The organism is Pseudomonas sp. GW531-T4, assembly GCF_017349615.1.
GTDB lineage: Bacteria > Pseudomonadota > Gammaproteobacteria > Pseudomonadales > Pseudomonadaceae > Aquipseudomonas > Aquipseudomonas chlororaphis_I.
The window spans coordinates 54,070-111,306 of the sequence record NZ_JACMZT010000003.1 but is presented as its reverse complement, the minus strand read 5'-3'; the positions used below and the strand labels follow the sequence as shown (position 1 = coordinate 111,306).

The window sequence follows — 57,237 nt, the reverse complement described above, 5'->3', positions numbered from 1 at the left end:
TGTCCGACGGCAGCCTGCTGCTCAAGGGCAAGGAAGCCACCGGCTTCTCCAACGCCGAGGAGAAACTGGCCGAACTCGATCAGTACGTGCCGTACCTGACCGAGGACGAAATGCTCAAGCGTGGCGCGATCTACAAGAAGGCCGCCGAGCCCTGGGCATCCTTCGCGGTGGCCGATCAACGCCTGATCACCGGGCAGAACCCGGCATCGGGCGGGGCGGTCGCGGCGCTGGTGCTCAAGGCGCTGGCGGGCTGATCAGCCGCGGGTAAAGAGCTGGAGGATGATCTTGCCGATATGCCGGCCGCTGTCGATCAGTCGGTGGGCCTGCTGCACATCCTCCAGCGCGAACCGCTCGAATATATAGGGTTTGACCCGGCCGGCGCTGATCAGCGCCAAACCTGCCGTTCCAGCTCGGCGACGATTTCGGCTTTCTCGTCGTGGCTGCGCGAGCGCAGGGTCGAGCCCACCAGCGTCAGGCGTTTGCTCAGCAAGGGGAACAGGCTCAGTTCCCGGGCCGCGCCCTTGTGCACGCCGATCTGCACGATCCTGCCGTACGTCGCCGCGGCGGCGAAATTGCGTGCCACATAGTCCCCGGCAATGATATCGACGATCACGTCCACGCCCTTGCCGTCGGTGGCCTGCATCATCACCTCGACGAAATCTTCCTGCCGGTAATTGATCGCCTGGTCCGCGCCCAGGGCAAGGCTGACCTTTTGCTGTTCCTCGCTGGAAACCGTGGTGAAGATCCGCGACGCGCCGAAGGCCTTGGCCAGCATGACCGCCGGGGCGCTGGATTTCGATGGCGAACATGGAGGGGGACATGAGGGCTTCCTCGAATGATTGGGATGCCGTTCAATGTAGGGGCGGGAGTTGATGCAGTCGCGCAGCGATTTCTCGCTGCTGCGATGCATAAATGCAGCGAATAAAAAACTCGGGCGTGGTGGTTTTTCCGGTCATGGCACAAACGAGCCAGACCTCGGTCTGGCTCGTTTGCGTGATGTCACGGGGTTGATGGACAGGCCTCAGGCCAGCGCAGTCTCGGCTGGCGAGACGATATTGGTCTTCATCCCCCGCGAGCGACCGGAGCTGAGGTAGGCGGCAATCGATTCCTGGGTCACTTCGCCGAGGAACACCCGCTCGGCGTCCAGCACCGGCAGCCACGAACGGTTGAACTCGTACATCCGCGACAGCAGGATGCGCAGGTGTTCGTCGTAGGCCGCGGTGGCGTTGAACTCGCGCAGGTACTGGGCGCAGGTGCCGGCCTGGCGGTGCAGGTCGCGGCGGCGCACGTAACCCAGGGCCTTGTTTTCGGCGCAGGTCACCACCAGGTAGCGGCGGTCGTGTTCGTCCATCAGTTCCAGGGCGTCGGCCACCGGGGTTTGCGGGCTGACCGACGGCGCGTTGTCGGCGGCGTCTTCGGCCTTCACCAGCAGCAGGCGCTTGAGGGTGCTGTCCTGGCCGACGAAGTTGCTGACGAAGTCGTCCGCCGGATGGGCCAGCAGGGTGTCCGGGTGGTCGATCTGCAACAGCTTGCCGGCGCGGAAGATGGCGATCTTGTCGCCGAGCTTGATGGCTTCGTCGATGTCGTGGCTGACCATGATCACGGTCTTGTTCAGCGCCCGCTGCATTTCGAAGAACTCGTTCTGGATCATCTCGCGGTTGATCGGGTCGACCGCGCCGAAGGGTTCGTCCATCAGCAGCAGCGGCGCATCGGCCGCCAGTGCGCGGATCACCCCGATCCGCTGTTGCTGGCCGCCGGACAGCTCACGCGGATAACGATGCAGGTACTGCTTGGGTTCGAGCTTGATCATGCTCATCAGCTCGCGGGCGCGCTCATGGCATTTCTGCTTGTCCCAGCCCAGCAGGCGCGGCACCACCACGATGTTTTCCTCGATGGTCATGTTGGGGAACAGGCCGATCTGCTGGATCACGTAGCCGATGTTGCGGCGCAGGGTCACTTCGTCCAGGCCGGTGGTGTCTTCGCCGTTGATCAGCACCTTGCCCGAGGTCGGCATGATCAGGCGGTTGATCATTTTCAGCGTGGTGCTCTTGCCGCAGCCTGACGGGCCGAGGAACACACAAATCTCGCCTTCATTGACGGTCAGGCTTACGGAGTCAACGGCGGTGATGGTCTTGCCGTTGCTTTGGAAGGTCTTGGTCAGGTTTTGAAGTTCGATCATTTGAGCAGTCCTGGTAGGGGGTGTTCGGTGCAAATGACGGAGCGCGTTGGAGTTGTGATCGCTCCGGGCAAGGCGTGGGACGCAGGGAATGGTGTTCCCTTCTCAAGTCCCACAACGCAGGCCGGAGCGATCACAGCTCCAACCCGAAGGGCCGTGCCCCACAAAGCGCAATCCGTCGTTATTCGTCGTTCATTTGGAAAAACCAAACTTCTCTCCTCATGCCTAGTCTTGCGCTTTGTGGGGCGACGGCGCGCCCGTCATTTGCACCGAACACCCCCTACTCGTCAGCGAGCGTTGCAGCCATTGCAGAAGCAGGTCGGCGAAGATGGCCAGGAGACTGACCAGTACGGCGCCGACGATCAGCATCGACATGTCGCTGCGGCTGATGGAAGCAAGAATGAGCACACCCAGGCCGCCGGCGCCGATGGTGGCGGCGATGGTCATGACGCCGATGTTCATCACCACGGCGGTGCGAACGCCGGCGAGAATCACCGGCACGGCGATCGGCAACTCGACCATGCGCAGGCGCTGGCCGAAGGTCATGCCGATGCCACGGGCCGCTTCGCGAATCCCCGGCTCGACGCCGGTCAGCGCCAGGTAGGTGTTGCGCATGATCGGCAGCAGGGAATAGAGGAACACCGCGGTGATCGCCGGCAGCGGCCCCAGGCCCTGGCCGAACTTGGAATAGAACGGCAGCAGCAGGCCGAACAGCGCGATGGACGGAATGGTCAGCAGCACGGTGGCGCTGGCTTGCAGCGGACCGGCCAGGGTCGGGAAGCGGGTCATCAGGATACCCAGGGGCACGCCGAAGAGGATCGCCAGGGTCACGGCGATGCCCACCAGGGTGATGTGCTGCCAGGTCAGCTGGATGACTTGCGGCCAGTCGAGATGGGAAAAGGCGTTGAGCAATTCCATGGCTTTTTCCTCCCTCAATTCAGTGGATGCTGGCGCAGGAAATCTGCGGCAACGGCGGATGGGCTTTCATGGTCGACGTCGACCCGGGCGTTGAGCTGGCGCATGGTCTGGTCGTCGAACAGTTCGGCCAGTGGCTTGAGGTCGGCGGCCAGTTGCGGGTGGGCGTCGAGGTAGGCCTGGCGCACCACGGGGGCCGCGGTGTAGTCCGGGAAGTAATGCAGGTCGTCGTCCAGCAGCTTCAGGTTGAAGGCGTTGAGCCGGCCGTCGGTGGTGTAGACCAGGCCGGCGAACACCTGGCCGTTACGCAGGGCGGTGTAGACCAGCCCGGCGTCCATCTGCCGGATGTTCTTGCGGGTCAGGTCCATGCCGTACAGCTTGACCATGCCTTGCAGGCCGTCGGAGCGGTTGGCGAACTCGGTGTCCAGGGCGATCAGGTGGTGGTCCTGACGCTCGGCGTCGAGGACGTTTTTCAGGTCGCTGACGCTGTTGATCTGCGGGTATGCGTCCGCGACGTTTTTCGGCAAGGCCAGGGCGTAGGTATTGCTGAATTTCGACGGCGTCAGCCAGACCAGGCCTTTTTTTCCGTCGAGTTCCTTGACCCGTTCATAGGACTGTTGGCTGTCGAGTTTTTCCGTCACGTGGTTGTAGGCCACCAGGGACACGCCGGTGTATTCCCAGAGCATGTCCAGCTGCCCGCTTTCGTGGGCGCTGCGCGCCAGGTTGCTGCCCAGGCCGCCGGTGACCCGGGTGTCGTAACCCTTGCTGCGCAGGTACTGCGAAGTGATTTCCGCCAGCAGCGTCTGCTCGGTGAAGACCCGGGCGCCGATGCGGATCACCGGCTTTTGCGCGGCTTGGGCAATTCCTGCGCACAGCAGGACGCAGCCTATGATCAAAGCTATTTTTTTCATGTGAATTCCTTCGCGCAGGCTTAAGACGGGCGCAGGCCGCGTTCCAGCCAGAGGCGGCTGGCCAGTGTCACCAGGCCGTCGAGCAGCAGCGCCAGTAAGGCGGTGCAGGCCGCGCCAAGCAGCAGTTGCGGCTGATTGTTCAGGGCGATGCCGGGGAAGATCAGGCTGCCGAGGCTGTTGGCGCCGATCAGGAAGGCCAGCGGCGCGGTGCCGACGTTGATCGCCAGGGCCACGCGCACGCCACCGATGATGATCGGCACGGCGTTGGGCAGCTCGACTTTCCACAGCACCTGGCGCGGGGTCATGCCGATGCCGACGGCGGCTTCCTTGAGGGAGCCCTGGACGTTTTTCAGGCCTTCGTAGGTGTTGCGCACGATGGGCAGCAAGGAGGCGAGGAACAAAGCGAAGATGGCCGGCCCGCTGCCGATGCCGAGGATCCCCAGGGCGATGGCCAGGACGGCCAGGGGAGGGACGGTGTTACCGATGTTGAACAGCTGCATGAAGCGCTCGGCACGCCCGACCATCTGCGGTCGGCTGAGGAAGATGCCGGCGGGTATCCCCACCACGAGGGCGGCGAACATTGAAGCGAGTACCAGGTACAGATGGGCTTGCAGGTAAAACAACAGATCGTCGCGGTAGTGTTCGATCGTACTGATGCCGATCCAGTGGACCAGCAGGGCCAGGAGAGCGATAACCGCCGCGCCTCCTATCAGCCCTTTGCCATAGCGAATAGCCACAGGCGGACTCCTTTTTTATGTCGGCGAGCCTTCTTTCGTGTGGCAAGGCCATGCCTGGCTGCCAAAAGAACGGTCGCGAGAAGCAGCTCGTCGATGCGCTGGAAACAGCGCCGGATCGAGCCATACGCATAGCCTCGTCAGGCTAACTTGCTGATTTTTCTACCCCTGACGAAAGCTCGTAACAGGGGAGTGGACGCCTCCACCTTTTAAAAGGTTCCATATTTGGCAACGTTTGGCCACCCTCAATCCCATTACTCCGATATCTCTGATGCCTGGCCGCCCGTAGCCGCCTGTAGCCGCTGCCGAGCGCAGCGAGGCTGCGATCGGCGGCGCAGCCGTCGCAAAACCAGGCGACGCGGTGGTTCAGTCAAACCGTGTATTCAGTGTTTGCGAGCGCTACATCGGAATGCCGCCCAGCTCGATCGCAGCCTCGCTGCGCTCGGCAGCGGCTACAGGGAACGTACAGGGCAAGGGTTGCAGAGGCTCCAGGCCGAACGGTGGTCCGTGGAGCTTGCTTTGCGCTATACTCGCCGCCCTTTTTTTGAATCACCTGCCAGGCGATTTCCCATGACCAAACAGGCCGCCGAAGTCGCGAAACGCCGCACTTTCGCCATTATTTCCCACCCGGATGCGGGTAAAACCACCATCACCGAGAAGCTCTTGCTGATGGGCAAGGCGATTGCCGTTGCCGGTACGGTGAAATCCCGCAAGTCCGACCGCCACGCCACCTCCGACTGGATGGAGATGGAGAAGCAGCGGGGTATTTCCATTACCACGTCGGTCATGCAGTTCCCTTATCGCGAACACATGATCAACCTGCTCGACACCCCGGGCCACGAAGACTTCTCGGAAGACACCTACCGGACCCTGACCGCGGTGGACTCGGCGCTGATGGTGCTCGACGGCGGTAAGGGCGTAGAGCCACGGACCATCGCCCTGATGGACGTCTGCCGTCTGCGCGACACGCCGATCGTCAGCTTCATCAACAAACTCGACCGTGACATCCGCGACCCGATCGAACTGCTCGACGAAATCGAAGCGGTCCTGAAGATCAAGGCGGCGCCCATCACCTGGCCGATCGGGTGCTACCGCGACTTCAAGGGCGTGTACCACCTGGCGGGCGACTACATCATTGTCTACACCGCCGGCCACGGCCACGAGCGCACCGAAACCAAGATCATCGAGAAGCTCGATTCCGATGAAGCCCGTGCCCACCTGGGCGACGAGTACGAGCGTTTCATCGAGCAGCTGGAACTGGTGCAGGGCGCCTGCCACGAGTTCGACCAGCAGGAGTTCATGGACGGCCAGCTGACCCCGGTGTTCTTCGGTACCGCCCTGGGCAACTTCGGGGTCGACCACGTTCTCGACGCCGTCGTCGACTGGGCGCCGCTGCCGCTGGCACGCGTGGCCAACGAGCGCACCGTCGAGCCACAGGAAGAGAAGTTCACAGGCTTCGTGTTCAAGATCCAGGCGAACATGGACCCGAAACACCGCGACCGGATCGCCTTCATGCGCATCTGCTCGGGCAAGTACGAGAAAGGCATGAAGATGCGCCACGTGCGCACCGGCAAGGACGTGCGCATCGGCGATGCGCTGACCTTCTTCTCCTCCGAGCGTGAACAGCTCGAAGAAGCCTACGCTGGCGACATCATCGGCCTGCACAACCACGGCACCATCCAGATCGGCGATACCTTCACCGAAGGCGAGGCCCTGGGCTTCACCGGCATCCCACACTTCGCCCCGGAGTTGTTCCGCCGCGTGCGCCTGAAGGATCCGCTGAAATCCAAGCAACTGCGCCAGGGCCTGCAACAGCTGGCCGAAGAAGGCGCGACCCAGGTGTTCTTCCCCGAGCGCAGCAACGACATCATTCTCGGCGCCGTTGGTGTGCTGCAGTTCGACGTGGTCGCCAGCCGCCTGAAAGAGGAATACAAGGTCGAGTGCTCCTACGAGCCGATTACCGTGTGGTCCGCGCGCTGGATCGATTGCAGCGACAAGAAGAAGCTCGAGGAATTCGCCAACAAGGCCGTGGAAAACCTCGCGCTGGACGGCGGCGGTCACCTGACCTACCTGGCCCCGACCCGGGTCAACCTGGCGCTGATGGAAGAGCGCTGGCCCGACGTGAAATTCCGCGCGACCCGCGAGCATCACTAAGGTCTGAGCGACGCCTCACAAAAAAGCCCCGCGGCCCCAAACCGCGGGGCTTTTTTGTGCCCGTGGATAGGTGATGCCCGCACACCCTGCGGGGCAGGGATCGAACCGTGCATGCTGCTGTAGGAGCGAAGCTTGCTCGCGATGGGCTGCGTAGCAGCCCCAAAACCTGCCACCACTATTCTGCCGGAATCCCATTGCCCGAATGGACGCCATCGCGGGCAATCGAGCGTCGACCGGCAGTTCCTACAGATACGTGGTGTGCTTGTAGATCGCGAATCAAATCCCGCATACCCCCGTAGGAGCGAGGCATAACCGCAGGTTTTAAGGCCTAGTCGAAAGCCGTCTATCCAGTGGGCGAATAGATAGCTTGCTATCTGGCAAAGCACCGGCTTCGGGGCTAGGTTTCATACGAAGCCTCGCCTTGCAGGTCAGGGCCTGTGGCCATTATTGATTCACCTACGCAAAGGGACGGAATCAACATGAATGTTTTCCAACGGGTTGTGCTGTTGCTCAAGGTGCTGGTGCTGTTGTCGCTCGGCCTGTCTGCGGCCTGGGCCAGTGACCAGGCGGCGCGGGTGCCGGGTTTCTGGGGGCCTGGGCATCTGCAGAACGGGGTGCAGATGATCGCCAAGTCGGAGTCCGAGCCGGGCGATCAGGGGCAGGGTGGCAGCGCGGACGATGACGATGCGACGACCGACGAGCCGGATACCGACAGCGAAGACGAGGCTAGCCAGGGCTGAGCTTGCGTCTGCGGAAAAAAGAAAACCCCCTCTGCCGGACTGATGCGCAATCCGACAGAAGGGGCTTGGTCAACACTGATCAGGCGCCGCGAGCAACCGCGGCGCCTTTTTCTTGCCGGGTCAGCCGAGGAACTGCTCGGCGTAATGGCAGGCCACCTGGCGGGTGTCGAGCAGGCGCAGGGCCGGCTCTTCGGTGCTGCAACGCTCGGTGGCATACGGGCAGCGCTTGTGGAACGCGCAGCCGGATGGCGGGTTCAACGGGTTGGGCAATTCACCGACAATCTTGATCTTCGGCTTGTCCGGGTCCGGGTGAATGGTCGGCGTGGCCGACAGCAGCGCCTGGGTGTAGGGGTGCAGGGGACGGGTGTAGATGTCCTCTTTCGGGCCCATTTCCACCGGCCGGCCGAGGTACATTACCATCACGTGGTCGGCGACGTGACGCACCACCGCCAGGTTGTGGGAGATGAACACGTAGGCGGTGTTGAACTCCTGCTGCAGGTCCATGAACAGGTTCAGCACCTGGGCCTGGATCGACACGTCGAGGGCCGAGGTCGGTTCGTCCGCCACCAGCACTTTCGGTTGCAGCATCATCGCCCGCGCCAGGGCGATACGCTGGCGCTGGCCGCCGGAGAACATGTGCGGGTAGCGCTGATAATGCTCGGGGCGCAGGCCCACCTGCTTCATCATCGCCTGGACCTTGTCCCGCCGCTCGCTGGCCGACAGCTTGGTGTTGATCAGCAGCGGTTCGGCCAGTTGATCGCCGATCTTCTGCCGGGGGTTGAGCGAGGCGTAGGGGCTCTGGAACACCATCTGCACGTCTTTGCGCAGTTGCTTGCGCTGGGCCTTGTCGGCGCCGGCGACTTCCTGGCCGGCGATTTTCAAGGACCCGGAGGACGGCTCTTCGATCAGTGTCAGGGCGCGGGCCAGGGTGGATTTGCCGCAGCCGGACTCGCCGACCACCGCGAGGGTCTTGCCGGCTTCCAGCTCGAACGACACGCCGTTGAGGGCGCGCACGGTCGCATGGCCCTTGAACAGGCCGCGGGACACTTCGTAGTGGCGGGTCAGGTTGCGGGCGGTAAGAACGACGGCCATTACGCCACCTCCTGATTCAGCGGGTAGAAGCAGCGCGCGAGGCTGGCGGCTTTCGGGTCGAGGCTTGGACGTTGCTGACGGCAGTTTTCCTGCACGTACGGGCAGCGTGGCGACAGCAGGCAACCTTGCGGACGGTCGTAGCGACCGGGAACGATGCCCGGCAGGGTCGACAGGCGCGCCGCGCCCATGCTGTGCTCGGGAATCGCCGCCAGCAGCGCTTCGGTGTAAGGATGGGCGGGGATGTCGAACAACTCCGGCACCTTGCCCACTTCCACCGCTTGCCCGGCGTACATCACGCACACGCGCTGGGCGGTTTCGGCGACCACGGCCAGGTCGTGGGTGATCAGCACCAGGCCCATGTTCTGCTCGCGCTGCAGGTTGAGCAGCAGGTCCATGATCTGCGCCTGGATGGTCACGTCCAGGGCGGTGGTCGGTTCGTCGGCGATCAGCAGTTTCGGCTCGCCGGCAATCGCCATGGCAATCGCCACGCGCTGGCTCATGCCGCCGGACAGTTGGTGCGGGTAGGCGTCCATGCGGCTGGCGGCGCCCGGGATCTCGACTTTTTCCAGCAGTTCGATGGCGCGCTTGCGGGCCGCCTTGCCGGACATCTTCAGGTGCAGGCGCAGCACTTCCTCGATCTGGAAGCCCACGGTGTAGCTCGGGTTCAGCGCGGTCATCGGGTCCTGGAAGACCATGGCCAGGTCCTTGCCGACGATCTGCCGGCGTTGCCGGGCGCTGAGCTTGAGCATGTCCTTGCCGTCGAAGCTGAGGGCGTCGGCGGTGACGATGCCGGGATGCTCGATCAGCCCCATCAGCGCCATCATGGTCACGGACTTGCCGGAGCCGGATTCGCCCACGATGGCCAGGACTTCGCCCTTGTCCACGTTCAGGTCCAGGCCATCCACCACGGGAACGGCCTGGGCGTCGCCGAAGCGCACGTTGAGATTCTTGATTTCTAGCAGTGACATGGGAATCTCCTCAGGCGGCGTTCTTGAGTTTCGGGTCCAGCGCATCGCGCAGGCCGTCGCCCATCAGGTTGATTGCCAGCACGCTGAGCAAAATGGTCAGACCGGGCAGGCTCACCACCCACCAGGCGCGTTCGATGTAGTCGCGGGCCGAGGCCAGCATGGTGCCCCACTCAGGGGTAGGCGGCTGGACGCCAAGGCCGAGGAAGCCCAGGGCCGCGGCATCGAGGATCGCCGAGGAGAAGCTCAGGGTCGCCTGGACGATCAGCGGCGCCATGCAGTTGGGCAGCACGGTGATGAACATCAGGCGCGGCAGGCCGGCACCGGCCAGGCGCGCGGCAGTCACGTAGTCGCGGTTGAGCTCGCCCATTACCGCGGCGCGGGTCAGGCGCACGTAGGACGGCAGCGATACCACGGCGATGGCGATCACGGTGTTGATCAGGCCTGGGCCGAGGATGGCGACGATCGCCACGGCCAGCAGCAGGGACGGCAGGGCCAGCATGATGTCCATCAGACGCATGATGGTCGGGCCGAGCAAGCGCGGGAAGAACCCGGCGAACAGGCCCAGGAGGATGCCCGGGATCAGCGACATGACCACCGATGACAGGCCGATCAGCAGCGACAGGCGCGAACCAGTGATCAGGCGCGACAGCAGGTCGCGGCCCAGTTCGTCGGTGCCGAGGATGAATTGCCATTGGCCGCCTTCGAGCCAGACCGGCGGGGTCAGCAGGAAGTCGCGGTATTGCTCGCTCGGGTTATGCGGGGCGACCCAGGGCGCGAAGATCGCGCAGAAGATCACCAGCAGCATGAACAGCAGGCCGGCCACCGCGCCCTTGTTGCGCGAGAACGCCTGCCAGAATTCCTTGTACGGCGAGGGGTACAGCAGGCTTTGATCCACGGCCACGGCGGATACGGCTACTGAGGAGGTTGGAGTGCTCATGAGTATTGTCCTCAGCGCTGGTGGCGAATGCGTGGGTTGGCAAAGCCGTAGAGGATGTCCACCACGAAGTTGACCAGGATCACCAGGCAGGCGATCAACAGGATGCCGTTCTGCACCACGGGGTAGTCCCGGGCGCCGATGGCTTCGATCAGCCATTTGCCGATGCCGGGCCAGGAGAAGATGGTTTCGGTCAGGACCGCGCCGGCCAGCAGGGTGCCGACTTGCAGGCCGACCACGGTCAGCACCGGGATCAGCGCGTTGCGCAGGCCGTGCACGAACACCACGCGGGCGGGCGACAGGCCCTTGGCCTTGGCGGTGCGGATGTAGTCTTCGCGCAGCACTTCGAGCATCGAGGAACGGGTCATCCGTGCGATCACCGCCAGCGGAATGGTGCCGAGCACGATGGCCGGCAGGATCAGGTGGTGCAGGGCGTCGAAGAAGGCGCTGGTGTCATCGGCCAGCAGGGTGTCGATGAGCATGAAGCCGGTTTTCGGCTCGATGTCGTAGAGCAGGTCGAGCCGTCCGGAAACCGGGGTCCAGCCCAGGCTCACGGAGAAGAACATGATCAGGATCAGGCCCCACCAGAAGATCGGCATCGAGTAGCCCGCGAGGGAGATGCCCATCACCCCGTGGTCGAACAGCGATCCTCGTTTCAGCGCGGCGATCACCCCGGCCAGCAGGCCGATCACGGCGGCGAACAGCATCGCGGCCGAGGCCAGTTCCAGGGTCGCCGGGAACAGGGAAGTGAATTCGGTCCACACACTCTCGCGAGTCCGCAGGGATTCACCCAGGTCGCCCTGGGCGAGTTTGCCGATGTAGTCCAGGTACTGGGCATACAGCGGTTTGTTCAGACCAAGGCGTTCCATTGCCTGGGCATGCATCTCAGGGTCTACCCGGCGCTCGCCCATCATGACTTCCACGGGATCGCCGGGAATCATGCGAATCAATGCGAACGTCAGCAAGGTGATGCCGAAGAATGTGGGAATCAACAACCCCACACGGCGGGCAATAAAACTAAACATCTTCTGGTGTACCTCATCAGCCGGTTAGGCGTGTCCGGCATCCCTGGGGTCAGGGATGCCGGGCGTTTCTTATCTACTTCACCTGGGTCGTAGCGAAGTTGTTGGTGGTCAGGGGGCTCTGGTGGTAGCCCTCGACGTTCTTGCGCATTGCGGTGAACATTTTCGGATAGGCCATGGGGATCCAGGGTTGTTCCTTGTCGAAAATGTCCTGGGCCTGTTCATAGAGTGCGGTCCGTTTGGCCGGCTCGGACTCGGCGCGGGCCTGATCGATCAGGCTCTGGAACGCTTTATTGCACCAGCGAGCGTAGTTTTCGCCGTTTTTGGCGGCCTCGCAACTGAGGTTGGGGGTCAGGAAGTTGTCCGGGTCCCCGTTATCCCCCGCCCAGCCGGCGGAAACCATGTCGTGCTCGCCGTTCTTGGCGCGCTTGAGCATCTCGCCCCATTCCATGACGCGGATATCGATCTTGAGGCCGATCTTCGCCAGGTCGGACTGCATCATCTGCGCGCCGAGCAGCGGGTTGGGGTTGGTCGGGCCACCGCCGTTGCGGGTGAACAGGGTGAAGACCGTGCCTTCCGGCACGCCGGCTTCCTTGATCAGGGCGCGGGCCTTGTCCAGGTCGCGGGCCGGGTTGCCCAGGCTGGCGTTGAAGCCCAGCAGGGTCGGCGGGTAGGGGCCGGTGCCGACCACCGCGTTGCCCTTGCCGTACAGGCTGTTGACGTAGGCTTCCTTGTCGAAGGCGATGTTGATGGCCTGACGGACACGCGGGTCGCTCATGTATTTCTTGGTGGTGTTCAGGGCGACGTAGCCCACGGTCATGGCGGCCAGGTCGTCGACCTTCAGGTTGGTGTCGGCCTTGATGCTCGGGATGTCGTCGGGTTTCGGATACAGGGCGACCTGGCACTCGTTGGCCTTGAGTTTCTGCAGACGCACGTTGTTATCGGTGGTGATCGCCAGGATCAGCGCGTCGGCTGGTGGCTTGCCACGGAAGTAGTCCGGGTTGGCCTTGAACCGCACCTGGGCGTCCTTGGCGTAGCGCTGGAAGATGAACGGGCCGGTGCCGATCGGCTTGCTGTTGAGGTCGCCGGGCTTGCCGGCCTTGAGCAGCTGGTCGGCGTATTCGGCCGGGAAGATCGAGGCGAAGGCCATGGCCACGTCGGCCAGGAACGGTGCTTCGCGACGGGTCAGGGTGAAGACCACGGTGTGGTCGTCGGTTTTCTCGACGCTTTTGAGCAGCTCCTTGAAGCCCATGCTCTCGAAATAGGGGAAGCCCACGCTGGACTTGTCATGCCACGGGTGTTTCGGGTCCAGCTGGCGCTGGAAACTCCAGAGCACGTCGTCGGCGTTCATCTCGCGGGTCGGCGTGAAGTAATCGGTGCTGTGGAACTTGACGCCTTTGCGCAGGTGGAAGGTGTAGGTCAGGCCGTCCGGGCTGATCTCCCAGGACTCGGCCAGGGCCGGCTCGATGTCCGTGGTGCCGGGCTTGAAGTCCACCAGGCGGTTGAAGATGGTTTCCGCCACCGCGTCGGCAGTGACTGCAGTCGTGTACTGGACCATATCGAAGCCTTCCGGGCTGGCTTCGGTACAGACCACCAAGGGCTTGGCCGAGACGCCTGCGGCGACGCTCAGCAGTGCGGCAGCGATGGCCGCTCTCAGGGATAGCATTTTCATCTAGAACCCTCTGCAATCGGTTGAACCAGAGTAGCTGGAATGGCGAATTCATCATGAATTCGCCAACCAGCCGGTGTGTTTTTAGAGAATGTTGAACGGGATGGTGGTGACCAGACGGAACTCGTTGATGTTGCCGTCGGCCTGGTGTTCGCTGGCCCGGTGCGTAGTGTAGGTCGCACGAATGGCGGTGGCCTTGAGCGGACCACTCTGGACTGCATAAGACGCGCCAATGCCGTATTCGTAGTGGGTTTCGCCATCCATCAGGCTCAGGTCGCCGCGCTTGGCGCCTGGGTCGGTGTAGGCGGTGCCACGGTAGTGGGTACCGTCGATGCCCCAGCCACGCGCCTGGTAGATGTTGAACTTCAGGCCTGGTACGCCGTATTCGGCCATGTTGAGGCCGTAGGCGATCTGGAAGGACTTCTCGTTCGGGCTGTTGAAGTCCGAAAGCAGGGAGTTGGCCAGGTAGATACCGTTGGTTTCGTGCAGGTAGTCGAAGTACTCGTTACCGTTCACTTCCTGGTAGGAGAAGGTCAGGCTGTGCGCCTGGTGAGCCAGGCCGAGCGACAGCGAGTAGGTGTCGTTGTCGATCTCGCCCATCAACTTTTTGCCTTCGTCGACGGTCTTGTAGTAGTTCAGGCCGGTGGTCAGGCTCAGTACCTGGCTGTCACCCAGTTCGTGGGTGGCGCCGAAGTAGTACTGGTTCCAGAAGTCTTCGACCTTGGCGCCATACAGGCTGGTCTTCAGGCTCTTGAACGGCTGGTAGTTCACGCCTGCGGTGTAGACCTTGTCGGTTTCCACGCCGGTGGCGGAGTACTCGGTACGGAATTTCGACAGGCTCTGTTCGCTGCGTGGCGAAACGCGGTCGAAGCCGGCCAGGTCGAACGACAGGTTGTTCAGCTCTTCGCTGTGCAGGCTGATGCCTTCAAAGCTGGAAGGCAGCGCACGGTTGCCGATGACGTCGATGATCGGGGTGCTGAAGTTCTGGCGACCGGCGGTCAGCGTGGTATTCGATACCCGGAACTTGACGTTGGCCAGGCCCAGTTTGCTCCACTGATCTACCGCGTCGCCGTTGGAGTCCGCCAGGGTACGGTTGGAGCCACCGGCAATGTCCTTGCGATCACGGTCCAGCGCGATGGCGTTGTAGGCAGCCACTTCGGTGCTGACGCCAACGGTGCCCTGGGTGAACCCCGAGGTGTAGTTGAGGATGGTGCCCTGGACCCAGTTGATACGCCGGGCGGTCGGGGTCTTGGGTGCAGTGGGATCGTTTTTGACGCTGTTTTTCTTGTAGCTGAAGGTGTCGTCACGACGCTTCAGTTCATTGGCGTACCAGTTGCGGGTGGTGCCCCCAAGGCTCTGTCCGTCAATGAAACCCTTGGCTTCGCTTTGGGCGTTGGTACCGGCCAGGGTCGTCGGAACGAATTCCTGGCTCACGCTTTCCGCATGGGCCATGGCCGTGATGCTGCTGATGGCCAGGGCCAGTAACGCGGTGTTGCTCGGTTTCATGGGTGAAGCTCCTTTGCTTTCTTTATTTTTATGCCGGTCTTTTTGGTTGACCGGCTTTTGCTTTACAACTCACTCAAGGCATAGCAAACGTTTGCATGAGGCGTGAACGCCGAATTCAGGCAACAAATTTGCGTGGGGGCGAATATCGCCCCCAGCGGCCTGGCTAATCATTTATTGGTCGATGCTGACGCCCGAGAACACGTTGCGGCCGAAAGGGCTGACCTTGAATCCTTCGACTTTGGCGCTCAACGGCTGGTTGACCGTCGAGTGGGCGACAGGGGTGATCGGCACCTGCTGCTTGAGCAACTGCTGGGCCTGTTGGTAGAGCACCGTGCGCTGTTCGCGATCGGTGACGATCTTGGCCTGCTTGATCAGCTTGTCGTACTGCGGGTCGCACCACATGGAGTAGTTGTTGCCGCCAATGGCGTCGCAGCTGTACAGGGTGCCGAGCCAGTTGTCCGGGTCACCGTTGTCGCCGGTCCAGCCGATCAGGCTGATGTCGTGCTCGCCATTCTTGGTGCGCTTGATGTACTCGCCCCATTCGTAGCTGACGATCTTCACTTTCAGGCCGATCTTGCCCCAGTCGGACTGGAGCATTTCGGCCATCAGCTTGGCGTTGGGGTTGTAGGGACGTTGCACGGGCATGGCCCAGAGGGTGATTTCCGTGCCTTCCTTGACCCCGGCGGCCTTGAGCAGCTCACGGGCCTTTTGCGGGTTGTAGGCGGCGTCCTTGATGCTGGTGTCGTAGGACCACTGGGTCGGCGGCATGGCGTTGACTGCCAGCTGGCCTGCGCCCTGGTACACGGCGTTGAGGATGCCTTGCTTGTTCACCGCCATGTCCAGCGCCTGGCGCACTTCGAGCTGGTCGAAGGGCTTGTGGCGAACGTTGTAGGCGATGTAGCCGAGGTTGAAGCCGGGCTTTTCGATCAGTTGCAGTTTCGGGTCTTTTTTCAGCGCTTCGACATCGGCTGGCCGCGGGTGCAGGGTGACCTGGCATTCACCGGCCTTGAGCTTCTGCACGCGCACCGAGGCATCGGTGTTGATGGCGAAAATCAGTTGGTCGAGCTTGACCCGGCTCGGGTCCCAGTACTGCTTGTTGGCGGTGTAGCGGATGTTCGAGTCTTTCTGGTAGCTCTTGAACACGAACGGCCCGGTGCCGACCGGCTTCTGGTTGATCTCGCTGGGCTTGCCGGACGTGAGCAACTGGTTGGCGTATTCGGCCGAGAGGATCGCGGCGAAGCTCATGGCGATGTTCTGGATGAACGCGGCGTCCACCGAGTTCAGGGTCATCACCACGGTCAGCGGCCCGGTCTTCTCGACCTTGGCGATGTTCTTGTTCAGGCTCATCCCGTTGAAGTAGGGAAACTCGGTCGGGTAGGCCTTACGGAAAGGGTGCTCGGCGTCGAGCATACGGGTGAAGGTGAAGACCACGTCGTCGGCGTTGAAATCACGCGTCGGCTTGAAGTACGGCGTGGTGTGGAACTTCACCCCTTCGCGCAGGTGGAAGGTGTACTGCAAGCCATCCGCGGAAATATCCCAGTGAGTAGCCAGGCCAGGCACCACATTGGTCGCGCCTTTTTCGAACTCCGCCAGGCGGTTGTACAGCGGCTCCGCCGCATCGTTGTCGGTGGCGGTGGTGTATTGCGCGGTGTCGAAACCGGCCGGGCTGCCTTCGGAGCAGAACACCAGGCTGTTGCTGGCCGCCAGGCTGGCGGAGGTTGCGGTCAACAGACCGGTGCCCAACAGGGCGGATAAAACCAGAGAATGACGCATGACGCTCCCTCTCCCTTTTATTGTTTTGATCGATGAGCAGTCGCCTCATCCGGAGGCGGTCATGTCATCGATCCCAAGTCCTCGCTTGCAGCAAATGCCGGGCAATGGATGCACCACTCCATGCTTTGACGGTAGGGGTCGCCGCATGGGTAGTAAATGCCAATGAGCCTGAAAGACATGTAGGGAACTTCCGAAATGCCCGTACTCACCACGATGGGCGCAGCAAGAGGAAGAGCGTTCGAGTTCCGGCAGTCCTGGCAGGTAAGGCAACGGCGACATCAGGTGACGTCGCCGTTGCAGACCCTTATTTGCTGATGCTGACGCCGTAGAACGAGTTCAGACCAAAGGGGCTGATCTTGAAGTCCTGCACGTTGGCGCGCATGGGTTGGAACACCGTCGAGTGGGCGATAGGTGTCATCGGGACTTGGTCTTTGAGGAGGTGTTGCGCCTGCTTGTACAGCTCGGTGCGTTTGGCCACGTCCGGGGTGGCTTTGGCTTGTTTGATCAGTGCGTCGTACGGCTTGTCGCACCATTTGGAGAAGTTGTTGCCGTTCATGGCGTCGCAGCCGAACAGGGTGCCGAGCCAGTTGTCCGGGTCACCATTGTCGCCGCTCCAGCCGATGATCATCGCCTGGTTCTCGCCGCCCTTGGAACGCTTGATGTACTCGCCCCATTCGTAGCTGACGATGTTGACCTTCAGGCCGATCTTCGCCCAGTCGGACTGCAGCATTTCAGCCATCAGCTTGGCGTTCGGGTTGTACGGACGCTGCACCGGCATGGCCCACAGGGTGATCTGGGTGCCTTCCTTGATGCCGGCTTCCTTGAGCAGCGCCTTGGCTTTCTCAGGGTCGTACTTGGCATCCTTGATGGTGTCGTCATAGGACCACTGGGTCGGTGGCATGGCGTTGACCGCCAGCTGGCCCGCGCCCTGGTAGACCGAGTCGATGATCTGCTGCTTGTTCACCGCCATGTCCAGCGCCTGACGGACCTTGAGGTCGGCCAGTGGGTTGGCGTCAGTGCGGCCCTTGAGCACAGGCATCACGTTGTAGGCGATGTAGCCGAGGTTGAAGCCGGCCTGCTGCGGCAGCTTGAGGGTCTTGTCCTCGCCCAGGGCCTTGAGGTCGGCCGGACGTGGGAACAGGGTGACCTGGCATTCGTTCTTTTTCAGCTTCTGGATGCGTACCGACGGGTCGGTGGTGATGGCGAAGATCAGGTTGTCGATCTTCACGTCCTCAGGCTTCCAGTACTCCTTGTTGCCGGTGTAACGGATGTTGGAGTCTTTCTGGTAGCTCTTGAACACGAACGGGCCAGTGCCGATCGGCTTCTGGTTGATGTCGCCCGGCTTGCCTTCCTTGAGCAGCTGGTCGGCGTACTCGGCGGACTGGATGGAGGCGAAGCTCATCGCCAGGTTCTGGATGAACGCGGCGTCTACGGTTTTCAGGGTGAACTTGACGGTCTTGTCGTCGACTTTCTCGACCTTGGTGATGTTGGTGTCCATCCCCATGTCGGTGAAGTAAGGGAATTCGGTCGGGTACGCCTTGCGGAACGGCATGTCCTTGTCGAGCATGCGGTTGAACGTGAAGAGCACGTCGTCGGCGTTGAAATCACGGGTCGGCTTGAAGTACGGCGTGGTGTGGAATTTCACCCCATCGCGCAGATGGAAGGTGTAGGTCAGGCCATCGTCGGAAATGTCCCAACTGGTCGCCAGGCCAGGAACGACGGCGGTGCCGCCACGCTCGAACTGGCTGAGACGGTTGAAGATGGTTTCTGCTGAGGCGTCGAAGTCGGTTCCGGTGGTGTACTGGCCTGGGTCGAAACCGGCCGGGCTCCCTTCGGAGCAGAACACCAGGTTAGTCGCTGCCTGGGCGAAGGGTGCGCTGGCGAGCAAGCCGGCGCTGACTAAAAGCGGAATGACTGCTTGTTTGAACATGGTGGCCTCATGATTTGTTGTCATTTTTGGTGTAGAGGGCGACCTTATGAGTCGACCCGCCGATACTTATGCAGGCCCCATACCCAATGCAAGATGCGGGGCTGTCACAAGTATCAAGGAGTGGAACGAACGTACAGGAATGACGCATTTGTATAAATATTGACGAATTTGACCGTATGCGCTGGCTTTTTCTGGTGCATGGGTTGCCTTCTTGCGGGGCATCCAGGGCGAACCGTGCCTCCGATTGGTGCGTCGCTGGAGCGGGTGTCGACTGGCTTCTGGTTGAGCCGCCTGGCCTGTCTGGCGCAAATGTTTGGCGCATTGGGTTGACCGGATGAAGTAGAGCGGCTTGCTGAGGGAGGCCGTGGAGAACGGATGCCCGGGATCTTGCAGGCGATGGCGGGTGAACAGCACATCGTCGGCGGTGTTGACGTTGTGGCTCGCAGTGAAGTTGTCACTGTGGAGGTTGCGGGTGGCGTGTGACGGTGGGACGCCGAGGATCAGCCCCGCTGTCTGCCAAACCTGGAGCGGAAAGGTCTTACGCATGCAAACCTCAATTTTTTCTTTTTCTGGGGCGCATCTGAGGATTGGCCTTGTGGGCCGGGACAACTCGCCTTCTATGGGGAATGGATGCACCCCCATGGACCCTGTGTGGCGACGGCGATCGCTTGTTATGTGGTTGATTGACGATTCGCCGATGCCGAAATTAAGTCATGCTGAAATCGTGGTCAACGAAAATTAAGCGTGACTAACATTTCTCTTGCGCACAGGGTGTCTGTGAGGTTGCGCAGGCGACCATGGGCCGGGTTTCAGGCCGCTGAATGGTCGTCGAACAGGCCCATGGTCGTGACGGTCAATACTTCTGCCGGGTCGTTGCCGGCGTTAGCCAGGTAGTGCGGTTTGGTCGAGTCGAAGTGCACCGAGTCGCCGGCGCCGAGGGGATACTGCTGCCCCTCGATGGTGTAGACAATCTGCCCCGCAAGAACGTAGGAGAACTCGGCGCCATCATGGGAAATCAGTTCCGACTGGTAGCCCACCGGTATGTTCATCTTCACCGCGTTGATCAGGTTGCCGGGAAAGGAACTGGACAGCCGCTCGTAGGACAGGGGCTGGCCTTCGATGGTGTAGCGCACCCGCTTGCCGTCGTGGGAGTCGGGTTGGGCCTGGGTCGGCTGGTCGAAGAGGGCGTTCAGCGGAACGTTCAGAGACTTGGCAATGTTGACCAGGGAGGAGATCGAGACTCCGGTGAGATTGCGCTCCGCCTGGGAGAGAAAACTGGCGGTCAGACCGGATTCGCTGGCGATCTGGCGCAGGGTTTTCTTGGCGGCGCGGCGATAGCGACGCAGGCGTTCGCCGATGCGATCTGCGGTCATTTGGAGAGACTCTTATAGGAAAGGCGCAGTATACCCGGTGGACATCAATGACGTCTGATGGGCGACCGAGGTCGGTAACTTTAGCATCACCGACCTGGCCGAGTTCAGCCCCCCAAGGCGAGGCCCTCAGGCTCGGGTTGAAATAGAGGGTAGAAAAAAGGCGGTAACCTGATTTTGCTGGAGGTTACCGCCGTTTCGGAAGGCAGGGAAAACGTTACTGCATCAGCACTTCGATCGAGCCATCGGCGGTCATGCTGACCTGGCTGGTACCGGCTTCGACTTCCGGAGTGACCGGCGCCGCATCCATGCCCGCGGCTTTCATCATCATCTGGCCACGCAGGTACGGCTGTGGATAACCGTTGCTGTTGAGGTTCAGGTTGACGATCTTGTAGCCCTTGCCGCCCAGCGCTTCGGTGGTCAGTTGCGCGCGTGCCTTGAAGGCGTCGACCGCTTCCTTGAGCAGCTTGTCTTCGCTGGCCTTGCGGGTCGGATCGGCGATGGCGAAGTCCATGCCACCCATTTTCAGATCAGTCAGCAGTTCGCCGGTGAGCTTGGACAGCGCGGCGAAGTCCGAGCTTTCCAGGCGCAGCTCGGCGCGTTCACGCCAGCCGGTGATCTTCTGGCCCTTGGTGTCGTAGATCGGGTAGCTGTTGCGGCTGCCCTGGCGCAAGGTGATGTCCTTGACCTGGCGTGCCTGGCCCAGGGCCTTGTTCATGGTGGTGGTGATTTCCGCGGCGAGCTTGGCCGGGTCGGCGTTCTGCGATTCGCTGTAGAGGGTGACGATCATCAGGTCGCGGGCCACTTCCTGACTGACTTCGGCGCGCAGGGAGATCTGGTTGTAATGAAGCTCATCGGCGGCCATGGCCGGCAGGCTGGCGAGGGTGCCGGCGCTGAGGGCGAGAAGGGCGGCGCTGCGACTGAATGTATGCATGAAAACTCCTTGAGTACGGTCCGCAGGTATTGGGTCCCAGCCTGCGTGAAACCATCAGACTCTAGCTTTTATTGTCTGGTTCGGCCCGTTAACAACTTCTATACATCTATTACCCAATACCAACTGCGGGGGCTTTGGTAGCCGCTGGCGAAGCCTGCGCTCGACTGCGCAGCAGTCGCAATCTGTTCGCGAGTCGGACTCCGGGATGGGGATGGCGAGCGCCTTGCGCTCTATCGCGGGCAAGCCTCGCTCCTACAGGCAAATGGTGCTTTTGCAGGCAAGGCTTGCCTGCGATTGGCCGTTGCCCAAGACTGTGGCGGTTTGCCGCAGTTTTGCCTGTCTGGGCCGCTGCTTGGTTATACTCGTCGCGATCCGCCTGGAGCGCTCATCAGGAGAGCTCATGCTCGCCCCCGTACAACTGCTTTCCGCCACTCGCCAGAACCTCTGGCGTCTGACTTTCATCCGCATCCTGGTTCTGGCCGCTCAGGCCGGTTCGGTGGGGCTCGCCTACTGGTTCGACCTGCTGCCGCTGCCCTGGCTGCAACTGGCCGTGACCCTGGGCCTGTCGCTGATTCTCTGCGCCTTCACCGCCATTCGCCTGCGCACCTCGTGGCCGGTCACCGAGCTGGAATATGCCGTGCAACTGGCCTGTGACCTGTTTATCCACAGTGCCCTGCTGTATTTCTCCGGCGGCTCGACCAACCCCTTCGTCTCCTATTACCTGGTGCCGCTGACCATCGCCGCCGTGACCTTGCCATGGCGTTACTCGGTGGTCCTTTCCGGCATCGCGCTGACCATGTACACCTTGCTGCTGGCGCAGTTCTACCCGCTGCAGACTTTCCCCATCGCCCGGGAAAACCTGCAGATCTACGGGATGTGGCTGAGCTTCGCCCTGGCTGCGGCGGTGATCACCTTCTTCGCCGCGAGGATGGCCGAGGAGCTGCGACGGCAGGAGGAGCTGCGGGCGATCCGCCGCGAAGAGGGCCTGCGCGACCAGCAGTTGCTGGCTGTCGCGACCCAGGCCGCTGGCGCCGCCCACGAATTGGGAACGCCCCTGGCGACCATGAGCGTGCTGCTCAAGGAAATGCGCCAGGACAACCTCGACCCGCTGCTGCAGGATGACCTGGGCGTGCTCCAGGATCAGGTCAAGCTGTGCAAGGAAACCCTGCAGCAACTGGTGCGCGCCGCCGAGGCCAACCGCCGGATGGCCGTGGAAATGCAGGATGTCACCGTCTGGCTCGATGAAGCGCTGAACCGCTGGCACCTGATGCGCCCCGAAGCCACCTATCGTTTCCAGTTGCTGGGCCAGGGCCCGATGCCGCGGGTAGCGCCGCCGCCGGACCTGACCCAGGCGCTGCTCAACCTGCTGAACAATGCCGCCGACGCCTGTCCGGAAGGGCTGGAAGTGCAACTGGATTGGGACGCCGAGACCCTGACCATCAGCATTCGCGACCACGGCGCCGGTGTGCCGCTGGCCATCGCCGAGCAGATCGGCAAACCGTTTTTTACCACCAAGGGCAAAGGTTTCGGCCTGGGCCTGTTTTTGAGCAAAGCCAGCGTGACACGCGCCGGCGGCTCAGTGAAACTCTACAGTCATGAGGAAGGCGGCACGCTCACCGAGCTGCGTCTGCCCCACGGCGCCCGAGGAGACCAACATGAGTGACGAAATCCAAGTCGAAGGCGAAGAACTGCCGCATCTGTTGCTGGTGGATGACGACGCCACCTTCACCCGGGTGATGGCGCGGGCCATGAGCCGTCGCGGCTTTCGCGTCAGCACCGCAGGTTCCGCCGAGGAAGGCCTGGCCCTCGCCCAGCAGGACCTGCCGGACTTCGCCGCGCTGGACCTTAAGATGGACGGCGACTCCGGCCTGGTGCTGCTGCCCAAGCTGCTCGAGCTCGACCCGGAAATGCGCGTGGTGATCCTCACCGGTTATTCGAGCATCGCCACCGCGGTCGAAGCGATCAAGCGCGGCGCCTGCAACTACCTGTGCAAACCGGCCGATGCCGATGACGTGCTGGCCGCGCTGCTCTCCGAGCACGCCGACCTCGACACCCTGGTGCCGGAAAACCCGATGTCGGTGGACCGCCTGCAATGGGAGCATATCCAGCGGGTGCTGACCGAACACGAAGGCAATATCTCCGCCACTGCCCGCGCCCTGGGCATGCACCGCCGAACGCTGCAGCGCAAGTTGCAGAAGCGCCCGGTTCGTCGCTGAACCGCGACTGAACGAATGTCCTCGGGACGAGTGAAAAAGCGAGCCGATCCTCTATGATCGGCTCGATGCTTGTCCTTATCACAATCGAGCCTTGATGATGAATCAGAACGCTGAGTATTCCGCGGTCAACGATACTGTGCGCGGGCAGTTTTTCCGTCGTGTCTGGGAAATGACTACGCCTTACTGGCGCAGCGAGGAGAAGGGCAAGGCCTGGCTGCTGCTGTTCGCGGTGGTCGCCCTGACCCTGTTCAGCGTGGCGATCTCGGTGTGGGTCAACAGCTGGTACAAGGACTTCTACAACGCCCTGCAAAGGAAGGATGAAGCAGCCTTCTGGCAACTGATCCTGTATTTCTGCGGGATTGCCGCGGTGGCCATCCTGGCCGCGGTCTACCGGCTCTACCTGACCCAGATGCTGACCATCCGCTGGCGCGCCTGGCTCACGGAAAAACACTTCGCCCGCTGGTTGGGCCACAAGAATTACTACCAGCTGGAGCAGGGCGGCTACACCGATAACCCGGACCAGCGGATTTCCGAAGACCTCAACAGTTTCACCAGCAATACCCTGGGGCTCGCCCTGGGCCTGCTGCGTACCGTGGTCAGCCTGGTGTCGTTCTCGATCATCCTGTGGGGCGTGTCGGGCAGTATCGAAGTCTTCGGCTACACCATTCCCGGCTACATGTTCTGGTGCGCCCTGGTGTACGCCGCCGTCGGCAGCTGGCTGACCCACCTGATCGGTCGACGCCTGATCGGCTTGAACAACAACCAGCAACGTTTCGAGGCGGACCTGCGTTTCTCCATGGTGCGCGTGCGCGAGAATGCCGAGAGCATCGCCCTGTATGACGGCGAGCCGAACGAGAACAAACGCTTGAGCGCTCGCTTCGGCATGGTCTGGCACAACTTCTGGGACATCATGAAAGTGTCCAAGCGCCTGACCTTCTTCACCTCGGGCTACGGCCAGATCGCGATCATTTTCCCCTTCATCGTCGCGGCCCCCCGTTACCTGACAGGCAAGATCGAGCTGGGCGAGCTGATGCAGATCAACTCGGCATTCGGCAACGTCCAGGAGAACTTCAGCTGGTTCATCACCGCCTATTCCGAGCTCGCGGCATGGCGCGCCACTTGCGACCGTCTGCTGAGCTTCCGCCAGGCCATGAGCGAAAACGAAGAGCGCGCGCCCGCCATCGACGTGCAGAACCAGGGCGAAACCCTGCAAGTGCATAACCTCGGCCTGGATCTGGCGGATGGCCGGCACCTGCTGGCCGGTGCCGAGATGACCGTGAGCCCCGGCGAGCGGCTGATGCTCAGCGGTCGCTCCGGCAGCGGCAAGAGTACCCTGCTGCGGGCGATGGGGCGGCTCTGGCCGGCTGGTCACGGCAGCATCCGCATGCCCGCCGAGCGTTATCTGTTCCTGCCGCAGAAGCCTTACCTGCCGATCGGCAGCCTGCGCGAAGCCTTGAGTTATCCACAGTCGGGCGATACCTACCCGCAGGAGCGTTATGCACAGGTGCTGGAAACCTGCCGCCTGCCGCACCTGGTGTCCCGCCTGGACGAGAGCAATCACTGGCAGCGCATGTTGTCCCCGGGCGAGCAGCAACGCCTGGCCTTTGCCCGTGCGTTGCTCTATGCGCCGCAATGGCTGTACATGGATGAGGCCACCTCGGCCATGGACGAAGAAGACGAGGCGACCCTGTACCAGGCGCTGATCGACCAGCTTCCGGGGCTGAGCATTGTCAGCGTCGGGCATCGCAGCAGCCTCAAGCGTTTCCACCCGCGGCACATCCGCATCGAGCGCGGGCATCTGGTCGACCAGGCGGTGACGGTGTAGTCAACAGTGATCGTACAACTTGGCTGAGCTATGATGCGTCATCAGTTTTCGGAGAAAGATCTTCACCATGGACAACCAGAACACGGCGCCCCGCCTTCCACGCAAGCGCCGTAGCCTCGCCCAGGAACTGGTGACCGTGCTGTCGGAGCAGATTCGCGACGGTCAGCTCAAGCGCGGTGACAAGTTGCCCACCGAGTCGGCGATCATGGAGGCCCATGGCGTCAGCCGGACCGTGGTGCGCGAAGCCATTTCCCGGTTGCAGGCCGCCGGCCAGGTGGAAACCCGCCATGGCATCGGCACCTTTGTGCTCGACACGCCGAGCCCGAGCGGCTTCAGGATCGATCCGGCGACCGTGGTGACCTTGCGCGATGTGCTGGCGATCCTGGAACTGCGCATCAGCCTGGAAGTGGAGTCGGCCGGGCTGGCCGCGCAGCGGCGCAGCACCGAGCAACTGGCGGCGATGCGCGCGGCGCTGGATGCCCTCAATGAAAGCGCGGCCCACGACAGCGATGCGGTGGCCTCGGATTTCCAGTTCCACCTGCAGATTGCCCTGGCCACGGGCAACCGCTATTTCACCGACATCATGACCCACCTGGGGACCAGCATCATTCCGCGCACCCGCCTGAATTCGGCGCGCCTGGCTCACGACGATCAGCAGCACTACATGAGCCGCCTGAGCCGTGAACACGAAGAAATCTATGAAGCCATTGCCCGCCAGGATTCGGATGCGGCCCGAGCGGCCATGCGCCTGCACCTGACCAACAGCCGCGAACGGCTGCGCCATGCCCATGAAGAGGCAGAAGCGCAGCGCGGGTAAATGCAACAGGCGCCAGACCGGGGAGGGTTGGCGCCTGTTGTCGGCTGTCGCGAGCAGGCTTTCCATCGAATGCGTAGCAGCGTCCTAAAGGGCTAGCGCTGTTCTGCCGGCAGAAAATCATCGCCTGGGCAGCCTTTATCGCTGGCAAGTCGGATCGCCGCCCGCTCGCTCCTACAGAAACACTGTTCGTCTTCGGTAGGCGCGAAGCGTGCTCGTGCTGCTTTTAGCGGCCTTTGAGAATCGAGCGGTCCACCCTCACGGCCAGTTGCCCGGCAGCGGGCTTGGCATCGAAAGCCACGCGCCCTTGCTGGTCGACGGTTGCCCGCGCGACGGGAGCGCCGTTGACCAGCAGTTCCAGGGGCGCGCCCTGCAGGGATTGGCCAGAGGCCAGTTCTAGAGTCAGATTGATAGCCATGTCGATGTCCTTATCAGGCATTGCGGTCGATGTAGGTGGTGGCGGTCTTGTCGATCGAGGCGATCAACTCCGGCGAGCCGCCGCGGAACTGGCGAAAGAGGTTACGCCCGCTGGAACCGCTGCCGGTATCCACCGGCACATTCAGGGTTGGCTGGAAGCGGTCGCTCAGTTCGGCGTAGGCGGACCAGGGGCCGATGTACGACTCGTTCAAACCGTTGGTGTAGCTGAAGGCATAACGCACGGCATTGCCCGGCAACCAGTTGGGTTCGCTGGGTGCCTGGCTCTGCCAGCCATTGGCCTGGATGCTCGGGGCGAGCGTCGGTGCTTCCAGGTAGCCCGCCGGCTTGTTGGGCTTGTAGTCCTTGAGCAGCAGGTAAGTGCTCCAGCCCCACCAGTTGTCGATGGTCTTGGTATCGTTCAGGTTGTTCACGTCGCTGCGTCGCAGCACCTTGTCGCCCTGCATCACGAACAGCGGTGAAAAGTTGCCGCTCTTGGCAGCGTTCAGGTCCGGCAGCAGCTTCAGCGCCGTGAAGTTGCCGGGCGTCGGGGCCGTTCCGCTGAGGTAGCTTTCGAAAATCTCGTCCGCCGAGCGCTGCACCGCCAGCTTGACCTGCTTGCGGTTGTTGCTGTCGATGGTGTCGAAATAACGCTTGTCGCCATAGGCATGCCAGCGGTCGCCCTGGGCGTTGCTGACGTTGAGGCCGAACTTGCTGTCTTCGTCGTGCATGAAGCGGGTGATCAGCGAACCCAGGTCGCTCGGCGTGACCACCGCCGCCAGCTGCTTGCGCGGTACCCGCACATGGCCGGCGGAGAACAGGTCGGTGAGGAAGTGATCGGCGAAGGCGTTCATGGCGTAGGCCAGTTCCAGCTGCTTCTCGTCGGCGTTCTTGTGCGCCAGCACCGCCTGCTGCAGGGCCGCGGTGTGCCCGGCGATATAGGCCAGCAGCGCCCATTCGCCGAAATGGTCGGCATTGTTGGCCGCCAGCTTCAGGTAGCGACCGAGGGGGAACAGCGCCGAGGCGAAACTGCCGCCGCCGGTGATCTTGTTCCACTCTTCGGACAACGTATCTCTCAGGGCGTCATACGCCTCGTGAGGTTGTCGGCCGTCCTTGAGCGCCTGGTTGGCGGCGGCGATTTCCTTCTGCATCACCGCGAGAATCTGTTTCGCCTCGTCCTTGGCCGCCGGCAACACGGCAAGCGAGTTGAACGCGGCGGTAAAACGCTGCAAACGATCCTCCGGCGTCGCGCCTTCGCAGATCGGCTGGTCGGGGATGCCATAAAAATCGCCACCCAGCGCCACCACCTGGCCGTAGGTCAGGGCCAGGCCGTTGGGCAGGTGCAATTCGACCTGCCAGGCCGGAACACCGGGGGCGTCCTTGACGAAACGCAACAGGGTGGCGTCGCCGATGGCGGTGTGCTCGCCACCCTCGAAACGCAGCTGGGGAAGGGCCTTGAGGTTTTTGCCCGGTGCCGCGGGGAGGATCCCGGGCTTGTGATACTTGATGGTGTGATGACCGTCGGCGATCAGTACCAGATGGTCGCCGTCACCGGAAATGGCAATGCCGCGTTCGCTGAAAAGGCTGTCCAGATCGGCAACGATCTGGCTTTTGTGCTGCAGCTGTTCCCGCTGCTGAGTGTGTAGACCTGACATTTCTAGCTCCTTGATATGTCGTAGGTATTTCAAAAATACAGCTGTATGTATATACAGTTGTTTTGCGAGCATAAAGCAAAATCCTGACCCGTCAAGCAGGTATTTTTTGCCGCGTATTTTGGCGGTGGCTGACGAATTGCTGTTGACGATTGCTTTTTAAGTTGTACGATGACTTACAACTTCGGCCAAGGCTGATGTGTTTCTCATCACAATGTGCGTCCCAGGGTGTTCGAATAATGAATCCACAAGAACTGAAGTCCATCCTCTCCTCCGGCTTGCTGTCTTTCCCGGTGACCGATTTCAATGCCCAGGGCGATTTCCATCGCGCGGGCTATATCAAGCGCCTGGAATGGCTGGCCCCTTACGGCGCCTCGGCGCTGTTCGCCGCAGGCGGCACCGGTGAGTTTTTCTCCCTGGCGGCCAGCGAATATTCGGAAATCATCAAGACCGCGGTCGACACCTGCGCCACCAGCGTGCCGATCCTGGCCGGGGTCGGCGGTTCGACCCGCCAGGCCATCGAATACGCCCAGGAGGCCGAGCGCCTGGGGGCCAAGGGGCTGTTGCTGTTGCCGCACTACCTGACCGAAGCCAGCCAGGATGGGGTCGCCGCTCATGTGGAGGCGGTGTGCAAATCGGTGAAGATCGGCGTGGTGGTCTACAACCGCAACGTCTGCCGCCTGACCGCGCCGCTGCTGGAGCGCCTGGCCGAGCGCTGCCCGAACCTGATCGGCTACAAGGACGGCCTGGGCGATATCGAGCTGATGGTGTCGATCCGCCGTCGCCTCGGCGATCGCTTCAGCTACCTGGGCGGGCTGCCGACCGCCGAAGTCTACGCTGCGGCCTACAAGGCCCTGGGCGTGCCGGTGTACTCCTCGGCGGTGTTCAACTTCATCCCGAAAACCGCGATGGATTTCTACCACGCCATTGCCCGGGAAGATCACGCCACGGTCGGCAAGATCATCGATGACTTCTTCCTGCCTTACCTGGATATCCGCAACCGCAAGGCCGGTTACGCGGTGAGCATCGTCAAGGCCGGAGCCCGCATCGTCGGCCATGACGCGGGCCCGGTGCGGGCGCCGCTGACCGATCTGTTGCCGGAAGAATATGAAGCGCTGGCGGCGTTGATCGATGCCCAGGGCGCGCAGTAATCCATCCCCGGGGCCGCTGAGCGATCAGCGGCCTTTTGCGTAAGGCTTTTGTGTAAGGAGAGGGCGCGTGGCAGAGGTAAAACGCTTCGATAACTACATCGGTGGCCAGTGGCTTGCCGGTGCCGACTACTCGACCAATATCAACCCGTCCGAGTTGTCCGATGTCATTGGCGAATACGCCAAGGCCGACCTGGCTCAGGTGCATGCCGCGATCGATGCGGCGCGCGATGCATTCCCGGCCTGGTCGACCTCCGGTATCCAGGCGCGCAGCGATGCCCTGGACAAGGTCGGCAGCGAGATCCTCGCCCGTCGTGAAGAACTCGGCACCCTGCTGGCCCGGGAGGAGGGCAAGACTCTGCCCGAAGCCATCGGCGAGGTGACCCGCGCCGGCAATATCTTCAAGTTCTTTGCCGGCGAATGCCTGCGCCTCTCGGGGGATTACCTGCCGTCGGTGCGTCCGGGCGTCAACGTCGAAGTGACCCGCGAAGCCCTGGGCGTGGTCGGCCTGATCACCCCGTGGAACTTCCCGATCGCCATCCCGGCGTGGAAGATCGCCCCGGCCCTGGCCTACGGTAACTGCGTGGTGCTCAAGCCCGCCGAGCTGGTGCCGGGCTGTGCCTGGGCCCTGGCGGAAATCATTTCCCGTGCCGGTTTCCCGGCCGGGGTGTTCAACCTGGTGATGGGCAGCGGCCGGCTGGTCGGCGACGCCCTGGTCAACAGCCCGAAAGTCGACGGCATCAGCTTCACCGGTTCCGTGGGCGTGGGCCGGCAGATCGCCGTCAACTGCGTCTCGCGCCAGGCCAAGGTGCAGCTGGAAATGGGCGGCAAGAACCCGCAGATCATCCTCGACGATGCCGACCTCAAGCAGGCGGTGGAGCTGGCGGTACAGAGTGCCTTCTATTCCACCGGGCAGCGTTGCACCGCTTCCAGCCGGCTGATCGTCACCGCGGGCATCCATGACCGGTTCGTCGAGGCGATGGCCGAGCGCATGCGCTCGATCAAAGTCGGCCATGCGCTGAAGGCCGGTACCGATATCGGCCCGGTGGTATCCCAGGCGCAGCTCGAACAGGACCTGAAGTACATCGATATCGGCCAGTCCGAAGGGGCGCGGCTGGTCAGCGGTGGCGGCCTGGTGACCTGCGATACCGAGGGGTATTTCCTCGCGCCGACCCTGTTCGCCGACAGCCAGGCCTCGATGCGCATCAGCCGCGAAGAGATCTTCGGCCCGGTGGCCAACGTGGTGCGCGTTGCCGACTACGAGGCGGCGCTGGCCATGGCCAACGACACCGAATTCGGCCTGTCGGCGGGCATCGCCACCACGTCGCTGAAATACGCCAACCACTTCAAGCGCCACTCCCAGGCGGGGATGGTCATGGTCAACCTGCCGACGGCCGGCGTCGATTACCACGTACCTTTTGGTGGTCGCAAAGGTTCATCCTATGGTTCCCGCGAGCAAGGTCGCTACGCGCAGGAGTTCTACACCGTGGTGAAGACCTCCTACATCGGATCGTAAGCCCCGCTGTACCCCCCGCCAGCCTTTGCCTGAGGCCCGGCGGGGTCGATGAAGCGAATGTTTTACCCGCATAAAAATAATTAGTGGGAGTACATCCATATGCAAGCGACCAAGCCGACTCGCGTCCGCTACCTGATCCTGTTCATGCTGTTCCTGGTGACCACGATCAACTATGCCGACCGCGCCACCATCGCCATCGCGGGCTCCAGCCTGCAGAAAGACCTCGGCATCGACGCCGTCACCCTCGGTTATATCTTCTCCGCCTTCGGCTGGGCCTATGTGGCGGGGCAGATCCCCGGCGGCTGGCTGCTCGACCGCTTCGGCTCGAAAAAAATCTATGCCCTGAGCATCTTCACCTGGTCGCTGTTCACCGTGCTGCAGGGTTATGTCGGTGAGTTCGGCATTTCCACCGCGGTGGTGGCGCTGTTCATGCTGCGGTTCCTGGTGGGGCTGGCCGAGGCGCCATCCTTCCCCGGTAACGCGCGGATTGTCGCGGCCTGGTTCCCCACCGCCGAGCGCGGTACGGCTTCGGCGATCTTCAACTCGGCGCAATACTTCGCCACGGTGCTGTTCGCGCCGCTGATGGGCTGGATCGTCTATCACTTCGGCTGGCAGCACGTGTTCATCGTGATGGGCGCGATCGGCATCGTCTTCTCGCTGGTCTGGCTCAAGGTGATCTACAGCCCGCGCCAGCACCCGCTGATCAATGAGGCCGAGTTCAAGCACATCGCCGACAACGGCGGCATGGTCGACATGGACCAGGACAAGGTCCAGGGCAAACGCAGCGACGGCCCGAAATGGGACTACCTGCGCCAGTTGCTGACCAACCGCATGATGCTCGGCGTGTACCTGGGCCAGTACTGCATCAATGGCATCACTTACTTCTTCCTGACCTGGTTCCCGGTGTACCTGGTGCAGGAGCGTGGCATGACCATTCTCAAGGCCGGTTTCATCGCCTCCTTGCCGGCCATCTGCGGTTTTATCGGTGGAGTGCTCGGCGGGGTGATTTCCGACTACCTGCTGCGCAAGGGGCATTCCCTGACCTTCGCCCGCAAGGCGCCGATCATCGCCGGCCTGCTGGTCTCCAGCAGCATTGTGGCCTGCAACTATGTGGACATCGAATGGATGGTGGTGGGCTTCATGGCCCTGGCGTTCTTCGGCAAAGGCGTGGGCGCGCTCGGCTGGGCGGTGGTGTCCGATACCTCGCCGAAGCAGATCGCCGGCTTGAGCGGCGGCCTGTTCAACACCTTTGGCAACCTGGCGTCGATCACCACGCCGATCGTCATCGGCTACATCATCAGTTCCACCGGCTCGTTCAAATGGGCGCTGGTGTTCGTCGGCTGCAACGCACTGCTGGCGGTGTTCAGCTACCTGGTGATCGTCGGTCCGATCAAGCGCGTGGTGCTCAAGGAGCCACCGAGCAACGGCCCCGAGCTGACCCAACTTTCCCAAGCGCATTCCTGAAGGGGCGGCGTCATGCAGTTGATTGAACATTCCGATTCGCCGCGCTACATCCGCCTGCACGAGCGGGACAACGTGGTGGTTGTGGTCAATGACCAGGGCGTGCCGGCGGGCACCGCGTTCGCCGACGGCCTGGTGACCCTGGACTTTATCCCCCAGAGCCACAAGGTGGCGCTGGAAGACATCGCCGAAGGCGGCCCGGTGATTCGCTACGGCCAGACCATCGGCTATGCCTTGCAGCCGATCGCCCGCGGCAGCTGGGTCAGGGAGGAGCAGTTGCGCATGCCCAGCGCGCCGCCGCTGGACAGCCTGCCGCTGTCCACCGAGGTGCCGGCGGCCCAGGCGCCGCTGGAAGGTTTCACCTTCGAGGGCTATCGCAATGCCGACGGCACGGTCGGCACGCGCAACATCCTGGGCATCACCACCACCGTGCAATGCGTGACCGGGGTGCTCGATCATGCGGTCAAGCGGATCAAGGACGAACTGCTGCCCAAGTATCCCCACGTCGACGATGTGGTGGCGCTGACCCACAGCTATGGCTGCGGCGTGGCGATCACCGCCACCGATGCCTATATCCCGATCCGTACCGTGCGTAACCTGGCGCGCAACCCGAACCTGGGGGGCGAGGCCCTGGTGATCAGCCTGGGCTGCGAGAAGCTGCAGGCCGGGCAGGTGATGCACGAAGGCGACAGTTCGGTGGACCTCAGCGAGCCCTGGTTGTACCGCCTGCAGGACTCCAGCCAGGGTTTTACCGAGATGATCGAGCAGATCATGGAGCTGGCCGAGGTGCGTTTGCGCAAGCTCGATCAGCGGCGCCGGGAAACCGTGTCGGCCTCGGAGCTGGTCCTCGGCATGCAGTGCGGCGGCAGCGATGCCTTCTCCGGGATCACCGCCAATCCGGCCCTGGGCTATGCCTCGGACCTGCTGTTGCGGGCCGGCGCGACGGTGATGTTTTCCGAAGTCACCGAGGTGCGCGATGCCATCTATCTGCTGACTTCCCGCGCCGAGTCCGAAGAGGTGGCCCGGGAGCTGGTGCGCGAGATGGACTGGTACGACCGTTACCTGGCCAAGGGCGAGGCCGACCGCAGTGCCAATACCACGCCGGGCAACAAGAAGGGCGGGTTGTCGAACATCGTCGAGAAGTCCCTGGGCTCCATCGTCAAGTCCGGCAGCAGCGCGATCAATGGCGTGCTGGGGCCGGGCGAGCGCTTCACCCGCAAAGGCCTGATCTTCTGCGCGACGCCGGCCAGCGACTTTGTCTGCGGGACCTTGCAACTGGCGGCGGGGATGAACCTGCATGTGTTCACCACCGGGCGTGGCACGCCTTACGGGCTGGCGATGGCGCCGGTGGTCAAGGTCTCGACCCGTTCCGAACTGGCCCAGCGCTGGCCGGACCTGATCGACATCGACGCCGGGCGCATCGCCACCGGGCGGGCGAGTATCGAAGAGCTGGGCTGGGAGCTGTTCCATTTCTACCTGGACGTGGCCAGTGGCAAGCAGCAGACCTGGGCCGAGCGGCACAAGCTGCACAACGACATCACCTTGTTCAATCCGGCGCCAATTACCTGATCGGTAGCCGCTGCCGCAGGATCTTCAGCGTAGGTGGGGCGCCAACGCCCCTTCGGGGCGATCGCAGCCTTCGGCAGCGGCTACACCGATCGCGACATGCCACTCAACCGAGCCCGACACAGACTCTGTAGCCGCTGCCGCAGGCTGCGATCGAGCGCAGTGCGGGCGTGGCGTTTGATAGCCGCGAACGCCTGCGGTCCGATGGATCTGCTTGCGGTTAGGGCAAATCCATCGGGCTTAAGGGCGCGGGCTGGCTTATCATTAGCCGCCTAACGACAGGTTCAAGGTTGACCCGGCATGCTGGCCATTTTTCTCGAAACGCTGAATATCACCGCGCCGGTATTCGCCATGTTGTTTCTCGGTGTGCTGCTCAAGCGCATCGGCTGGATCAACGACGGTTTTATCCACACGGCGTCGGCCCTGGTGTTCAACGTCACCATGCCGGCGCTGCTGTTTCTCGGCATCCTCCATGCCGATCTGCATTCGGCGCTCAAGCCGGGGCTGCTGATCTATTTCGCCGTGGCCACCCTGGCCAGCTTTGCCTTCGCCTGGGGCTGGGCGATCTGGCGCTGCCCGCGGGAAGACCGGGGCATCTACACCCAGGGCGCGTTTCGCGGCAACAACGGGGTCATCGGCCTGGCACTCGCGGCCAGCATGTACGGCGACTACGGGATTTCCCTCGGGGCGATTCTCGCGGCGCTGGTGATCCTGTTCTACAACACCCTGTCGACCATCGTCCTGGCGGTGTACAGCCCGGTGATCAAATCCGATCCATGGAGCATCTGCAAAAGCGTGGTCAGCAACCCGTTGATCATCAGCGTCCTGGCGGCCACGCCTTTCGCGGTTTTCCAGATCGGCCTGCCGACCTGGCTGGAGACGTCCGGCCAGTACCTGGCGCAGATGACCCTGCCGCTGGCCTTGATCTGCATTGGCGGCACTCTGTCCCTGGCGGCGCTGCGCGAGAGCGGCGACCTGGCCCTGAGTTCGAGCCTGGTGAAAATGGTCGGCCTGCCGGTCCTCGCTACTCTGGGGGCCTGGCTTTGCGGATTCCGCGGGGCGGAGCTGGGGATTCTGTTCCTGTATTTCGGCAGCCCGACCGCGGCGGCGAGCTTTGTCATGGCCCGGGCGGCCAATGGCAATCATGAGCTGGCGGCAGCGATCATCGTCATCACCACGCTGATGGCGGCGGTGACCACCAATATCGGGATCTTCCTGCTGCAGTGGGGCGGGTGGATCTAGTGCTCTTGTAGGAGCGGTCGGTCGACGCTCGATTGCCCGCGATAACGGTGTGTCAGGCAGGTCGCTATCGCGGGCAAGCCTCGCTCCTACAGATCACTCGGGTTTCTGGTAAGTGTCGATCACTTCCTGGGCGGCGCGGAACGCGTCGATCGCCGCCGGTACGCCGGCGTACACCGCGCAATGCAGCAGCGCCTCGCGAATCTCTTCCACCGTGCAGCCGTTATTCAGGGCGCCGCGGACATGGCCCTTGAGTTCCTGCGGGCACTTGAGCGCGGTCAGGGCGGCGAGGGTGATCAGGCTGCGGGTTTTCAGCGGCAGGCCTTCGCGGTTCCAGACACTGCCCCAGGCATGCTCGTTGACGAAGTCCTGCAGCGGCTGGCTGAACTCGGTGGCGTTGCCCAGGGCGCGTTCGACAAAGGCATCGCCCATCACCTGGCGGCGCATTTCCACGCCCTGCTTTTTATTCTCGGTCATTGCGCTTCCCCTTTTTTATGTTGGCGGCGCCAGGCCCGCAGCGAACTGAACAGCAGGAACGCCACCAGCACTGGCAGGACGAAAAACAGCATCAGGTCTTCCAGCTTGCCGGCCAGCGGCATGCCGGTGGTGAAGGACACCACGTGCAGCCCATAGGCCAGGTACAGGCCGAGAAACAGCAGGCCTTCGGCGCGGGTGACCCGATAACCCGAATAGAACACCGGCAGGCACAGCACGGCGACGCCGAGCATCACCGGCAGGTCGAAGTCCACGGCGTTGGGCGATACCGACAGGGGCGTCGGTGCCACCAGGGCGGTGAAACCCAGGACCCCCAGCAGATTGAACAGGTTGCTGCCGATGACGTTGCCCACGGCAATATCACGCTGGCCACGCAAGGCTGCGATCAGCGAGGTGGCCAGGGCCGGCAGGGACGTGCCGACGGCGACTATGGTCAGGCCGATGATGCGTTCGGACAGCCCCAGGTCGGTGGCGACTTCCACCGCCGCTTCGACCAACAGGTGGCCGGCGAACACCAGCAGGAGCAGGCCGCCGATCATCCACAGCAGGCTGCTCAGCCAGTGCGCGCGGGGCACGTCGGGGGCTTGCTGGGACTGTGGGCGTGCCGAGTGCCGCGACTGGCGCAGCAACAACCCGAGGTAGAGGATCAGGGTCGCCAGCAGGATCAGGCCGTCGAGGGGCGTCAGTTCTTCGTTGTAGGCCAGGGTGAACACCAGCAGGCTGGCGAGGATCATCAACGGGATATCCAGCCGCACCAGCTGGCGCGATACCCGCAGCGGAATGATCAGGGCGGACAGGCCGAGGGTTACCAGGATGTTGAAGATGCCGCTGCCGATCACGCTGCCGACGGCGATGTCGGTGTTTTCGGCCAGGGTGGCTTGCAGGCTGACGGCCATCTGCGGCGCGCTGCTGCCGAAGGCGACGATGCTCAGGCCGATGATCAGCGGCCGTACACGCAGGCGGGCGGCGAGGCGGACCGCGCCGCGTACCAGCAACTCGGCGCCGGCGACCAGCAGGACCAGGCCGCTGAACAATTGAAGGACGCTGAGCAGCGGTAAATCGGTTAATCCGAAAATGATCAGGGCTCCATGGGTCAGTCGCTGATGGCTTGCACGCGCACCTTGGCGGTGCCGCTTCTGATCATACCCAACTGTTGCGCGGCGGCACGCGACAAATCGATCAGGCGGCCACGGGTATGCGGGCCACGGTCGTTGATCCGGACCACGACACTCTTGTCGTTATTGAGGTTGGTGACTTTGACGCGGGTGCCGAATGGCAGCTCGCGGTGCGCGGCGGTCATGCCGTGCTGGTTGAAGGGTTCGCCGCTGGCGGTGCGTTTGCCGTGATGCTTGGCACCGTAATAGGAAGCGACGCCAGTCTTGTCGTAACCCCGCGGGTCGATGACATGGCTGGCGCAGCCGGCCAGGAGAAAGAGCAGGGAACAGGCAGCCAGTAGCGACTTCATAAAAGGGAGCCCTAAATGCCAATACAGGAGCGGACTTGCTCGCGATAGCGTTGTGTCTGAGACAACGTATCGCCAGCAAGTTCGCTCCTGCACAGGGCGGCGCACTATCGAATGCCCGCCATCCACGCCGCTATCAGCCTTCGAGCTTGCTTTTCAGCAGTTCGTTGACCTGTTGCGGGTTGGCCTTGCCTTTGGAGGCCTTCATCGCCTGGCCGACGAAGAAGCCGAACATCTTGCCGCGCTTGGCTTCATCGGCGGCGCGATACTGTTCGACCTGCTCGGCGTTGGCCGCCAGCATTTCGTCCAGCACGGCGGAGATGGCGCCGGTGTCGGTGACCTGCTTGAGGCCGCGCTTGTCGATGATCTCGTCGGCCTGGCCTTCGCCATTGGCCATGGCCTCGAACACGGTCTTGGCGATCTTGCCGGAGATGGTGTTGTCCTTGATGCGCAGCAGCATGCCGCCCAGTTGTTCGGCCGAGACCGGAGCCTCGTCGATTTCCAGGCCCTGCTTGTTCAACAGGCTGCCCAGCTCGACCATGACCCAGTTGGCCGCCAGCTTGGCGTCACCGGCGATCTTCACTACTTGCTCGAAGTAGTCCGCCTGCTCACGGCTCGAGGCCAGTACGCTGGCGTCGTAGACCGACAGGCCGAACTGCTCCTGGAAACGCTCGCGTTTCTGCGGCGGCAGTTCCGGCAGGGTGGCGCGTACCTGGTCGAGGAACGAGTCCTCGATGACCACTGGCAGCAGGTCCGGGTCGGGGAAGTAACGGTAGTCGTTGGCTTCTTCCTTGCTGCGCATCGGACGGGTCTCGTCCTTGTTCGGGTCGTACAGGCGGGTCTGCTGGATGACCTTGCCGCCGTCCTCGATCAGCTCGATCTGGCGCTGGACTTCCGAGTTGATGGCTTTCTCGATGAAGCGGAACGAGTTGACGTTCTTGATCTCGCAACGAGTGCCGAACTCGGTCTGGCCTTTCGGGCGTACCGAGACGTTGCAGTCGCAGCGCAGGGAGCCTTCGGCCATGTTGCCGTCGCAGATCCCCAGGTAACGCACCAGGGCGTGGATCGACTTGACGTAGGCCACGGCTTCCTTGGCGCTGCGCATGTCCGGCTCGGAAACGATTTCCAGCAGCGGGGTGCCGGCGCGGTTCAGGTCGATGCCGCTGGCACCGTTGAACTCTTCGTGCAGGCTCTTGCCGGCATCTTCTTCCAGGTGCGCGCGGGTGATGCCGACGCGTTTGACCGTGCCGTCTTCCAGCGGGATGTCCAGGTGGCCCTTGCCGACGATCGGCAGTTCCATCTGGCTGATCTGGTAGCCCTTGGGCAGGTCCGGGTAGAAGTAGTTCTTGCGGGCGAACACGTTGTGCTGGCCGATCTCGGCGTCGATGGCCAGGCCGAACATGACCGCCATGCGCACCGCTTCCTGGTTCAGCACCGGCAGTACGCCGGGCATGCCCAGGTCTACCAGGCTGGCCTGGGTGTTGGGCTCGGCACCGAAGGCGGTGGAGCTACCGGAGAAAATCTTCGATTTGGTGGTGAGCTGGGTGTGAATCTCCAGCCCGATCACGACTTCCCATTGCATGTGTTTCTCCTCAGAAGCCGGTTGGTGTGCGGGTGTGCCAGTCAGTGTTCAGCTGATACTGGTGGGCAACGTTCAACAGACGGCCTTCCTGGAAATACGGGGCGAGCAACTGCACGCCGACCGGCAAGCCATCGACGAAGCCGGCGGGCATGGACAAGCCCGGCAGACCCGCGAGGTTGGCGGTGATGGTGTAAACGTCTTCCAGATACGCAGCGACCGGGTCGCTGCTCTTGTCACCGATTTTCCAGGCCGGGTTCGGCGTGGTCGGGCCAAGGATGATGTCGACTTCATTAAAGGCAGCCATGAAGTCGTTCTTGATCAGGCGACGGATCTTCTGCGCCTTCAGGTAGTAGGCGTCGTAGTAACCAGCCGACAGGGCGTAGGCACCGACCATGATCCGGCGCTGCACTTCGCTACCGAAACCTTCGCCACGGGAGCGCTTGTACAGGTCGGTGAGGTTCTTCGGATCTTCGCAGCGATAGCCGAACCGCACGCCGTCGAAGCGCGACAGGTTGGAGGAGGCCTCCGCAGGAGCGATCACGTAGTACGCCGGGATCGCGTGCTGCATGTTCGGCAGGCTGATTTCCTTGATCACGGCGCCGAGCTTTTCCAGCTCCTTGACGCTGTTGTGGATCAGCTCGGCGATGCGCGGGTCGAGGCCGGCGCTGAAGTATTCCTTGGGTACGCCGACGCGCAGGCCCTGCAGCGAGCCGTTGAGGCTGGCGCTGTAGTCCGGAACCGGCTCGTCGATGCTGGTGGAGTCCTGCGGGTCGAAGCCGGCCATGCCTTGCAGCAGGATCGCGCAGTCCTCGGCGGTGCGCGCCAGCGGGCCGCCCTGATCGAGGCTGGAGGCGTAGGCGATCATGCCCCAGCGCGAAACGCGACCGTAGGTCGGCTTCAGGCCGGTGAGGTTGGTCAGCGCCGCCGGCTGGCGGATCGAGCCGCCGGTGTCGGTGCCGGTGGCGGCAGGCAACAGGCGCGCGGCCACTGCGGCGGCCGAACCGCCGGACGAACCGCCCGGAACGCGTTCCAGGTTCCATGGGTTCTTCGCCGCGCCGTAATAGCTGGTCTCGTTGCCCGAGCCCATGGCGAATTCGTCCATGTTGGTCTTGCCCAGGGTCACGGTTCCGGCGGCGGCCAGTTTGGCGACCACGGTGGCGTCGTAGGGCGCCTTGAAGTTGTCGAGCATCTTCGAGCCGCAGCTGGTGCGGATGCCCTGGGTGCAGAACAGGTCCTTGTGGGCGATCGGCGCGCCGAGCAGGGCGCCGCTCTCACCGTTCGCGCGACGGGCGTCAGCGGCCTTGGCCTGCTGCAGCGCGAGATCTTCGGTGAGGCTGATGAAGCTGTTGAGCTGCGGGTCGAGCTGGGTGATACGCGCCAGCAGGGTCTTGGTCAGCTCTTCGGAGGAAAACTTCTTGTCGGCGAGTCCGCGGGCGATCTCGGCCAGGGTCATATGATGCATTGCAGGCTCTTTCCCTTTAGTCGATGACTTTCGGAACCAGGTACAGGCCGTTTTCGACCGCTGGTGCGATGGACTGATAGGCCTCGCGATGATTGGACTCGGTCACAACGTCTGCGCGCAGGCGCTGGCTGGCTTCCAGCGGGTGGGCCAGGGGCTCGATACCGTCGGTATCGACTGCCTGCATTGCATCCACCAGCCCGAGAATGCTGTTCAGGTCGGAGGTGATGTGTGGAAGATCGGCTTCATTGAGGCCAAGGCTGGCCAGATGAGCGATTTTTTCCACGTCGGAGCGTTCAAGCGCCATGGGATTCTCCAGTGGAAAACAGAACGGATCTCGTCCGTGTGTTAGATTGTCGGAACACTACCGCATTTCTACGGTCATAAGGCCGCGATTGTGGGGGTTGGTGCACAGAAAAGCAGTCAATTTAACATATTGGCGCCTTGCCCAAAATCCCTGTCGTTGTTAGAGTTTGCCGCACTTTTTTACCCACGCGTTGCCTAGGGTCCCTTTCCCATGTTCAAGAAACTGCGTGGCATGTTTTCCAGCGATCTTTCCATTGACCTGGGCACTGCCAACACCCTTATTTACGTGCGCGAGCGCGGTATTGTCCTGAATGAACCATCGGTTGTGGCCATTCGGACCCACGGTAATCAGAAAAGTGTCGTGGCTGTCGGTACCGAAGCCAAGCGCATGCTCGGTCGTACTCCGGGCAACATTGCTGCCATTCGTCCGATGAAGGACGGCGTGATCGCCGACTTCAGTGTCTGCGAAAAGATGCTGCAATACTTTATCAACAAGGTTCACGAAAACAGTTTTCTGCAGCCCAGCCCTCGTGTGTTGATCTGCGTTCCATGCAAGTCCACCCAGGTTGAACGTCGTGCCATCCGTGAATCGGCCCTCGGTGCCGGTGCCCGTGAAGTGTTCCTGATCGAGGAGCCGATGGCGGCCGCGATCGGTGCCGGCCTGCCGGTCGAAGAAGCCCGCGGTTCGATGGTTGTGGATATCGGTGGCGGTACCACCGAGATCGCCCTGATCTCCCTGAACGGTGTGGTGTACGCCGAATCCGTACGTGTCGGCGGCGACCGTTTCGACGAAGCGATCATCACCTACGTGCGTCGCAACTACGGCAGCCTGATCGGCGAGTCCACCGCCGAGCGCATCAAGCAGGAAATCGGTACTGCCTACCCGGGCGGCGAAGTCCGTGAAGTCGACGTTCGTGGCCGTAACCTGGCCGAAGGCGTGCCACGCGCATTCACCCTGAACTCCAATGAAGTGCTGGAAGCTCTGCAAGAGTCCCTGGCAACCATCGTTCAGGCCGTGAAAAGCGCGCTGGAGCAATCGCCTCCGGAACTGGCTTCGGACATCGCCGAGCGTGGCCTGGTGCTGACCGGTGGTGGCGCCCTGCTGCGCGACCTGGACAAGTTGCTGGCCCAGGAAACCGGTCTGCCGGTGATCGTCGCCGAAGACCCGCTGACCTGCGTAGCCCGCGGCGGTGGCCGTGCATTGGAAATGATGGACAAACACACCATGGACCTGCTCTCCAGCGAATAATCGCGCCGGGTGCATCCATGTGTTCCGCTCGCAGGCAGCACTTTGCAGTGCTGCCTGTTGGCGTTTATCTTCTGTCATTCTGCTCCAGGCCGGTTTGAAGCCGTATGAATAAAGAGAACATTTGCCTGGGAGGAGCGGCTTATTAAACCGCTTTTCGCCAAAGGCCCCTCATTGGGCGTACGCCTGTTGGTGCTGGTCGTGCTATCGGTCGCGCTGATGGTGGTCGATGCCCGCTTCACACTGCTCAAGCCAGTGCGTAGCCAAATGTCGCTGGTGCTGATGCAGTCCTACTGGATCACCGACCTGCCGCAACGGCTATGGCAGGGTGTGGCCAGTCAGTTTGGCAGCCGCACCGAGCTGGTCGCCGAAAACGAAAAACTCCAGACCGAAAACCTGTTGCTCCAGGGCCGCATGCAAAAGCTCGCCGCCTTGACCGAACAGAACGTTCGCCTGCGCGAGTTGCTCAACTCTTCCGCGCTGGTCAATGAGAAGGTCGAAGTGGCCGAGCTGATCGGCATGGACCCCAACCCCTTCACCCATCGCATCATCATCAACAAGGGTGAGCGCGACGGCGTGGTGCTCGGGCAACCGGTGCTCGATGCCCGCGGCCTGATGGGGCAGGTGGTCGAACTGATGCCTTACACCTCCCGCGTGTTGCTGCTCACCGACACCACCCACAGCATTCCAGTCCAGGTAAACCGCAACGGTCTGCGGGCGATTGCCAGCGGCACCGGCAACCCGGAGCGCCTTGAGCTGCGTCATGTGGCCGACACCGCGGACATCAAGGAAGGCGACCTGCTGGTCAGCTCCGGCCTGGGCCAGCGTTTCCCTGCGGGTTACCCGGTAGCGACGGTCAAGGAAGTGATCCATGACTCCGGCCAGCCATTCGCCATAGTGCGCGCCGTGCCGACGGCCGCCTTGAACCGCAGCCGATACCTGCTGCTGGTGTTCAGCGATAACCGCACCGCCGAAGAGCGTGCCAACGACGCCGCCCAGGCTCAGGAAGCGCAGGATCAGCAGGGTGGCGCCGTCACTCCGGTGGTTCCGGCGACCGTGCCCAAGCCTGTCGTGCCCGCGACGCCAGCGGCCGCGACCGCTCCAACTGCTCCGGCTGCTCCAGCCGCAGCCCCCGCGACACCAGCCGCCGCGACCCCGGTCAAGCCCGTGGCCCATCCGGCTCCGGTCAAGCCAGCCGTCACCAGATCCGCCGCGCCCAAGCCGCCTGCCGCGGCCCCGGCCTCCACGGGAGGAAGAGAATAATGTCCCGAAACGGCTGGATGGTCTGGCTGACCTTCGCCATCGGCATGCTGCTCAGCGTGTCCCCCTTGCCGCAATTCATGGAAATCCTGCGCCCGCTCTGGCTGGCCTTGCTGCTGGCGTTCTGGGCCCTGGCCCTGCCGCATAAGGTCGGCATGGTCACGGCCTGGTGCCTGGGGCTGGCCGAGGATGTGCTGTACGGCACATTGCTGGGGCAGAACGCGCTGATCCTGACCCTGATCACTTTCCTGGTGCTGTCGTTGCAACAACGCTTGCGCATGTTCCCGATGTGGCAGCAAAGCCTGGTGATCCTGGTGATCTTCGGCCTGGCGCAACTGGTCCAGCTGTGGCTCAGCGCCTTGACCGGCAACCGTCAACCGACCCTCGCGCTGGTTCTGCCGGCATTGGTCAGTGCCTTGCTCTGGCCTTGGGTCAGCTTCGGTTTGCGCGGGTTGCGCCGACGTTTCAAAATCAACTGATTCGGTCAGGCATTTGCCCGTACCTCGACAGGGAGATGTCTTGATGAAATCGCTTTACCTCGCCTCAGGCTCGCCCCGTCGACGCGAACTGCTCACGCAGATCGGCGTGCCTTTTACCGCCATCAGCGCGGATATCGACGAAACTCCTTTCCCCGATGAAAGCCCGGTGGCCTATGTCGAGCGCCTGGCGCGCGACAAGGCGGCGGCCGGGTATGCGCTGATCGCCGATGACCCGTCTGCGGCCTGTGTCCTGGGCGCAGACACCGCGGTGGTCCTGGATGGGCGAATTCTTGGCAAGCCCCTGGACCAGGCCGATGCGCAGTCGATGCTCATGGCCCTGTCGGATCGCGAACATGAAGTGCTGACCGCCATTGCCGTGCTCGATGGCCAGCGCTGCGAGTCGCGGGTGGTGCGCAGCCTGGTGCGCTTCCGGGCGATCGGCGATGACGAGGCAGCCCGCTACTGGGCCAGCGGCGAGCCCTGTGACAAGGCCGGCGGCTATGGCATCCAGGGGCTTGCGGCGATATTCGTGGCAGGGCTCAATGGCAGTTATTCCGCTGTCGTCGGCTTGCCGGTATGCGAAACCGCAGAACTACTTGGCCATTTCGGCATACCCTGTTGGCAAAACCTTGCAGTGCGCTAAGCGCCGTACCTGCTGATGCGGCCATCCATAGTGAATATGCCTGAACGAGACCCTGCCATGAGTGAAGAGATTCTGATCAACATCACGCCGATGGAGTCGCGCGTGGCGGTGGTCGAAAACGGTGTGCTGCAAGAAGTCCATGTCGAGCGTACCCAGCGTCGCGGAATTGTCGGCAATATCTATAAAGGCAAGGTGGTTCGGGTTCTGCCCGGCATGCAGGCGGCGTTCGTCGATATCGGCCTGGATCGCGCGGCGTTCATTCATGCATCGGAAATCTCCCTGCGCGAAGGGCCGGCGGTGGAAAGCATCGGCGCCCTGGTCCATGAAGGGCAGAGCCTGGTGGTGCAGGTGACCAAGGACCCGATCGGCTCCAAGGGCGCGCGCCTGACTACCCAGTTGTCGATCCCTTCGCGTTACCTGGTGTACATGCCGCGCACCGCCCATGTCGGCATCTCGCTGAAGATCGAGGACGAAGCCGAGCGCGAGCGCCTGAAACAGGTGGTCAGCGATTGCGTGGCCCAGGAAGGCATCAAGGAAGCCGGTGGTTTTATCCTGCGTACCGCCGCCGAGGGCGCGGGCGCCGACGAAATCATGATGGACATCCGTTACCTGCGCCGCCTGTGGGATCAGATCGGCGCGCAGATCAAGACCATCGGCGCCCCCAGCGTCATTTACGAAGACCTGGGCCTAGCCCTGCGTACGCTGCGCGACCTGGTCAGCCCGAAGATCGAGAAGATCCGCATCGACTCCCGGGAAACCTTCCAGAAAACCACGCAGTTCGTCGCCGAACTGATGCCGGAAATCGCCGATCGCCTGGAACACTATCCGGGCGAGCGGCCGATCTTCGACCTGTATGGCGTCGAAGACGAAATCCAGAAAGCCCTGGAGCGCAAGGTGCCGCTCAAGTCCGGTGGTTACCTGGTGGTCGACCCGGCGGAAGCCATGAGCACCATCGACGTCAACACCGGGGCTTTCGTCGGTCACCGCAACCTCGAAGAAACCATCTTCAAGACCAATCTCGAAGCGGCGACCGCCATTGCCCGCCAGCTGCGCCTGCGCAATCTGGGCGGGATCATCATCATCGACTTCATCGACATGGAGGATGAAGAACACCAGCGCCAGGTGCTGCGCACCCTGGAAAAACAGCTGGAGCGCGATCATGCCAAGACCAACATCATCGGCATCACCGAGCTGGGCCTGGTGCAGATGACCCGCAAGCGTACCCGGGAGAGCCTGGAGCAGGTGCTGTGCGAACCCTGCAGCAGCTGCCAGGGCCGCGGCAAGCTGAAAACCCCGGAGACCATCTGCTACGAAATCTTCCGGGAAATCCTGCGGGAGGCGCGGGCCTATCAGGCCGAAGGTTATCGGGTCCTGGCGAACCAGAAAGTGGTCGACCGGCTGCTCGACGAAGAGTCGGGTAACGTCGCGGAATTGGAGGCTTTTATCGGCCGGACCATCCGTTTTCAGGTCGAAACCATGTATTCCCAGGAACAATACGACGTGGTGCTGCTCTGAGTCCGCGTACCTTACATTTACCGGATACAGCTGGCCTCGTTGTGCATGACTCTTGCCACGGGGGCCAACTGACATGGAGCGTCTGATGCGCTTTCTCGCTGCTCTGACCCGCTGGGGGCTGGGGCTTTGTGCATTGCTGCTGGTGCTGACGGCCTTGTACGTCAGCCTGGGTCGGGAACTGACCCCGCTGGTGGCTGAATATCAGGCCGAGGTCCAGGCCAAGGCTCAGGAAGCCCTGGGCATGCCGGTGCAGATCGGCCGGCTGGAAGGCAGCTGGAGCGGGTTCTCGCCGATCCTGCTGGCCCGCGACGTGATAGTCGGCGAGGGCGCCAATGCCTTGCGCCTGGATCAGGTGCGGGTGGCGCCCGATCTGCCCGGCAGCGCCCTGGCGCGCCAGCTGCGGATCAAGCATCTTGAGTTCAGTGGCCTCAACCTGAGCCTGAAGGAAGGTCCGGATGGGCGCTGGGCGCTCGAAGGCCTGCCGGTGCGGGATAACCAGCCTATCGACCCCGAGCAATTGCTCAACCGCATGCAGATGGTCAGTGAGCTGTCGGTGCTCGACAGTCAGGTGACCCTGCAACCGCTCGACCATCCCGCGATTGCCTTGACCTACGTCGGCCTCAATCTGCGTGCCGGCCCCAGCCGTCAACGCCTGGATGCGCGCCTGACCCTGCCGGACGGCCAGCCTCTGGCGGTCAGCTTGCGCACGCGAATCCGCGCCAGCGCCTGGCGCGAAGGGCAGGTCGACGCTTACCTGAGCCTGCCACAAAGCAACTGGGCGAAATGGCTGCCGCCGCACGTAACCCAGCAGTGGAAGTTCTCCGAGCTCAAGGCCGGTGGCGAGTTCTGGCTCAGCTGGGGCGATGGTTTATTGCAGAGCCTGGTCGCGCGCCTGAATGCACCGCAGGTCAGCGGGGCCTATGACGAGCGCAAACCAATCACCGTGAAGAACCTGGCGCTCAATGCCTATTTCCAGCGCAACGACCAGGGCCTCAGCGTCGCCTTCGACTCGCTGGCCATGAACATCGGCGAGACGCGCTGGGAGTCCCGCCTGCAGTTGCAACAGACCGGTACCGTCAACAGTGCCGAAGAGCTCTGGCACTTGCAGGCCGACCGCCTCGACATGACGCCGCTCACGCCGGTCCTGGATGCCTGGGCGCCGTTGCCGGAAAAGGTCGCGACCATCATCGACAACCTCAAGGTCACGGGCGCGCTGCGCAACATCCTGTTCGACTTCCGGCCGCAGGTCAGCGGCGATCAGCGCCTGAGTTTTGCTGCCAACCTGGAACAGGTCGGGTTCAACGCCTATCACGGCGCGCCGGCGGCCCGTAACGTCAGTGGCAGCATCAGCGGCGACCTGGGGCAGGGCGAGTTGCGCATGGACAGCAAGGACTTTGCCTTGCACCTGGACCCGATCTTCGCCAAGCCCTGGCAGTACCTCCAGGCCAATGCCCGGCTGACCTGGAAGCTCGACCAGCAGGGTTTCACCCTAATCGCGCCGTACCTCAAGGTCCTGGGCGAGGAGGGCAAGATCGCCGGCGACTTCCTGATCCGCCTGCATTTCGACCACACCCAGGAAGACTATATGGACCTGCGGGTCGGCCTGGTCGATGGCGACGGTCGTTATACTGCCAAGTACCTGCCCGAAGTGCTCAGCCCGGCCCTGGACGAATGGCTGCGCACGGCGATCCTCAAGGGCGCGGTGGATGAAGGTTTCTTCCAGTACCAGGGTTCGCTGAACCATGGCGCGGCCGACACCGCGCGCAGCATCAGCCTGTTCTTCAAGGTGCACGATGCCGAGCTGGCCTTCCAGCCGGGCTGGCCGCATATCGGCAAGGTCAGCGGCGATGTGTTCATCGAGGACAGCGGTGTGCGCATCCTGGCCAGCAAGGGCCAGTTGCTCGACACCCAGGTGAGCGACGTCTACGTCAATATTCCCCATGTACCCGCGGGGCAAAGCACCCATATGTTCATCGACGGCGAGTTCGCCGGCGGCCTGGGTGATGGTCTGAAAATTCTTCAGGAAGCGCCGATCGGCACGGGCCCGACCTTTGCCGGCTGGCAGGGCGAGGGCGACCTGCAGGGCAAGCTGAAGCTGGATATCCCGCTGGTCAAGGGCGAAGAGCCGAAGGTGCTGGTGGACTTCAAGACCAACAAGGCACGGCTCAAGTTGAGCGAACCGGAGTTGGAGTTGAGCCAGCTCAAGGGCGATTTCCGTTTCGACAGCAGCAAAGGCTTGAGCGGCCAGGGCATCAGCGTCCAGGCCTTCGAGCGCCCGGTGACCGCGCAGATCTTTGCCGATGGCCGTCCCGGCAAGCTCGATACCCGGGTCGTCGCCAAGGGCCAGGTGTCGGTCAATAAGCTCACGGAGTGGCTGAAATACAACCAGCCGTTGCCGGTTTCCGGCGATATTCCCTACCAGCTGCAGCTCAACCTCGACGGTGCGGACAGCCAACTGATGGTCAGTTCCAGCCTCAAGGGGGTTGCCGTCGACTTGCCCGCGCCTTTCGGCATAGCGGCCAGCCAGGGGCGTGACAGTGTATTGCGCATGACCTTGCAGGGCGCCGAGCGGCGTTACTGGTTCGATTACGGCGATCTGGCCAACTTTACTTTCGCTGCGCCGAGCGGCAATTTTGCCGATGGCCGTGGCGAGTTGTTCCTCGGCGAGGGCGACGCCGTGTTGCCGGGGGGCAAGGGCCTGCGGGTGCGCGGTGTGCTGTCGGAACTGGATGTGGAGCCGTGGAAGGCGCTGGTCGATCGCTATGCCGGGCAGGACGCGGGCGGTAGCGCCAAGCAACTGCTCAGTGGCGCCGACTTCCGGGTCGGCAAGCTCAGCGGTTTTGGCACAACCCTGGATGAGGCCCGTGTGCAGTTGACGCGCAAGCCATCCTCCTGGGCCCTGCAGCTCGACAGCCAGCAGGCCAAGGGCAACGTGGCGATTCCCGATGCCAAGGCCGCGCCGATGGCGGTCAATCTGCAGTACGTGCGCCTGCCAGCCGCCGATCCGACGGTGCAGGCCGACGAGAACGCACCGGACCCGCTGGCCTCGGTCGACCCGAAGAAAGTCCCGGCGCTGGATCTCTCGATCAATCAGCTGTACCAGGGCAACGACCTGATCGGCGCCTGGTCGCTGAAAGTGCGCCCGACCGCCAAGGGCATGGCCTTCAACAGCCTCGACCTGGGCCTCAAGGGCATGGTCCTGCAAGGCGCCGGCGGCTGGGAAGGCGAACCCGGCGCGGCCACCAGCTGGTACAAGGGCCGCCTGGGCGGCAAGAACCTGGCGGACGTGCTCAAGGGCTGGGGCTTTGCGCCGACCGTGACCAGCGAAGAATTCCATATGGATGTGGACGGGCGCTGGCCCGGGTCGCCGGCCTGGGTCGGGCTCAAGCGGTTCTCGGGCAGCCTGGATGCGACCCTGCGCAAAGGCCAGTTCGTGGAAGTCGAAGGCGGGGCACAGGCCCTGCGGGTCTTCGGCCTGCTGAACTTCAACTCCATCGGCCGGCGCCTGCGCCTGGACTTCTCCGACCTGTTCGGCAAGGGCCTGAGCTACGACCGGGTCAAGGGTTTGCTGGTGGCCAGCAACGGCGTCTACGTGACCCGCGAACCCATCACCCTGACCGGGCCGTCGAGCAACCTGGAACTCAATGGCACCCTGGACCTGGTGGCCGACCAGGTGGACTCGAAGCTGCTGGTGACGCTGCCGGTGACCAACAACCTGCCGATCGCCGCGCTGATCGTCGGTGCGCCGGCGGTCGGCGGGGCGCTGTTCCTGATCGACAAGCTGATCGGCGACCGGGTGTCGCGCTTCGCCAGCGTCCAGTACAGCGTCAAAGGGCCCTGGAAGGACCCGAAAATCACCTTCGACAAGCCTTTTTGAAAAACCGCGGCCCGGGCCTATGGAGTAGCATGGCCACATATCCAACCTGGAGTGCGCCATGTCTCTTGCGGTGATTCAAATGGTCAGCCAGAGCGACGTGCTGGCTAATTTGCAGCAGGCGCGCAGCCTGCTGGAACAGGCGGCTGCCGGCGGTGCGCAGCTGGCTGTACTGCCGGAAAACTTCGCCGCCATGGGACGCCGCGACGCGGCGGCCATCGGTCGTGCCGAGGCGCGGGGCGAAGGTCCGATCCTGCCCTGGTTGAAACAGACTGCCCGCGACCTCAAGTTATGGATAGTGGCCGGCACCTTGCCGCTGCCCCCGGTGGACCAGCCGGAGGCCAAGGCCCGTGCCTGCTCGCTGCTGATCGACGAGCACGGCGAGCAAGTGGCGCGCTACGACAAGCTGCATCTGTTCGACGTGGACGTGGCCGACAATCGCGGCCGTTACCGGGAGTCGGATGACTATGCTCATGGAGAGCAGGTGGTGGTGGTGGTGGCGGATACGCCGGTGGGCCGGGTTGGCCTGACCGTGTGCTACGACCTGCGTTTCCCCGAGCTGTACAGCGAATTGCGAGCCGCCGGGGCGGAACTGATCAGCGCCCCTTCGGCGTTCACCGCCGTGACCGGCGCGGCGCATTGGGACGTACTGATCCGTGCCCGGGCCATCGAAACCCAGTGTTACCTGCTGGCGGCGGCGCAGGGCGGCATTCATCCGGGACCCCGGGAGACCTTCGGCCATGCGGCCATCGTCGACCCCTGGGGTCGGGTGCTGGCGCAACAGGATCAAGGCGAGGCCGTGCTGCTGGCCGAGCGCGACAGCAGCGAACAGGCGTCCATCCGGGCGCGCATGCCGGTGGCCAGTCACCGGCGCTTTTTCTCGCAAGGCGCGCAGCGACTTGCTTAAGAACGACGAATTTAAGGCGTAAAGCATATGAGCGGGTTGTTATCTTCAGTCAGTGAACACCTTCTGGCGCCCGGCGGCGTGACCCTGGAAAGCCTGCAGGGCGTGCTCGGCGATCTGGCCGGCCCGGGCATCGATGCCGCCGACCTGTATTTCCAGGGGCAGATTTCCGAGTCCTGGTCGCTGGAAGACGGCATCGTCAAGGAAGGCAGCTTCAATCTGGACCAGGGCGTTGGCGTGCGGGCGCAGTCGGGTGAGAAAACCGGTTTTGCCTACAGCAATGCCATCACACTCGAAGCGCTCGGCCTGGCTGCCCGGGCCGCGCGCTCGATTTCCCGTGCCGGGCAGAACGGCACCGTGCAGGCCTTTACCACCCAGGACGTGGCCCAGCTGTATGCGCCGGACAACCCCCTGGAAGTCATCAGCCGCGCGGAAAAGGTCGAGCTGCTCAAGCGTGTCGACGCCGCGACCCGCGCTCTGGACCCACGCATCCAGCAGGTCAGCGTCAGCATGGCCGGGGTCTGGGAGCGCATTCTCGTAGCCTCCACCGATGGTGGCCTGGCGGCGGATGTACGGCCTTTGGTGCGCTTCAACGTCAGCGTAATCGTCGAGCAGAACGGCCGCCGCGAGCGTGGCGGTCATGGCGGCGGCGGGCGCACCGATTACCGTTATTTCCTCAGTGAGGACCGCGCCATGGGTTACGCCCGTGAGGCTTTGCGTCAGGCCCTGGTCAACCTGGAAGCCATCCCTGCGCCAGCTGGCACTCTGCCGGTGGTACTGGGTTCCGGCTGGTCCGGCGTGCTGTTGCACGAAGCGGTGGGTCACGGCCTGGAAGGCGATTTCAACCGCAAGGGCAGCTCGGCCTACAGTGGGCGCATGGGCGAGATGGTGGCCTCGAAACTCTGCACCATCGTCGACGATGGCACCCTGGCCGGGCGGCGTGGTTCGCTGAGCATCGACGACGAAGGCACCCCGACCGAGTGCACTACCCTGATCGAGAACGGTGTGCTCAAGGGCTATATGCAGGACAAGCTCAATGCCCGCCTGATGGGCGTGGCCCGCACCGGCAACGGTCGCCGCGAATCCTATGCGCACCTGCCGATGCCGCGCATGACCAACACCTACATGCTGGGTGGCGAAAGCGATCCGGCGGAAATCATCGCCTCGGTGAAAAAAGGCATCTACTGCGCCAACCTGGGTGGCGGTCAGGTGGACATCACCAGTGGCAAGTTCGTGTTCTCCACCAGTGAGGCGTATCTGATCGAAGACGGCAAGATCACCGCGCCGGTCAAAGGCGCGACCCTGATCGGCAACGGGCCGGAAGCCATGAGCCGGGTGTCGATGGTCGGTAACGACCTGGCGCTGGACAGTGGCGTGGGGACATGTGGCAAGGATGGGCAGTCGGTGCCGGTGGGTGTCGGCCAGCCGACCTTGAAGATCGATGCGATCACCGTGGGTGGCACGGGCGCTTGAGGCGTGAAGCGGCGGGTGAGTTGCAGGGCAACCCACCCGAACCGAGGCTCAGCGCAGGCCGCGTTGAGTCTCGTCCAGCTCGCGGATGTATTTGAAGATTTTACGGCTGGAGGCAGGCGGCTTGTTATGGGCCACCTCATGCTGGGCCTGACGAATCAGGGAGCGCAACTGCTGACGATCCGCTTCCGGATAGTCAGCGACGAACTTCTCCAGGACCGCGTCATCGCCGGCGATCAAGCGATCGCGCCAGCGCTCCAGGCCATGGAAACGTTCGTTGTACTGGCGAGTCGAGGCGTCGAGCTGGTCCAGCAGCACCAGGATCGCGCTGGTGTCCTGATCGCGCATCAGCTTGCCGATGAATTGCAGGTGGCGTTTACGCGCGATATGGGCGACATGCTTGGGCGCATCCGCCAAGGCCCGGCGCAGGGCGTCGGTCAACGGCAGTTTGTTCAGCAAGTCGGGCTTGAGTGTTGTAAGGCGCTCGCCGAGGTCAACCAGAGCATGCAGCTCGCGTTTGACCTGGGATTTGCTTTTCTCCCCATCGAGGGAGTCGTCGTAAGAATCAACCATGGTGGCAGTCCGCAAAGAAACGCCGCCATGATAACCAGTCGGGGGCCGCTTGTCCGGCCCGGTCGCTCGAAGGCCTTAACCGAAAGCAGAATTTGAGTGGAGAAAACCATGAGTGCAGCACAAAGCGTCGGCCCGCAGGCTTTGCCGGCACTGCAGGAACAAGTCGAGCAGATCATCGCCGAGGCCAAGCGCCAGGGCGCCAGTGCCTGCGAAGTGGCGGTTTCTCTGGAGCAGGGCCTGTCGACTTCGGTTCGCCAGCGGGAAGTGGAAACCGTCGAATTCAATCGCGACCAGGGTTTTGGCATCACGCTCTACGTCGGCCAGCGCAAGGGCTCGGCCAGCACTTCGGCCAGTGGTCCCGAGGCGATTCGCGAAACCGTTGCCGCGGCCCTGGCCATCGCCAAGCACACCTCGGAAGACGAAAGCTCGGGGCTGGCCGATGCCGCGCTGATGGCCCGGGACGTGCCGGACTTCGACCTGTTTCACGCTTGGGACATTACCCCGGAGCAAGCCATCGAACGGGCACTGGCCTGTGAAGCCGCGGCCTTTGCCGCCGACAGCCGGATCAAGAACGCCGATGGCACCACCCTAAGCACCCACCAGGGCTGCCGTGTGTACGGCAACAGCCACGGTTTTATCGGCGGTTACGCCTCGACTCGGCACAGCTTGAGCTGCGTGATGATCGCCGAGGCCGACGGCCAGATGCAGCGTGACTACTGGTATGACGTCAATCGCCAGGGCCATCTGCTGACGGACCCGGTGACCATCGGCCAGCGCGCCGCGCAACGGGCCGCGAGCCGCCTGGGCGCGCGCCCGGTACCGACCTGCGAAGTGCCGGTGCTGTTTTCCGCGGAACTGGCTGGTGGATTGTTCGGCAGTTTCCTGGGGGCGATTTCCGGCGGCAACCTGTACCGCAAGTCGTCCTTCCTCGAGGGCGCGCTGGGACAGCGGCTGTTCCCCGAGTGGCTGACCATCGATGAGCGTCCGCACTTGATGCGCGCCCTGGGCAGTTCGGCCTTCGATGGCGATGGCCTGGCTACCTACGCCAAGCCTTTCGTCGAGAACGGCGAACTGGTGTCCTACGTGCTGGGGACTTATTCCGGGCGCAAGCTCGGCCTGCCCAGCACCGCCAACGCCGGTGGCGTGCACAACCTGTTCGTGACCCATGGCGAGGAAGACCAGGCGGCCTTGCTGCGCCGCATGGGCCGGGGCCTGCTGGTCACCGAGCTGATGGGCCACGGGCTGAACATGGTCACCGGCGATTACTCTCGGGGCGCGGCCGGTTTCTGGGTCGAAAATGGCGAAATCCAGTTCGCTGTCCAGGAAGTGACCATTGCCGGCAACATGCGCGACATGTTCAAGCAGATCATCGCCGTGGGTAACGATCTGGAGCTGCGCAGCAACATCCGCACCGGTTCGGTATTGATCGAACGCATGACGGTCGCCGGCAGCTAAATCGCAGCAGCGGCAACGAAAGCGCGCGTCCCGTCCGGGGGCGCGCGCTTTTTTATTGCCCGGCTTTTGAACACTGACCAACCCTAGCCACCTGTGCAGGGCTCGCTTGGTTTCGAGCTTGTTTTGATTCTCAATATCATATAATAATAAATCTCATTATCGAATGAGCCCAGGTCATGAGTTCTGCCTTGCACGAGCAGCCTTACCTCGAAAGCTGGCGCTGGATGAGCCGCCAGATCCGTTGTGCCCTCGATCCGGACGAGCCGCGCCTGATCGAGCATTACCTAGCTGAAGGGCGCTACCTGGCGTGTTGCACCGCCACCTCGCCCTGGCTGATCGCCGAAACCTCATTTCGCCTGTTGCTCGATACCGCTACCGATACCGCTCTGCCCTGGCATTGGCGCAGCCAGTGCCTGGACCAGGCCTGGCGTCCGTTGCGTGACCTGGAACGCCTGTCTTTCTGCAAATGCCGGCTCAAGCGCTGGCAAAGCCATGCCTGGCAACTGGCGACCTGCTCGTTGCTGCCATCCATTCCCCTTATCGAACTGGTGCAAGGATTTCCCGATGAGTAATACCCGTATCGAACGCGACAGCATGGGCGAGCTGCATGTTCCGGAGCAGGCGCTGTATGGCGCACAGACCCAGCGTGCAGTGGATAACTTTCCCATCAGCCACCAGCGCATGCCGGCGCAGTTCATCCGCGCGCTGATCCTGGCCAAGGCGGCCGCGGCCAAGGCTAACGTCGAACTCAAGCAACTGAGCGAATCCCAGGGCAAGGCCATAGTCGATGCCGCCCAGGGCCTGCTGGAAGGCGATTTCATGCAGCACTTCCCGGTGGATATCTTCCAGACCGGGTCCGGCACCAGTTCCAACATGAACGCCAACGAAGTCATCGCCACCCTGGCCAGCCGTCTGCTCGGCGAGCCGGTCAACCCCAACGACCATGTGAACTGCGGGCAGAGCAGCAACGACATCATCCCGACCACTATTCACGTCAGCGCCGCGCTGGGCTTGCATGAACAACTGCTGCCGGCGCTGGTGCATCTGGTACAGGTCATCGAACGCAAGGCGGTCGAGGTCCATCCGTTCATCAAGACCGGTCGCACTCACCTGATGGACGCGATGCCAGTGCGCATGAGCCAGGTGCTGGAAGGGTGGGCGCAGCAGCTCAAGGCCAATATCGGTCATCTGCAGGATCTGCTGCCGAGCCTGCAATCCCTGGCCCAGGGCGGTACCGCGGTGGGCACCGGGATCAACGCCCACCCGCAGTTCGCCGCGGGTTTCAGCCGGCAACTGAGCAGCCTGACCCAGGTGCAGTTCACGCCGGGCAAGAACCTGTTTGCCCTGATCGGTTCCCAGGACACCGCGGTGGCGGTCTCGGGCCAGCTCAAGGCCATCGCGGTCACCTTGATGAAGATCGCCAACGACCTGCGCTGGATGAACTCCGGGCCGCTGGCCGGCCTCGGCGAGATCGAGCTGGAAGGGTTGCAACCGGGCTCCTCGATCATGCCGGGCAAGGTCAACCCGGTGATTCCGGAAGCCACGGCGATGGTGGCGGCCCAGGTGATCGGCAACGACACCACGATCACGGTGGCGGGGCAGTCGGGCAACTTCGAGCTGAACGTCATGCTGCCGATCATCGCCCAGAACCTGTTGAGCAGCATCGAGCTGCTGGCCAACTCCAGCCGCCTGCTGGCGGACAAGGCGATTGCCAGCTTCAAGGTCAACGAGCCCAAGCTCAAGGAGGCGCTGTCGCGCAACCCGATCCTGGTCACGGCGCTCAACCCGATCATCGGTTACCAGAAGGCCGCTGAAATCGCCAAGACCGCCTACAAGCAGGGGCGCCCGGTAATCGACGTCGCCCTTGAACACACTGATCTGTCACGCAGCCAGCTGGAGATCCTGCTCGATCCGGAAAAACTCACCGCGGGCGGCGTGTAAATCCCGACATTGCTTTGGAGGTTCACCATGGAGCACTGGAAACGCACGATCGAAAGGGCAAACCGTTTCTTCATGCAGGGCGACTTGGTGGACGCCCGTGAGTATTACTTGCAGGCCCTGGCCCTGGCGCAGGTGTTGTTCGAGCGCTGGAGCGATGCCGATGAAGCGGTCGCGGCCTGTGTCATCTCCCATCACAACCTGGCGGACCTGCACCTGCGCCTGAACCAGCCGGAGGAGAGCGCGGAATACCTCTGCGCCATCCATCAGCGGCTGTTGCAGACCATGCAGGACAACCGTCTGGCTCCAGCGCTGCGGGAAGCTGCGTTGCGCCAGAGCAGCAAGACCTACGTCGAGTTGCTCAACTTCATCAGTGAGTACGGTGAATACCCCCGTACGCATCGCCTGCTGGAGCGCAATGTCGCGCAATCGACTTCTGGCGCCGCGACCCCGAATGCCCCTCATTACGGAGCACATTGATATGTCCTTTACCTTGCCTGCATTGCCCTACGCCTACGACGCCCTGGAACCGCACATCGACGCGCAGACCATGGAGATTCACTACACCAAGCATCACCAGACCTATATCAACAACCTCAACGCGGCCGTGGAAGGCACTGAATGGGCCGACTGGTCGGTGGAAAGACTGGTGGCCGGGGTCCAGCAGTTGCCGGAGAAGCTGCGGGCGGCGGTCATCAACCAGGGCGGTGGCCATGCCAACCATTCGTTGTTCTGGGCAGTGATGGCGCCAACCGGCGGAGGCAAGCCGGACGGTGCGCTGGCCAAGGCAATCGATGAGCAGTTGGGTGGTTTCGAGCGCTTCAAGGAAGCCTTCACCAAGGCCGCGCTCACCCGTTTCGGCAGCGGTTGGGCCTGGCTCAGCGTGACCCCGCAAAAGACCCTGGTGGTCGAGAGCAGCGGTAACCAGGACAGCCCGTTGATGAATGGCAATACCCCGATTCTCGGTCTGGACGTGTGGGAGCACGCGTATTACCTGCGTTACCAGAACCGGCGGCCGGAATACATCAATGCGTTCTACAACGTGATCAATTGGCCTGAAGTAGCCCAGCGCTATCAGGCCGCACTGGTTTGAGCCCCCACCGATAAAAAGACCTAAGGCTGACTATGGGCACTGAAACACTGACGATCAGCAGCGGGCGGATGTTTCGTTACGCGTTCGGTTCGCTGTTGCTGTTGGCGGGTACTGCATTGCTGGTTGCCCAGGGCTTGTCCTGGCTGGAGCTGGAACCGCGCTTGTTGCGTGCGTTGCAGGGCGGGGCGGTGTGTGCCCTGGGAACCGCGCTGGGGGCAGTGCCGGTGCTGGTCATTCGCAAGATGCCGCTGGCGCTGAGTGACACCCTGTTGGGATTCGGCGCCGGGGTGATGCTGGCGGCCACGGCCTTTTCGCTGATCGTGCCCGGGATCGCCGCGGCGGAAAAACTCGGGTTGTCGCCCTGGGCTTCGAGCGGCCTGATCAGCTTCGGCATCATGCTCGGTGCCTTGGGGTTGTTTCTAGTGGATCGCAAGGTGTCGGGGGGCAGCCCGGAGAAACTGATGGGCACCCTTGAGCACCCGGTCATCCCGCCGCGAATCTGGCTGTTTGTGTTTGCCATCATCGCCCACAACATTCCCGAGGGAATGGCCGTGGGCGTTTCCGCGGGTGGCGGTATGCCGGAGGCGGATAGCCTGGCCATGGGCATCGCCTTGCAGGATGTACCGGAAGGCCTGGTGATTGCTCTGGTGCTGGCTGGCGCCGGCATGTCCCGGGTCAAGGCATTCCTGATCGGTGCCGCTTCGGGCCTGGTGGAGCCGGTGTTCGCCTTGCTTTGTGCGTGGCTGGTGAGCCTGGCCGAGATGCTGTTGCCGCTCGGGTTGGCGTTGGCGGCGGGGGCCATGC

At 62.8% G+C, this 57,237-nt stretch carries 52 protein-coding genes (2 of these 52 cut by a window edge); 26 read left to right on the top strand and 26 right to left on the bottom strand.

All coding sequences use genetic code 11. The annotated features are described in order from the left end of the window. On the top strand, nt 1-254 hold the 3' end of the coding sequence (locus J4D28_RS03410; protein ID WP_009046956.1) for a type 1 glutamine amidotransferase domain-containing protein. It extends 430 nt beyond the left edge of the window; 254 of the gene's 684 nt are visible here — the last part of the coding sequence; its start codon lies off the left edge, out of view; its stop codon occupies nt 252-254. Here J4D28_RS03410 and J4D28_RS30375 read toward each other — a convergent pair whose 3' ends face one another. The 6 genes from J4D28_RS30375 to J4D28_RS03385 form a co-directional block, all read right to left on the bottom strand. Continuing rightward, nucleotides 255-395, bottom strand: coding sequence for a zinc-binding dehydrogenase (locus tag J4D28_RS30375; RefSeq protein ID WP_009046957.1), 141 nt, complete (start codon nt 393-395; stop codon nt 255-257). Next, nucleotides 386-775, bottom strand: coding sequence for a zinc-binding dehydrogenase (locus J4D28_RS30370; protein ID WP_016701684.1), 390 nt, complete (start codon nt 773-775; stop codon nt 386-388). Before J4D28_RS30370 ends, J4D28_RS30375 begins: the two co-directional genes overlap by 10 nt. Before the next feature lie 246 nt (nt 776-1,021). Further along, nucleotides 1,022-2,179, bottom strand: a complete 1,158-nt coding sequence (locus J4D28_RS03400) for a betaine/proline/choline family ABC transporter ATP-binding protein (protein ID WP_097305627.1) — start codon at nt 2,177-2,179, stop codon at nt 1,022-1,024. A gap of 222 nt (nt 2,180-2,401) precedes the next feature. Next, entirely contained in the window at nt 2,402-3,094 is a 693-nt protein-coding gene (locus J4D28_RS03395; protein ID WP_016701686.1) for an ABC transporter permease, read from the bottom strand. Nucleotides 3,095-3,108: 14 nt separating this feature from the next. Beyond that, complete coding sequence (locus J4D28_RS03390) at nt 3,109-4,002, bottom strand: glycine betaine ABC transporter substrate-binding protein (protein WP_009046961.1); 894 nt, start codon at nt 4,000-4,002, stop codon at nt 3,109-3,111. Nucleotides 4,003-4,022: 20 nt separating this feature from the next. Then, on the bottom strand, nt 4,023-4,739 hold the full coding sequence (locus J4D28_RS03385) for an ABC transporter permease (protein WP_028681655.1): 717 nt from the start codon (nt 4,737-4,739) through the stop codon (nt 4,023-4,025). A gap of 567 nt (nt 4,740-5,306) precedes the next feature. Between J4D28_RS03385 and J4D28_RS03380 the strand changes: the two genes are divergently transcribed. After that, nucleotides 5,307-6,890, top strand: coding sequence for a peptide chain release factor 3 (locus J4D28_RS03380; protein WP_009046963.1), 1,584 nt, complete (start codon nt 5,307-5,309; stop codon nt 6,888-6,890). A 479-nt stretch (nt 6,891-7,369) separates the two neighbouring features. Then, nucleotides 7,370-7,630, top strand: a complete 261-nt coding sequence (locus J4D28_RS03375) for a hypothetical protein (protein ID WP_016701688.1) — start codon at nt 7,370-7,372, stop codon at nt 7,628-7,630. A 120-nt stretch (nt 7,631-7,750) separates the two neighbouring features. Here the strand turns inward: J4D28_RS03375 and J4D28_RS03370 are convergent, their stop codons facing one another. The 11 genes from J4D28_RS03370 to J4D28_RS03320 form a co-directional block, all read right to left on the bottom strand. Beyond that, entirely contained in the window at nt 7,751-8,722 is a 972-nt protein-coding gene (locus tag J4D28_RS03370) for a peptide ABC transporter ATP-binding protein (protein ID WP_016701689.1), read from the bottom strand. Further along, on the bottom strand, nt 8,722-9,690 hold the full coding sequence (locus J4D28_RS03365; RefSeq protein ID WP_009046966.1) for an ABC transporter ATP-binding protein: 969 nt from the start codon (nt 9,688-9,690) through the stop codon (nt 8,722-8,724). Before J4D28_RS03365 ends, J4D28_RS03370 begins: the two co-directional genes overlap by 1 nt. Before the next feature lie 10 nt (nt 9,691-9,700). Then, nucleotides 9,701-10,627: an ABC transporter permease subunit gene (locus J4D28_RS03360; RefSeq protein ID WP_007927027.1), complete on the bottom strand. Its 927-nt coding sequence runs from the start codon at nt 10,625-10,627 to the stop codon at nt 9,701-9,703. An 11-nt stretch (nt 10,628-10,638) separates the two neighbouring features. Then, a complete protein-coding gene (locus J4D28_RS03355) occupies nt 10,639-11,649 on the bottom strand; it encodes an ABC transporter permease subunit (RefSeq protein WP_009046967.1) in 1,011 nt (336 codons plus the stop codon). A 73-nt stretch (nt 11,650-11,722) separates the two neighbouring features. Next, nucleotides 11,723-13,318 (bottom strand): ABC transporter substrate-binding protein, encoded by a 1,596-nt coding sequence (locus J4D28_RS03350; RefSeq protein ID WP_009046968.1) that lies wholly within the window; start codon nt 13,316-13,318, stop codon nt 11,723-11,725. Nucleotides 13,319-13,399: 81 nt separating this feature from the next. Then, the gene (locus tag J4D28_RS03345) at nt 13,400-14,821 is read right to left on the bottom strand and encodes an OprD family porin (RefSeq protein ID WP_009046969.1); all 1,422 of its coding nucleotides are present in this window, start codon (nt 14,819-14,821) and stop codon (nt 13,400-13,402) included. 171 nt (nt 14,822-14,992) lie between these two features. Further along, on the bottom strand, nt 14,993-16,594 hold the full coding sequence (locus J4D28_RS03340) for an ABC transporter substrate-binding protein (RefSeq protein WP_016701691.1): 1,602 nt from the start codon (nt 16,592-16,594) through the stop codon (nt 14,993-14,995). Between the two features lie 304 nt (nt 16,595-16,898). After that, nucleotides 16,899-18,524 carry an ABC transporter substrate-binding protein gene (locus tag J4D28_RS03335; protein ID WP_009046971.1) on the bottom strand — a complete coding sequence of 542 codons (1,626 nt, stop codon included), beginning with the start codon at nt 18,522-18,524 and terminating at the stop codon, nt 16,899-16,901. Nucleotides 18,525-18,590: 66 nt separating this feature from the next. Then, on the bottom strand, nt 18,591-19,070 hold the full coding sequence (locus J4D28_RS03330; protein WP_177411728.1) for a hypothetical protein: 480 nt from the start codon (nt 19,068-19,070) through the stop codon (nt 18,591-18,593). 263 nt (nt 19,071-19,333) lie between these two features. Further along, nucleotides 19,334-19,897 (bottom strand): cupin domain-containing protein, encoded by a 564-nt coding sequence (locus tag J4D28_RS03325; protein WP_038582113.1) that lies wholly within the window; start codon nt 19,895-19,897, stop codon nt 19,334-19,336. A gap of 214 nt (nt 19,898-20,111) precedes the next feature. Next, nucleotides 20,112-20,828: an SIMPL domain-containing protein gene (locus J4D28_RS03320; protein ID WP_103330572.1), complete on the bottom strand. Its 717-nt coding sequence runs from the start codon at nt 20,826-20,828 to the stop codon at nt 20,112-20,114. Between the two features lie 400 nt (nt 20,829-21,228). Between J4D28_RS03320 and J4D28_RS03315 the strand changes: the two genes are divergently transcribed. The 4 genes from J4D28_RS03315 (at nt 21,229) to J4D28_RS03300 (ending at nt 25,686) form a co-directional block, all read left to right on the top strand. Then, nucleotides 21,229-22,491, top strand: coding sequence for an ATP-binding protein (locus tag J4D28_RS03315; RefSeq protein ID WP_009046974.1), 1,263 nt, complete (start codon nt 21,229-21,231; stop codon nt 22,489-22,491). Next, entirely contained in the window at nt 22,484-23,044 is a 561-nt protein-coding gene (locus J4D28_RS03310) for a response regulator transcription factor (RefSeq protein ID WP_009046975.1), read from the top strand. Before J4D28_RS03315 ends, J4D28_RS03310 begins: the two co-directional genes overlap by 8 nt. A gap of 97 nt (nt 23,045-23,141) precedes the next feature. Then, nucleotides 23,142-24,869: an ABC transporter ATP-binding protein/permease gene (locus J4D28_RS03305; protein WP_009046976.1), complete on the top strand. Its 1,728-nt coding sequence runs from the start codon at nt 23,142-23,144 to the stop codon at nt 24,867-24,869. A gap of 67 nt (nt 24,870-24,936) precedes the next feature. Beyond that, nucleotides 24,937-25,686, top strand: a complete 750-nt coding sequence (locus J4D28_RS03300) for a FadR/GntR family transcriptional regulator (RefSeq protein ID WP_009042168.1) — start codon at nt 24,937-24,939, stop codon at nt 25,684-25,686. 223 nt (nt 25,687-25,909) lie between these two features. Here the strand turns inward: J4D28_RS03300 and J4D28_RS03295 are convergent, their stop codons facing one another. Next, nucleotides 25,910-26,101, bottom strand: coding sequence for a hypothetical protein (locus J4D28_RS03295; protein ID WP_009046977.1), 192 nt, complete (start codon nt 26,099-26,101; stop codon nt 25,910-25,912). 13 nt (nt 26,102-26,114) lie between these two features. Further along, the gene (locus tag J4D28_RS03290) at nt 26,115-27,752 is read right to left on the bottom strand and encodes a phospholipase (protein WP_103330570.1); all 1,638 of its coding nucleotides are present in this window, start codon (nt 27,750-27,752) and stop codon (nt 26,115-26,117) included. 236 nt (nt 27,753-27,988) lie between these two features. Here J4D28_RS03290 and kdgD point away from each other — a divergent pair, with 236 nt between their 5' ends. The 5 genes from kdgD (at nt 27,989) to J4D28_RS03265 (ending at nt 34,682) form a co-directional block, all read left to right on the top strand. Continuing rightward, nucleotides 27,989-28,900: a 5-dehydro-4-deoxyglucarate dehydratase gene (gene kdgD / locus J4D28_RS03285; RefSeq protein ID WP_009046979.1), complete on the top strand. Its 912-nt coding sequence runs from the start codon at nt 27,989-27,991 to the stop codon at nt 28,898-28,900. Between the two features lie 67 nt (nt 28,901-28,967). Beyond that, on the top strand, nt 28,968-30,413 hold the full coding sequence (locus J4D28_RS03280) for an aldehyde dehydrogenase family protein (RefSeq protein WP_101281809.1): 1,446 nt from the start codon (nt 28,968-28,970) through the stop codon (nt 30,411-30,413). A 99-nt stretch (nt 30,414-30,512) separates the two neighbouring features. After that, on the top strand, nt 30,513-31,877 hold the full coding sequence (locus J4D28_RS03275; protein ID WP_038630605.1) for an MFS transporter: 1,365 nt from the start codon (nt 30,513-30,515) through the stop codon (nt 31,875-31,877). A 12-nt stretch (nt 31,878-31,889) separates the two neighbouring features. Then, nucleotides 31,890-33,443 (top strand): galactarate dehydratase, encoded by a 1,554-nt coding sequence (gene garD, locus J4D28_RS03270; RefSeq protein ID WP_038630606.1) that lies wholly within the window; start codon nt 31,890-31,892, stop codon nt 33,441-33,443. A 297-nt stretch (nt 33,444-33,740) separates the two neighbouring features. Then, the gene (locus tag J4D28_RS03265) at nt 33,741-34,682 is read left to right on the top strand and encodes an AEC family transporter (protein ID WP_009046983.1); all 942 of its coding nucleotides are present in this window, start codon (nt 33,741-33,743) and stop codon (nt 34,680-34,682) included. Nucleotides 34,683-34,775: 93 nt separating this feature from the next. Here J4D28_RS03265 and J4D28_RS03260 read toward each other — a convergent pair whose 3' ends face one another. The 6 genes from J4D28_RS03260 to gatC all read right to left on the bottom strand — a co-directional run bounded on the left by J4D28_RS03260 (nt 34,776) and on the right by gatC (nt 39,984). Continuing rightward, complete coding sequence (locus J4D28_RS03260; protein WP_009046984.1) at nt 34,776-35,156, bottom strand: carboxymuconolactone decarboxylase family protein; 381 nt, start codon at nt 35,154-35,156, stop codon at nt 34,776-34,778. Then, nucleotides 35,153-36,208: a calcium/sodium antiporter gene (locus J4D28_RS03255; protein WP_009046985.1), complete on the bottom strand. Its 1,056-nt coding sequence runs from the start codon at nt 36,206-36,208 to the stop codon at nt 35,153-35,155. Before J4D28_RS03255 ends, J4D28_RS03260 begins: the two co-directional genes overlap by 4 nt. A gap of 59 nt (nt 36,209-36,267) precedes the next feature. Further along, complete coding sequence (locus J4D28_RS03250; RefSeq protein ID WP_009046986.1) at nt 36,268-36,639, bottom strand: septal ring lytic transglycosylase RlpA family protein; 372 nt, start codon at nt 36,637-36,639, stop codon at nt 36,268-36,270. A 133-nt stretch (nt 36,640-36,772) separates the two neighbouring features. Continuing rightward, a complete protein-coding gene (gatB, locus tag J4D28_RS03245) occupies nt 36,773-38,218 on the bottom strand; it encodes an Asp-tRNA(Asn)/Glu-tRNA(Gln) amidotransferase subunit GatB (protein WP_081362683.1) in 1,446 nt (481 codons plus the stop codon). A 10-nt stretch (nt 38,219-38,228) separates the two neighbouring features. Then, nucleotides 38,229-39,680 (bottom strand): Asp-tRNA(Asn)/Glu-tRNA(Gln) amidotransferase subunit GatA, encoded by a 1,452-nt coding sequence (gene gatA, locus J4D28_RS03240; RefSeq protein WP_103330568.1) that lies wholly within the window; start codon nt 39,678-39,680, stop codon nt 38,229-38,231. Between the two features lie 16 nt (nt 39,681-39,696). Then, nucleotides 39,697-39,984 (bottom strand): Asp-tRNA(Asn)/Glu-tRNA(Gln) amidotransferase subunit GatC, encoded by a 288-nt coding sequence (gatC, locus tag J4D28_RS03235; protein ID WP_009042181.1) that lies wholly within the window; start codon nt 39,982-39,984, stop codon nt 39,697-39,699. A gap of 210 nt (nt 39,985-40,194) precedes the next feature. Here gatC and mreB point away from each other — a divergent pair, with 210 nt between their 5' ends. The 8 genes from mreB to tldD all read left to right on the top strand — a co-directional run bounded on the left by mreB (nt 40,195) and on the right by tldD (nt 51,377). Beyond that, a complete protein-coding gene (mreB, locus tag J4D28_RS03230; protein WP_002555108.1) occupies nt 40,195-41,232 on the top strand; it encodes a rod shape-determining protein MreB in 1,038 nt (345 codons plus the stop codon). A 141-nt stretch (nt 41,233-41,373) separates the two neighbouring features. After that, nucleotides 41,374-42,492, top strand: coding sequence for a rod shape-determining protein MreC (gene mreC / locus J4D28_RS03225; protein WP_081001205.1), 1,119 nt, complete (start codon nt 41,374-41,376; stop codon nt 42,490-42,492). After that, nucleotides 42,492-42,968, top strand: coding sequence for a rod shape-determining protein MreD (gene mreD / locus J4D28_RS03220; protein ID WP_009042183.1), 477 nt, complete (start codon nt 42,492-42,494; stop codon nt 42,966-42,968). Before mreC ends, mreD begins: the two co-directional genes overlap by 1 nt. 43 nt (nt 42,969-43,011) lie before the next feature. Beyond that, nucleotides 43,012-43,611: a nucleoside triphosphate pyrophosphatase gene (locus J4D28_RS03215; protein WP_053268213.1), complete on the top strand. Its 600-nt coding sequence runs from the start codon at nt 43,012-43,014 to the stop codon at nt 43,609-43,611. 57 nt (nt 43,612-43,668) lie between these two features. Continuing rightward, nucleotides 43,669-45,126 carry a ribonuclease G gene (gene rng, locus J4D28_RS03210; protein WP_007929907.1) on the top strand — a complete coding sequence of 486 codons (1,458 nt, stop codon included), beginning with the start codon at nt 43,669-43,671 and terminating at the stop codon, nt 45,124-45,126. 73 nt (nt 45,127-45,199) lie between these two features. Beyond that, nucleotides 45,200-49,003: a YhdP family protein gene (locus J4D28_RS03205; RefSeq protein WP_103330565.1), complete on the top strand. Its 3,804-nt coding sequence runs from the start codon at nt 45,200-45,202 to the stop codon at nt 49,001-49,003. Between the two features lie 58 nt (nt 49,004-49,061). Further along, entirely contained in the window at nt 49,062-49,907 is an 846-nt protein-coding gene (locus J4D28_RS03200; RefSeq protein WP_103330562.1) for a carbon-nitrogen hydrolase family protein, read from the top strand. Nucleotides 49,908-49,934: 27 nt separating this feature from the next. After that, the gene (gene tldD / locus J4D28_RS03195) at nt 49,935-51,377 is read left to right on the top strand and encodes a metalloprotease TldD (protein ID WP_007929903.1); all 1,443 of its coding nucleotides are present in this window, start codon (nt 49,935-49,937) and stop codon (nt 51,375-51,377) included. Nucleotides 51,378-51,425: 48 nt separating this feature from the next. On the opposite strand, the gene yjgA is transcribed toward tldD, so the two are convergent. Next, the gene (yjgA, locus tag J4D28_RS03190; RefSeq protein ID WP_009046993.1) at nt 51,426-51,947 is read right to left on the bottom strand and encodes a ribosome biogenesis factor YjgA; all 522 of its coding nucleotides are present in this window, start codon (nt 51,945-51,947) and stop codon (nt 51,426-51,428) included. Between the two features lie 108 nt (nt 51,948-52,055). On the opposite strand from yjgA, the gene pmbA reads away from it, so the two are divergent. The 6 genes from pmbA to J4D28_RS03160 form a co-directional block, all read left to right on the top strand. After that, nucleotides 52,056-53,402, top strand: a complete 1,347-nt coding sequence (gene pmbA, locus J4D28_RS03185; protein ID WP_009046994.1) for a metalloprotease PmbA — start codon at nt 52,056-52,058, stop codon at nt 53,400-53,402. Nucleotides 53,403-53,578: 176 nt separating this feature from the next. Then, nucleotides 53,579-53,974: a hypothetical protein gene (locus J4D28_RS03180; RefSeq protein WP_007929895.1), complete on the top strand. Its 396-nt coding sequence runs from the start codon at nt 53,579-53,581 to the stop codon at nt 53,972-53,974. Next, the gene (locus tag J4D28_RS03175; protein ID WP_007929894.1) at nt 53,967-55,343 is read left to right on the top strand and encodes an aspartate ammonia-lyase; all 1,377 of its coding nucleotides are present in this window, start codon (nt 53,967-53,969) and stop codon (nt 55,341-55,343) included. The genes J4D28_RS03180 and J4D28_RS03175 overlap by 8 nt, the downstream gene beginning before the upstream one ends. A gap of 27 nt (nt 55,344-55,370) precedes the next feature. Next, a complete protein-coding gene (locus J4D28_RS03170; protein ID WP_009046996.1) occupies nt 55,371-55,820 on the top strand; it encodes a hypothetical protein in 450 nt (149 codons plus the stop codon). A 1-nt stretch (nt 55,821) separates the two neighbouring features. Continuing rightward, nucleotides 55,822-56,433 carry a superoxide dismutase gene (locus J4D28_RS03165; RefSeq protein ID WP_009046997.1) on the top strand — a complete coding sequence of 204 codons (612 nt, stop codon included), beginning with the start codon at nt 55,822-55,824 and terminating at the stop codon, nt 56,431-56,433. A gap of 32 nt (nt 56,434-56,465) precedes the next feature. Next, nucleotides 56,466-57,237: the 5' portion of a ZIP family metal transporter gene (locus tag J4D28_RS03160; RefSeq protein ID WP_009046998.1), read on the top strand. It continues 122 nt past the right edge of the window; 772 of the gene's 894 nt are visible here — the first part of the coding sequence; it begins with the start codon at nt 56,466-56,468; its stop codon lies beyond the right edge, outside the window.

Coding starts and splice junctions, on each gene's coding strand:
- J4D28_RS03355 (WP_009046967.1), bottom strand. CDS start 11,649: ATGTTTAGTTTTATTGCCCGCCGTGTGGGGTTGTTGATTCCCACATTC.
- J4D28_RS03390 (WP_009046961.1), bottom strand. CDS start 4,002: ATGAAAAAAATAGCTTTGATCATAGGCTGCGTCCTGCTGTGCGCAGGA.
- mreD (WP_009042183.1), top strand. CDS start 42,492: ATGTCCCGAAACGGCTGGATGGTCTGGCTGACCTTCGCCATCGGCATG.
- J4D28_RS03215 (WP_053268213.1), top strand. CDS start 43,012: ATGAAATCGCTTTACCTCGCCTCAGGCTCGCCCCGTCGACGCGAACTG.
- pmbA (WP_009046994.1), top strand. CDS start 52,056: ATGAGTGCAGCACAAAGCGTCGGCCCGCAGGCTTTGCCGGCACTGCAG.
- J4D28_RS03320 (WP_103330572.1), bottom strand. CDS start 20,828: ATGCATACATTCAGTCGCAGCGCCGCCCTTCTCGCCCTCAGCGCCGGC.
- J4D28_RS03180 (WP_007929895.1), top strand. CDS start 53,579: ATGAGTTCTGCCTTGCACGAGCAGCCTTACCTCGAAAGCTGGCGCTGG.
- J4D28_RS03375 (WP_016701688.1), top strand. CDS start 7,370: ATGAATGTTTTCCAACGGGTTGTGCTGTTGCTCAAGGTGCTGGTGCTG.
- J4D28_RS03205 (WP_103330565.1), top strand. CDS start 45,200: ATGGAGCGTCTGATGCGCTTTCTCGCTGCTCTGACCCGCTGGGGGCTG.
- tldD (WP_007929903.1), top strand. CDS start 49,935: ATGAGCGGGTTGTTATCTTCAGTCAGTGAACACCTTCTGGCGCCCGGC.
- J4D28_RS03365 (WP_009046966.1), bottom strand. CDS start 9,690: ATGTCACTGCTAGAAATCAAGAATCTCAACGTGCGCTTCGGCGACGCC.
- garD (WP_038630606.1), top strand. CDS start 31,890: ATGCAGTTGATTGAACATTCCGATTCGCCGCGCTACATCCGCCTGCAC.
- J4D28_RS03335 (WP_009046971.1), bottom strand. CDS start 18,524: ATGTTCAAACAAGCAGTCATTCCGCTTTTAGTCAGCGCCGGCTTGCTC.
- J4D28_RS03295 (WP_009046977.1), bottom strand. CDS start 26,101: ATGGCTATCAATCTGACTCTAGAACTGGCCTCTGGCCAATCCCTGCAG.
- J4D28_RS03370 (WP_016701689.1), bottom strand. CDS start 8,722: ATGGCCGTCGTTCTTACCGCCCGCAACCTGACCCGCCACTACGAAGTG.
- J4D28_RS03300 (WP_009042168.1), top strand. CDS start 24,937: ATGGACAACCAGAACACGGCGCCCCGCCTTCCACGCAAGCGCCGTAGC.
- J4D28_RS03340 (WP_016701691.1), bottom strand. CDS start 16,594: ATGCGTCATTCTCTGGTTTTATCCGCCCTGTTGGGCACCGGTCTGTTG.
- J4D28_RS03290 (WP_103330570.1), bottom strand. CDS start 27,752: ATGTCAGGTCTACACACTCAGCAGCGGGAACAGCTGCAGCACAAAAGC.
- J4D28_RS03200 (WP_103330562.1), top strand. CDS start 49,062: ATGTCTCTTGCGGTGATTCAAATGGTCAGCCAGAGCGACGTGCTGGCT.
- J4D28_RS03170 (WP_009046996.1), top strand. CDS start 55,371: ATGGAGCACTGGAAACGCACGATCGAAAGGGCAAACCGTTTCTTCATG.
- J4D28_RS03165 (WP_009046997.1), top strand. CDS start 55,822: ATGTCCTTTACCTTGCCTGCATTGCCCTACGCCTACGACGCCCTGGAA.
- J4D28_RS03395 (WP_016701686.1), bottom strand. CDS start 3,094: ATGGAATTGCTCAACGCCTTTTCCCATCTCGACTGGCCGCAAGTCATC.
- gatA (WP_103330568.1), bottom strand. CDS start 39,680: ATGCATCATATGACCCTGGCCGAGATCGCCCGCGGACTCGCCGACAAG.
- J4D28_RS03305 (WP_009046976.1), top strand. CDS start 23,142: ATGAATCAGAACGCTGAGTATTCCGCGGTCAACGATACTGTGCGCGGG.
- J4D28_RS03315 (WP_009046974.1), top strand. CDS start 21,229: ATGCTCGCCCCCGTACAACTGCTTTCCGCCACTCGCCAGAACCTCTGG.
- J4D28_RS03330 (WP_177411728.1), bottom strand. CDS start 19,070: ATGCGTAAGACCTTTCCGCTCCAGGTTTGGCAGACAGCGGGGCTGATC.
- J4D28_RS03275 (WP_038630605.1), top strand. CDS start 30,513: ATGCAAGCGACCAAGCCGACTCGCGTCCGCTACCTGATCCTGTTCATG.
- J4D28_RS03345 (WP_009046969.1), bottom strand. CDS start 14,821: ATGAAACCGAGCAACACCGCGTTACTGGCCCTGGCCATCAGCAGCATC.
- yjgA (WP_009046993.1), bottom strand. CDS start 51,947: ATGGTTGATTCTTACGACGACTCCCTCGATGGGGAGAAAAGCAAATCC.
- J4D28_RS03310 (WP_009046975.1), top strand. CDS start 22,484: ATGAGTGACGAAATCCAAGTCGAAGGCGAAGAACTGCCGCATCTGTTG.
- J4D28_RS03265 (WP_009046983.1), top strand. CDS start 33,741: ATGCTGGCCATTTTTCTCGAAACGCTGAATATCACCGCGCCGGTATTC.
- gatB (WP_081362683.1), bottom strand. CDS start 38,218: ATGCAATGGGAAGTCGTGATCGGGCTGGAGATTCACACCCAGCTCACC.
- J4D28_RS03250 (WP_009046986.1), bottom strand. CDS start 36,639: ATGAAGTCGCTACTGGCTGCCTGTTCCCTGCTCTTTCTCCTGGCCGGC.
- J4D28_RS03350 (WP_009046968.1), bottom strand. CDS start 13,318: ATGAAAATGCTATCCCTGAGAGCGGCCATCGCTGCCGCACTGCTGAGC.
- J4D28_RS03360 (WP_007927027.1), bottom strand. CDS start 10,627: ATGAGCACTCCAACCTCCTCAGTAGCCGTATCCGCCGTGGCCGTGGAT.
- J4D28_RS03175 (WP_007929894.1), top strand. CDS start 53,967: ATGAGTAATACCCGTATCGAACGCGACAGCATGGGCGAGCTGCATGTT.
- J4D28_RS03400 (WP_097305627.1), bottom strand. CDS start 2,179: ATGATCGAACTTCAAAACCTGACCAAGACCTTCCAAAGCAACGGCAAG.
- J4D28_RS03380 (WP_009046963.1), top strand. CDS start 5,307: ATGACCAAACAGGCCGCCGAAGTCGCGAAACGCCGCACTTTCGCCATT.
- mreB (WP_002555108.1), top strand. CDS start 40,195: ATGTTCAAGAAACTGCGTGGCATGTTTTCCAGCGATCTTTCCATTGAC.
- kdgD (WP_009046979.1), top strand. CDS start 27,989: ATGAATCCACAAGAACTGAAGTCCATCCTCTCCTCCGGCTTGCTGTCT.
- gatC (WP_009042181.1), bottom strand. CDS start 39,984: ATGGCGCTTGAACGCTCCGACGTGGAAAAAATCGCTCATCTGGCCAGC.
- J4D28_RS03260 (WP_009046984.1), bottom strand. CDS start 35,156: ATGACCGAGAATAAAAAGCAGGGCGTGGAAATGCGCCGCCAGGTGATG.
- rng (WP_007929907.1), top strand. CDS start 43,669: ATGAGTGAAGAGATTCTGATCAACATCACGCCGATGGAGTCGCGCGTG.
- J4D28_RS30370 (WP_016701684.1), bottom strand. CDS start 775: ATGCTGGCCAAGGCCTTCGGCGCGTCGCGGATCTTCACCACGGTTTCC.
- J4D28_RS03325 (WP_038582113.1), bottom strand. CDS start 19,897: ATGACCGCAGATCGCATCGGCGAACGCCTGCGTCGCTATCGCCGCGCC.